Source organism: Nitrosomonas marina, from assembly GCF_900110145.1.
GTDB lineage: Bacteria > Pseudomonadota > Gammaproteobacteria > Burkholderiales > Nitrosomonadaceae > Nitrosomonas > Nitrosomonas marina.
In genome coordinates this window covers 1-50,546 of sequence record NZ_FOCP01000024.1, presented here as the reverse complement: position 1 = coordinate 50,546, position 50,546 = coordinate 1, and the positions used below count along the sequence as shown (strand labels likewise).

The window sequence follows — 50,546 nt, the reverse complement described above, 5'->3', positions numbered from 1 at the left end:
CCGTCAGCGTCGTCTTACCATGATCCACATGTCCTATCGTGCCCACATTTACGTGTGGTTTCGAACGCTCAAACTTGCTCTTTGCCATGACCTGTTCCCTCTAGCTTACTGCTATACCTTGTTTACAATCTCTGGAGCCCATGACCAGAATTGAACTGGCGACCTCTCCCTTACCAAGGGAGTGCTCTACCACTGAGCTACATGGGCAATCTTTTTTACATCACTAATAATTAGTAGATCACATTCAATTACCCATAACTCCAGCTGGAGCGGGTGAAGGGAATCGAACCCTCGTCGTAAGCTTGGAAGGCTTCTGCTCTACCATTGAGCTACACCCGCACACATTCAAATTGGAGTTAATTCTTGTCGCCAAAAAGTAAATGGCACATATCTCCACTCTGTTCAATTTTGCCCAACTACTGATTCCCATATGGTGGAGGGGGAAGGATTCGAACCTTCGAAGGCTGAGCCGTCAGATTTACAGTCTGATCCCTTTGACCGCTCGGGAACCCCTCCAAACGAAACCGGTGATTATGAATATATCCCAACAATAAGTCAAACACTTATTACAATATTTTATACAAATTTAAAACTTTGACTGGTTGGACAACTAAATTTTTAGAGAAAAAGCAAATCCCTGTTCAGCGCTCTATTTTCCAGCGACTATGAGCAAGTACCCAGTCTTTTGCTCAAAACGATACACAATACTCATATACCGGCAGTAATTACACCTGTTTCGTATCAGAAAAGATTGTTCTGTAAAAATCCAGCCCGGGCACTTGTAATGCTTTCCATAGCTTCCGTTATGAAACAATCTATTAAGCATCGCAAGATTGCACCACTCGCCATGTCGGAGGAATCTTGGTTATTGACAGCACACAAGCTAGTTCAAGCGAATCCTGGGATCAACCAGCGTATATGAAATATCGGTCAATATCAGTCCAACGATATAGAGCACAGATCCTAAAAATACCATCGCCCGCACAATTGCGAAATCCTGCGAATTGATCGCATCAATGGTAAAACTCCCTAATCCAGGTATTCCAAAAAAGGATTCGACAATCAGACTACCCAAAAAAAGAAGCGGCACGAGAACAACAGCACCAGTCAAAATCGGTATCAAAGCATTCTTGAGTACATGTTTAAATAAGACAATGTGTTCTGATAGTCCTTTTGCCCGCGCAGTACGAACATATTCCTTACCCATTTCTTCGAGAAAAATAGTGCGATACCACCGCGTGTTGGCGCCAGCACTGCTGATAACACCGATAATCACCGGCAAGATAAGGAATTTGACAGCATCAATCCCGGTTCCAAACCCGGAAATAGGCACCAGGTGCCATAATTTGCTGATTAAAAACTGTCCGGCAATTATATAAAAAAGACTGGAAATTGACATAAAGGCCACACACAACACAACACCCCAGAAATCAATATATGTAGCCCGAAAGAAAACCATCAACAGTGCAAATGTTATATAGGATATCAATCCAAGAATAAATACTGGAAGAGCTATTGCGAAACTGGGCAGCATGCGCGATTTAATCTCATATCCAATATCGCGACCCTCGTCGGAGTGACCAAAATCAAATGCAAACATCGATACTGATTTTTCAAAAAAAATGGTTTGCGTCAACTTATTCAGACCACTTTGCTCTTCATTAAACAATAATGGTTTGTCATAACCACGTTCAGCTTTCCATTTTTCGATCGCTTCGGGTGTCACATATTTAATACCGAGTTGCATACGTGCCATATCATCCGGCGTATTCACAACAAAAAACAGTGCAAACGTTAGCAGATTTACACCGATCAGAATTGGAATGGCATATAGAATGCGACGGATGATATAGCTCAGCATAAATACACTCTAGTGCGGCTTCATCTGAAAATTTTGAACACCTTTACTGCGTTCATAACGGCGGTATGTCGCAATAGCCGGAAACAGACTGATCATCACAATGATCACAACCAACCCGATAGGCCACAGTACAGGTTTATTCCACTCCAGTCGTTTTTGCTGTCTTAACTCTGCGTCTATTCGATAATATTTCACATTGTTGTTGGAAATCCTGTTCGGTTTGATATTTTTAAACCACTCATGATACAACCCGTATTCTTTTGGATGATAACCCCATAGCCATGGCGCATCATTTCGGAGTATTTCTACCATTTGATCAATAATAGCCTGCCGCTCGGGACCATTTTCCATATCCTTCATCTGTTCGAACAAATGATCATATTCTGGATTATTATAGTTGGCTGCATTATTTGCAGCGTTTCCACTTGTATTTCCCACTTTTCGCTGAGGCCCATAAAGCAAAAAAAGAAAATTCTCGGGATCCGGGTAGTCAGCATGCCATCCCCATTCAAAAATCTGCGCATTTCCTTTCCGAATCTTGTCCTGAAAGCGGTTATAATCCGTACTTCTGACAACCAGCTGAATATTCAGTTTCTGAAATTGCTTACGCATCCAGTCCAACATTGAACGATCCTCTGAACTACGCGCGGTCACATCAAAATACAGAACAAGCGGAGCACCGGTTCTCTGGTCTATTCCATTCGGATAGCCAGCTTCAGCAAGCAGATACCTTGCTACTTGTATCGATTTGCGCTGCGGGCCGTCGTTAACCCAATCATAGACAATTGAATTCATTCCCGCTTCGCCATATCGATGACCCGGTAAACCCGGGGCTATCGGGCCATGCGCCGGCAATCCTCTGCCATTGGCGAAAATCGAAATAAATTCTTCATAATCAACCGCGATTGCAATTGCCTGACGAAGTTTACGTGCAGCGTTACGTGATTGTTCGGTACCAGTTCCACCGACGACGGGATCAAGCATATTGAACCCGATATAAAAAGTAGAAACCGCCACTGTCGTCTCGAGCCGTATACCCTGCTTAGCCATTTTATCGGTAACCGTTGCTTCCCCCTGCCCCACCAGTTGAACTGCCTGATCAAAACTGTCAGAACCTATGCCCGAAGCGTCATAATAGCCCTGCAGAAATTTGTTCCATCGGGGGATTCCCTCACGTTCACGCGAATAAACAATTTTGTCGATAAAGGGTATAGGTTTGCCTGCATCGGACAATAAACCGTTTAGATAATCTTCTGGCATACCTTCCTTCGGATAAAGCTCCCCATGAAAATTCGGGTTTTTTTCCAGCACCATGCGTAAATTCGGATTGTTTTCTGTAAGCATATAAGGGCCGGTTCCGACCGGATACCAATCCAATGAAATATTTTTTTCGACCAAACCTTGCTGTGAATAAAATTGATCGGCCTCCCATGGAATCGGAGAGAAAAAAGGCATAGCCAGCCAATAAATAAATTGTGGATACTTTCCATTTATTTTTATCCGGTAAGTATAGTCATCCACGACATCCACGCCTTCCAGCGGATACTTGTTCAAATCCAGAAATGTGGTACTCCACTGCTCGCTGAGTAGTGCGTCTCTCAGCACATCGGCATATTCCCGCAGCCCCACGATATAATCAGCCATTAACCCATAAATGGGGGAATGCAGCCTTGGGTGCGCCAGTCGCTTTATTTGATACGCATAATCATGCGCGGTCAATTCACGTGTACCAGTATCAGTAAAATCGGATAATTGATAAATGGACGCAAGCTCTTTGTCATTAAGCTGATGATACAACCATTCATTCTGGTCACTCCGGGCAAATGCCGGATGCGGTTGATAAAAAATACCGGGTCTAATAGATATTTCGTATTGCGTATAAGCTATATCATCCGCTTCGGAGTCGTCAGGCAACGGATAATCGTCATGATCATAATACGTCACGTTCGGCATTGCGTCTGTCGTATAGGGAATTAGCGTAAAGGGTCGCTTCAAATAATGATATTGCAGAGGTGGCTGATAGATCTGAGCAGTAAATTGAATTTCGTTTGCACTGTAGGACTGGACTGGATCCAGGTGTTTCGGGCGTTCGGTAAAAACATTATATAGGATGTTTTCACCTTCATCATGAATCGGATAAGGATTATTCCATACTTCTGAACCACATGCAGTTAACAGTGCAGCAACGAAGCCTGCGGACAAAGAGTACATTATGGTTCTTGCGTGATTGCTCAACAATTTCATCGTCAACGCTTTAGCCTGTCCTTTCATTGTAAATTCGTTCTGCAACCCATTCTGGACTATGTGCCAGACAATCAAATGATAAAAACATAGCCGATCACGCAATCTACAATCAGTCAATTCTATCGCTAAAAAAATACCAATCAGAAAAAATTTCAGATGTGCTGATTTTGGTGTATTCATTCTAATGAATATCAGCATCGGCTATAATAATTCACGATTACAAAAAAATTTACAAGGAAATTTTATGGGATTCCTCAACAACAAACGCGTGCTCATTACCGGATTACTTAGTAATCGCTCAATTGCTTATGGTATCGCGCAAGCCATGCACCGAGAAGGGGCCACGCTTGCTTTTACTTATCAAAATGAAAATCTCCGGAGCAGAATTGAAAAATTGGCAGCTGAAATGGATAGCGATATATTGCTACCATGCGATGTCGCAAGCGACAGCGAAATCACCCAGTGTTTTGAAAAACTGCAGGACCATTGGGATGGACTGGATTGCATCATTCATTCAATCGCTTATGCACCACGCGAAGCACTAACGGGTGATTATCTTGAAAGCGTTAATCGTGAGGCGTACCGTATCGCACATGACATCAGCGCCTATAGTTTCTCAGCGATGGCAAAAGCCGGTTTACCGCTCATGCAGAACAGGAATGCCGCATTATTGTCGCTCAGTTATTTGGGAGCAGTTCGGGTGATGCCCAATTATAATGTCATGGGACTGGCAAAAGCCAGCCTGGAAGCAAATGTGCGTTTTATGGCATCGAGTTTGGGCCCCAAGGGAATCCGTGTAAACGCTATATCTGCCGGCCCTATCAAAACACTTGCAGCTGCCGGAATAGGTAATTTTGGAAAATTATTGGGCTATACAGAAAAAGTTTCACCATTAAGACGCAACGTTACCATCGAAGAAGTTGGCAATGTGGCAGCGTTTCTTTGCAGTGACCTTGCAAGCGGTATAACAGGTGAGATCACTTATGTTGACGCCGGATTTAATACAGTGGCTTTTAGCCTCGGCGAATAGCCTTAACACTTTTGCTGCTGTTGATATAACCATACACACAGGGCATTGAGAACCCTTCTGTGCTGGCGCAGTTATGTTAAAAACAAACCGACTTGATTACTGATAATAATGTTCAGGAGCCTCTATGCAGTCTAAACCGCAGCGACAAATCTTCAGGAATGCGGTTTAGCGATCTGCCACCACTGTAACGTGTTGTCACAGTTAACTTGTATCCAGATCATTTACACCACTCAAACCAAAGGTTTTCATCCACCCAGCATCTTCAAATGACGTTAGGTTGTTACTGTCAGTATTATGACCACTCCATCAGTTCGAAAATGCATAGCAGACTGCCAGTTTTTCTTTTTTACCTTTGAGGCTGATATAAAATGTGTCACCGCATCTAAAGCTCAGATCATCACTCTGTTCTATCGCCTCTCGCATTATTTCACTGATCAGAACATCACCGGGCTGACAGTTTTTTTCAATACGGGAAGCTGTATTTACAACATCACCTATTGTTGTCCAATCCAGCCGTTCCGGTGTACCAACATTGCCTATGACCACTTTTCCCCAATGTATTCCAATACGTAACTGAAGCTTCTCCAGATCCGCGCGTTCCCGCAGTGAATTGATATCTTGAGAGTGTCTTTGCATTTCCAGCGCCGCCATCACCGCATCGTGTGGATTTCGAAACAAGACCATAATACAGTCGCCCATAAACTTGTCTATAAATCCTCCAAATTTTTTTACAGACAGTGAAATTCTGCGCAAAACCGAATTTAATACATGAATAATTGACTCTTCCTGTTCATTCTGTTCTACAAACCTTGTAAAACCAACAATGTCACAGAACAACACAGCAAAATAACATTCCTCATTTTTCAGCAAATTGCTGCCCAGCCTGACCACTTCCCTTGCTTTCTTTTCAACCAACTGTGGTACATAATTTCGAGTTATATTATGCACTTTTGCTTCATTGATAAGATCACCTTCCGACAGATTGTTTGCATTACCACCATCCAGCGAAATTTTTTGCCATAACGTGTGAATTGTCGCGTTGCCATCACGAAAACCGCTGACATTGAACAAGACTGATTCTTCAGGATTTTTTTGCGTCTTTACTCGTACTCTGTAATTTTCAAATTTACCGTTCGATGATTCAAGCGCCATGCCCCATATCACGTCGTTATAGAAATGAATCGAAATGGATCTCGCGAATATTTCGTAAGACGCTTTATTTACCTCCAATCCAAGAAGTGCCAAGATTGACGGCGAAACTGCCTGAACACCACCAATTCCGGTAAAACATGCGATACCGTAGGATAGCTGTGAAAAAATCTCCTTCAGGCTGCTTAACTCATTCCTGTTTGTGATCAATTCCGGCAGAATGGCAGGATGCTGATGCGCGAGATGTTTTACAAGTTTAATCGAAAAATGTTTTGCATTAGATGCCGGTTTGTTGTTTATAGCTGCGTAACCCAGCGTTTGGATCAGTTTATGGCTATGTTGCAACACATCTTTACAGAATTCTGGCGCACTGATTACAACAATGGTTTCCTTTGTATCGTCAAAAGCCAGAGAAATATACAAATCATTCAATTCACAGAATTTAGCGATATTTCTGTCCCCATGATCAGCCAGTTCACTATTAAACAACGCTTTCAATTCTGTTTCATCATTGCTTGCCCCCAGGCCGAAATCAGTTCGTACGACTTGCCGAAACACATTGTAGTGTAAGACATTAATCAAATTAGTCACCATTTGGTGCAGCAAAAAAAACGTAGGCTCGGCTAATTGCTCTATCCGAAGCCTGTTTAACCTACGATTCAGTAGAATTTTCACATCGTCCCAGATATTCTGCTCAAGGGATGTAATGATGATGTGTTGTGTTAAATGTGTTTCAGTGCCTGCATCCATAGGCATCAATGATCATATTATTTATTCTGGCCTTAATTGTACTTCACATGCATAACCGATAGATTTCGTTCTGAACCAATTGTCGCATAAATGATTCTTCCAAAAGATAATCACTAAAATTATCGCTCGCGCCCAGTTTCATCAATTTTTCCTTGCGCTCTGACGGATCGGATTTGTTTGCACCAAATCCCGCATATTTGACAAAACTATTCGCAATAGCTAGAAAATGTACAGCACTGCTTTTACTCGGAAAAGTCGCTGGTGTATCGAGGTCGGTTGCAACGTAGTAGTCAAAATACGCAGGCAATCTCCATTCAGCAACCGCTTTCTTGCCAACTTCATAGTGATCGGTTCCGAGAAATTTTCGCTCTGCATCTGCGCAGGAACAGGGTGTTTCTAAAGCATGGTCAAGGGTCAGATTATATTCATCTGGACTATTGTAAAATAACAGTAGTTTTCCAATATCATGCAATAACCCTGCAACGAACGCTTCTTCAGCATGCGATTTCTTGCCCATTTCAGCACAAATCTGCTGGCTTGCCAGTGCTGTTAACAACGAGTGCTGCCAGACATGCTGTTTAATCAGCCGGTTTTTACTGCGTGTAAAAATAGAGCGGGATACCGATAGTATCGCCAGAGAGCGAATCACATTGATACCCAACAAATTAATCGCATGCGGTATTGTCTTAATATCTTTGCCTCTGCTATACATTGCTGAATTTGCCACACGAAGTATCAGAGACACTGCGCCCTGATCGGTGCGTAACAGGCTATCCATTTCTTGAAAACAACGATCAGAGTTTGCATCAATGCGAATAACCTTTGCCAGGAAATCGGGCTGTGCAGTGATAATTTTATAGTTAATTGAGTCGGGTTTCATTCAAGGTATTGATATCAAGGCAAATGAATCATTTACGTGTCATAGAGTTGTATTCGGGATAAATCCGGTGCAGCCGCGTATTGATAACGTACTGCGAACAGCCTCTATGTATCAATACAGCAATTGCAGTTAATGTCCGTGCAAAACAATATTGTATGTGTAAACCTCCATACCTTCATATTTATCGGTTTTTTGTGCAACCATAGCTTTCTGCTCTTCCGGGGTTTTGTTACTAAACAATAAATCGGACGCATTCAGCGGTTCATTAGGAAAATACATTTGTGTGATCAATTCCGGAAACCCCTGTTTGAAGATCTTAAAATGAATATGCGGTGGACGCGTCCATGATCTGGACGCCGGATAAGCACCAGGTTTTATCGTCTTGAAGCGAAATAGGCCGTTGGCATCGCTGTGGATTACGGCCCATCCCTGAAAATAAGGATCGAGCGGGGCCCGATTCGAATCCCGCGGGTGATCGTATCGACCGGCAGCATTTGCTTGCCATATATCAATAGTTGCATTTTTGACTGGAACGCCAAGGCTATTTTTGACAGACCCACGGATAATAATATACCGACCAAGTGCCTGGCCACTGCGTCCCGTCACCTGCGTCATATCCGCATCCTTGTCTATTTGATCAGTAACAGGATAAAATGGCCCTTCAACTTCTTCCGGTGTTGGCATTGCTATCACCTCACTCCAGCTTTCGGTCGTTTTGGACAAACCTGCCAACGCGCCAACCACGCCAAACTTCACCAAATCCCTTCTGGATAGTTTTTTCATCATGCTCATCCCATATTGACTGTAGCAATTTCTACCATATCGCCCATCTTTAATAAACAAAATTTAAAAAAAACCGCAATTTTTTGCTTTTTTTAAAAAAATACTGTGCAGTTAGTATATTTATTTGGCAGAATTAAGCATTCACGAATAACCTTTCTTATACCGGGGAAATAAAAAGATGAAATATAAAAGTTTTCAGGAATTCTGCGATTATGTCGCGGAACGTAATCCTGTTCAGCCGGAATTTATACAGGCTGTAAAAGAGGTCATGGAAAGCTTATGGCCGTTTATCAGCGAGCATCCTCGTTACGCAGAACATGGTGTACTTGATCGCCTGGTTGAACCCGAACGTGCCATTATTTTTCGCGTGGCGTGGGTGGATGATCAAGGAGAAGTTAAAGTCAACCGCGGCTACCGTATTCAGCACAGTTCCGCAATCGGACCTTACAAAGGCGGCACGCGGTTTCACCCTTCAGTGAATCTGTCAATTCTTAAATTCCTGGCATTTGAACAAACATTCAAAAATGCTTTAACCACATTGCCGATGGGAGGCGGAAAAGGTGGATCAGATTTTGATCCCAAAGGAAAAAGCCCGGGTGAAATCATGCGTTTCTGTCAGGCATATGCCTGCGAACTGTTCCGCCATATTGGTTCCGATACCGATGTCCCGGCAGGTGATATAGGTGTCGGTGGGCGTGAAGTTGGTTATATGGCCGGTATGGTCAAAAAACTGGTCAATCGGTCTGATTGCATATTTACCGGTAAAGGATTGAGTTTTGGTGGCTCACTGGTTCGCCCCGAAGCAACCGGCTATGGTACGGTTTATTTTGCCAATGAAGTCCTCAAACATGCCCGTCGCTCGTTCGATGGCATGCGCGTTTCCATTTCCGGTTCAGGCAATGTAGCACAGTACGCAATCGAGAAAGCCATGACACTGGGCGCAAAAGTTATTACTGTATCCGATTCGAGCGGGACAGTTGTTGATGAAGCCGGTTTCACAACGGAAAAACTGGCCATCTTGTCTGAAGTCAAAAACCATTTATATGCACGTGTTGACGAATACGCCAAACGGGTCAACGCGACATTCCTGCCAAACACAAAACCTTGGCATGTACCCGTCGATGTCGCACTTCCCTGCGCAACACAAAACGAAATCAGCGATGTAGATGCAAAAGAACTGGTTAAAAATGGCGTCATTTGTGTTGCCGAAGGCGCAAATATGCCATCAACCGCCGAAGCCGTTGAATGCTTCGAGCAAAATAATGTACTGTATGCACCTGGCAAAGCCAGCAATGCCGGCGGAGTCGCCACTTCGGGTCTGGAAATGAGTCAACATGCAATGCGGCTTTCATGGACACATGATGAAGTTGATGCACGTTTACTGGAGATCATGCAGGCGATACATCGTTCCTGTCTGCAATATGGCACCAAACCCGATGGCAGCGTAAACTATGTAGACGGTGCGAATATCGCCGGTTTTGTAAAAGTTGCCGACGCCATGCTGGGACAGGGAGTGACATGATTATTCCAGGATATTTGAAATTCAGCGTGTAAATGCATCAGAAAAACATTGGTGAACTGCCGCAGCAGGACTGTCATGCTGCGGCAGTTTCAATTTGACACGGTAGTGCCGATACAACCTATACAGTCTTTTGTCGCGCATTTCTCTGCGCGGGTTTTATTTGATAACTTAGGATCAGGTTCTATATTTTATGTCCAGTTTGTATCTCCCTGCTACAATCAAATTCCTGATGGCGATGGTCCTCGTGGTTTATTCCGGTGCCTTGCCTGCAAGCCTGTCACAACTTGACGATCACTTCCTGGCTGCACGCAAAGCGTTCCAGGAAGGCAAAGCCGCGCTGGTGCACGAGCACGCCCAGCGTCTACAACAGCATGTATTAGCACCTTATATCGAGTATTATCAGCTGCGCATGTATTTACGCACAGCCGATATTACAACGATAGAGGCCTTTCTGACACGCCACGAGAACCATCTGCTCGCTGACAGGCTGCGTGCAGACTGGTTAAAAATGCTGGCCAATAATCATCAATGGCAACTTTTTGAGCACGAATTTCAAAAACTGATCGACAAAAAAACCGAATTACTTTGTTTGGCCTATCAATATCGCATCGAAAAACAGGATCAGGCTGCAATTGATAGCGCGCGCGCCTTGTGGTTTACAGCCAACAGTATGCCCGATAGCTGCACACCGGTGTTTAACACACTGATCTCAAGAAACATTATTACTGTAAACGACAGATGGGCACGTATCAGACTGGCGTTGGAAGCAGGACAAACCGGTATGGCGCGTTATATCAATCGTCGAATACCAGAAGGTGAAGCGCTTAATGTCGATGAATTAAACGCAGCAGCACAAAATCCACTGCACTACCTCAAAACACGGCAAAACAAGATCAGCACACGTGCAGATCGTGAAATTGCTTTGTTCGCGTTATTGCGTCTATTAACCAGCGACACCAATCCTGCTCTGGTAAAATGGTATCAAATCAAGGATAAGCTTACAGCCTCAGACCAGTCCTATTTTCTTGGCAGACTGGGATATCGGGCAGCCATGAGACATGACCCGCGTGCATTAAACTGGTTTCATGACGCCCAACGCATCAAAGATACCTACCCGATGACCGATACGTTACTGGCATGGCAGGTACGTGTTGCACTGCGTGCTGAAAACTGGGACAGCGTACTGGATGGCATCAACCGCATGTCTGCAGCCGAGCAGGCTGACAGTACATGGCAATACTGGAAGGCAAGAGCGCTCAAGGCAAAAGGAAAATCAACCGAAGCAAATACTTTGCTGATTCCGCTCAGCAACCAGCACCATTACTATGGTCAGCTGGCTAAGGAAGAACTGGGCACTGTGCTTGGCACGCCACAAAAATCTGTTCAGGTCGGCGAAGCTGAAGTAATTGCCATGGAAAAAACACCCGGCATTCAGCGTACGCTGGCTTTTTACCGTATGAACCTACGTACGGAGGCGTATTGGGAATGGGTATGGACTATCCGTGATTTCAATGACAGGCAATTGCTCGCTGCAGCTGAAGTTGCCCGCCGACATGGACATCATGATCGCGCTATTAACACCGCCAGTAAAACCACTGATCTGCATGATTTCAGGCTGCGCTTTCCCACACCGCACCGGGAGGTGTTGCGCCACATTCTGCAAGATCAGGATCTTGATGAAGCCTGGGTTTATGGTCTAATCCGACAGGAAAGCCGGTTTTTGTCTGAAGTCAGATCCAGTGCAGGTGCAATCGGATTAATGCAATTGATGCCTGACACCGCGAAATGGGTCGCCAAACAACTCGGTATGGCCAATTTCCAGCAAAATCTGATCACGCAAATCGACACAAATTTAAGACTAGGCACGTATTATTTAAAGTATGTCCTCGCAACGCTGGACAATCAGCCTTTACTTGCTTCGGCAGCCTACAATGCCGGTCCCGGCCGTGCAAAACGCTGGCGCGATACGGAAAGAAGCCTAGAGGGCGCGATCTATGCTGAAACCATTCCATTTAGCGAAACACGAGATTATGTTAAAAAGGTACTGAAAAATTCCGTTTATTACTCAACTGTACTTGAACAGGATCGCACTCCCCCAACATTAAAAGAACGTCTGGGTATTGTTGCAAAAAAATAAGCATCTGCAGTAGCATACAATCCATAATCGCTACTCGGTATATGATATGCCAAAGATATTTACAACAGCTTTATCCTGCAATCCATTAATTATTTCTATTTAAACACGTTGTTTTGAAAGTTTATTTGGTTGGCGGCTCAGTTCGAGACGAACTACTGGGGCTGCCCGTTAAAGATCATGATTATGTAGTTGTCGGCAGTACCCCAGAAAAAATGGAGCAACTCGGTTACCGTCCAGTTGGCAAGGATTTTCCGGTTTTTCTGCACCCCGAAACTAATGAACAGTATGCGCTGGCGCGAACCGAGCGTAAAATTTCTCGCGGTTACAAAGGTTTTGAGATTTTCACCACCCCGGCAGTTACATTGCAACAGGACCTGGTTCGCCGCGACTTGACCATCAACGCTATTGCCAAGGACGAAGCGGGAAACATCATTGACCCGTTCAATGGTGTTGCCGATCTGGAAGCAGGAATTCTTCGCCATATCAGCCCGGCATTCTCGGAAGACCCCGTTCGTATACTCCGTACGGCACGCTTCGCAGCACGGTTCAGCTTCCGGATTGCACCCGAAACACTCACTCTGATGAACAACATGGTTCACAATGGCGAGGTAGAAGCATTGGTGCCGGAAAGGGTCTGGCAGGAAATTTCCCGAGGACTGATGGAAAACAACCCATCCCGGATGTTTTATATGCTTAGGGAATGCGGCGCCTTGACGCGTATTTTACCTGAAATCGACGTATTGTTTGGCGTACCCCAGCCACCAGAGGTGCACCCTGAGATCGACACCGGACTGCATACCATGCTTACAATAGACTATGCAGCCAGTCAGCGTTATTCTCTGCCGGTACGCTTTGCCGCACTGCTTCACGATGTTGGCAAAGGCATTACACCGCCTGAACAATGGCCAAGACATATCGGTCATGAACAACGCAGTATACAGCTGATCACAGACTTATGTGAACGCATCAGAATACCCAGGGATTCGCGCGATCTGGCCACTCTGGTTGCGAAATTTCATGGTACCGTGCATCGCGCTGAAGAACTCAGGCCGTCAACAATTGCTGATTTGTTACAAGCCACTGATGCATACCGCAAGCCAAATCGGTTTGCAGAATTCATACAGGCATGCGCCTGCGACTTTCACGGTCGTCCCGGTTATGCCCAAAAACCCTATCCACCCGCGGTCCGTTTACACAACGCACTATCTGCCGCCAGCAATGTCAACGCTGGAGAAATTGCCGGCTTGCTTCGTGAAAAAATAGCCGACAGTGCTTTACTGCCTGCAGCCATCAATACGAAAGTCCGCGAGGCACGTATATCAAAAATCAAACAGTCACAAAATCAGTCTGACTGATACTACAGTCCGGGCATAACATATTCCTTTCATGGTTTTGTATGTAGTAAATAAAATTTAATATGACTGACTTATCAATAAACTTACATAACCGGTCATGCCACGCAGTCAAAAGAAAATAGTTGTGCTGAACACATCAGTTATTCTATAAAACCATCAGGCAATAAACAGTTATGTTCAGAATGAAGTGGCCGTTCCGGTTACCGTGCTTGAAGAACTTGATCATTTTAAAAAGGAAACGATGCAACAAATTTCGAAGCAAGGGAATATATTCGGATCATGGGCAACCTGTCACTCCATCATTCCCTGCAGCGGTGGATTCCCACATGCAAACTGATTGTCGGGATATGTTATAGATTGCGTTTGGAGCACTTGAAAGCAAGGCATGCACGGCCAATGCTTTAATGAGGATTACATGCTAAGATTAGGCCGTACCTGAATTGTGAATCTGACAAAGATTGTTCCCGGGTTACTCTCATGTCACTTTTGTTTCAATTGGCAATCAAAAGGAGAAAAAATGACGAGCATTACAACTATTCTAAAAGATGAAACCGACAAACTGCTCAATCATGTCTGCAAGAGCATTCCTAAGGAAACGCTTCATCTACCGGGGCCGGATTTTGTCGATCGCGTGCTGATCGACAATAATCGAAAACCAAGTGTGCTACGCAATCTGCAGGCACTCTACAATCACGGGCGATTGGCTGGCACCGGTTATCTCTCACTGCTACCGGTTGATCAGGGCGTGGAACATTCCGCCGGTGCCTCGTTTGCTCCTAATCCAAAGTTCTTTGACCCGCAAGAGATTGCTCAATTGGCCATCGAAGGTGGCTGTAACGGAGTCGCATCTACGTTGGGCGTCCTCGGCAGCATCGCACGCAAATACGCACATAAAATACCGATGATACTGAAAATCAATCATAATGAACTACTGACCTATCCCAATCATTATGATCAGACAATTTTTGCCAGTGTCGATCAGGCCTTTGACATGGGCGCCTGTGCTGTTGGTGCTACCGTATTCTTTGGTTCTGCAGAGTCACGACGCCAGATACAGGAAATCACCGAGGCTTTCGAACACGCGCACGACCTGGGCATGGTCACCATTTTGTGGGCGTACACACGCAATGCAGCGTTCAAAACAGCCGAAAAAGATTATCATGTCAGTGCCGATTTGACGGGACAGGCCAATCATCTCGCGGCCACCATCGGTGCGGATATCATCAAACAGAAAATGGCTGTTAACAATGGTGGCTATACCGCGCTTAAATTCGGCAAAACCAGTCCCGGAGTTTACGACGAGCTGACCACCGATCATCCAATCGACCTGGTGCGTTATCAGGTGGCCAATTGCTATATGGGACGTATTGGCATGATCAATTCAGGTGGCGAATCCGGCAGCGACGATCTGCATCAGGCTGTACGCACAGCCGTCATCAACAAGCGGGCTGGGGGCATGGGATTGATTTCTGGACGCAAGGCATTCCAGAAGCCGTTTGCAGAAGGTATCAAATTACTCAACGCGATCCAGGATGTGTATCTGTCCGAAGAAGTCACAGTTGCCTGACAACATACTGCGAAATTTTCAGCTGCGTGAACTGACCCACGTACCGAAAGTGCAATCCATGGACTGCTTTTACCGTTCTGAACAATATTTTCACGCAGCCCGCCAGTCACTCTTTAAACCATCCCGCCAAGAGAGATTATTTTCTGGTGATGACTGTCATGTGCTATTGTGCAGGACTATAACGATGCCTTGAATCAGGAGGACAAAAAAATGAAAACAATTGTTGGCCTGCTACTTGTAGCGCTCATAGCAACGGGGTATTTCATGGGAACGGGCGTATACAATATGGCTGCCACCGAAAAACACTGGCCGATTACCGAAAAACTTATCGAATGGGTACGTATCAATTCAATAGCGGCACGTGCAAATGAACTTGAAATTCCGGCTATGGACGATTCTGAAATCATGAAGACCGGCGCAACGCATTACGACGCAATGTGTACCGACTGCCATCTTTCACCGGCTCAGGCGCCCACGGAGCTTTCGCAGGGTCTATATCCGCAGGCACCCGTGTTTCATCTCCGACCGCCCTTAATCTCTCCAGAGGACCTGCAGGAACAGAGCAAAGCCTATTTCTGGGTCATCAAAAACGGTATCAAAATGACTGCCATGCCGGCATGGGGCTTGACGCACGACGATCATACCATCTGGGCCATGGCCTTTTTTGTTCAACGGATGGGAAATTTGTCAGCCGATCAATATAAAGCACTCACACATGGCGGCGATGATCATCCGCACACAAATAAACACCATCATGAACACAAACATGAACTTGATATTGATCTAGAGCTCGAACTTGAACATGATCGACACGATGAACATGACTGAGGCGATGGTGACAGCAGGGTTTCATGGAAGTTTAGTGTAAATCGCATTACAGTCATTGGTTTTCTGGGTGACTGAAAAGCGCTAGAACCTGAACTTTATTCAGTCATTTTATTGTCAGGCACCGAATAACACAACACACCAAGCTCCTTTTACCTGCCTGTCGCACATCGAGGAAAATCGTCCTATTCTAATGCTCAATTTAAAACTGGGCTTAACCCGGACTGTGATAACGGGCCATAGCATTGTATCGACAAGCACCTTATTTTCGGAACAACATATATCTGATCCTTTTCCGGCCAGACCCAATGTATGAAACCACAACAAGATGAATCGTACGCAGCCATTGATTTAGGCTCCAACAGCTTCCACATGATCGTTGCCAATTACTCGGACGGACGCTTGCAGATCATTGACCGGATTAAAGAAATGGTCAGGCTCGCTTCCGGGCTAAATGAAAAAAACGAACTGTCGGAAGAATCGATACAACGAGCACTGGCATGCCTGCAGCGCTTTGGACAGCGAATCAAGGAAATTCCGCAGGCAAATATACGTGCAGTAGGTACAAATACTGTACGGCAGGCCCGAAATGACGGATATTTTTTGGCACTTGCGGACTCGGCGCTGGGCCACCCGATAGAAATCATAGCTGGCCAGGAAGAAGCGCGATTAATTTATCAGGGCGTTGCGCATACCACGTACGATGAAGCCAATAAACGACTGGTCATTGATATTGGCGGCGGCAGCACCGAACTGATTATCGGTCGAGGATTCGAGATCTTCAGTATGGACAGTTTGTATATGGGCTGCGTCAACATGAGCAAACGCTTTTTTGACGATGGTAAAATCAAAACCAAAAAATTCAATAAAACCATTCTATACGCACGACAGGAGCTGGAATCAGTCGAGACTGCTTACAAAAAGACCGGCTGGGATCAGGCACTGGGTTCTTCCGGCACCATCACCACGATACGTGATGTAGTGCAAGCACAGAAATGGTGCGAAACTGGTATTACGGCCGCTGCACTGTCCAAACTAATTGATGCACTGATTGATTTTGGCCACACTGGCGCCATTGAACTTGATGGTTTGTCGGAACACAGAAAACCGGTTTTCGCAAGTGGAGTCGCAGTATTGGCCGGTATTTTCGAAGGACTGGGTCTGGAGAAGATCAGCGTGTCCGACGGCGCGTTACGCGAAGGACTGCTGCATGATCTGATCGGACGTATGCACAATGAGGATATTCGTGACAAAACCATACTGGGTATTTCCCAGCGTTACGGGATAGATCAGGAACAGGCAAATCGTGTCAGGGAAACGGCAGAAAAGCTTTTTCATCAGGTGAGTGTTGACTGGGCGCTGCAGGATAAAGAAGCGCTGAAGCTGCTGCAGTGGGGTGCGATGGCCCATGAAATCGGTCTGTCGATTGCACATGCCCAGTACCATCATCATGGCAGCTATCTGGTCCGCTACTCCGATCTGGCCGGTTTTTCCCGACAGGAGCAAATCAAACTGGCGAAACTGGTGCGCGGCCACCGCAGAAAATTTCCACTCGCGGAATTTGAGACGATTTCGAGTCAGGCCAGACAAACCGTGATCAGACTCAGCATTCTGCTAAGACTGGCTACAGTTCTGCACCGCAGCCGTTCCAATAATTCCCTGCCTGATATTCGAATCGAGGCAGATGAAGATACCATTAACCTGTATTTTCCACCACAGTGGTTATTCGACCACCCGTTAACCCTAGCCGATCTGAAAACTGAACAGGGATACCTTCAGTCAGCCGGTTTCACGCTCACGTTTCAATAAACACTAGTCGCAATAATGCTCGAGTATATGCTGCTGAGCAGAGCGCGGTTTCGAACTTGTTTTGCTTCGCTTGTACGAGCCGTCACTTTGCAGCACCCAAGACTGCGTATTATCGGAAAGATAACTCATCAGGCCGTATGCGATAACACTGTCTCTGGGGCGTTTTTCCTCGATCGGAAAAGAGACTTCCACGCGATAATGAAGATTGCGCGTCATCCAGTCTGCACTGGAACAAAATACACGGTCTTCCCCACTGTTATAAAAATAATAAATCCGCGTATGCTCAAGAAAACGACCGACGATGGAGCGTACCTGGATATTTTCAGAAACACCCTGAACGCCCGGCCGCAGACAACAGATCCCGCGAACGATCAGATCAACTTTAACACCCGCCTGGGAGGCACGGTATAAGGCTTTGATAATCTCGGGGTCTGTTAACGCATTCATTTTAGCGATAATCCAGGCTTTTTTTCCTTCAGTTGCCGCTTTGATTTCATCTTCAATAAAACCCAGCATACTTTTGTATAACGTAAAAGGCGATTGCAGCAACTTCTTTAATTTACCTGCGCGTCCCAGTCCGGTTAACTGATGAAACAACTTGTTAACGTCTTCACCAATTGACTTGTCACACGTTAACAATCCGTAGTCAGTATACAACCGTGCTGTCCTGGCATGATAATTACCGGTGCCCAGATGCACATAGCGCCGCAAACTGCGCCCTTCACGCCGAACGATCAGAATCATTTTTGCATGCGTTTTAAAGCCGACAACACCATATACCACATGCGCGCCGGCTTTTTGCAGTTCGCTGGCCAGCTCAATATTGGCTTCCTCGTCAAATCTTGCCCGCAATTCAATTACAACCGTCACCTCCTTGCCCTCGCGAGCCGCCACTTTCAGTGCTTCAACCAGCGCGGAATCAGCACCGGTTCTGTATAGTGTCTGCTTGATCGACAACACATTCGGGTCGGTTGATGCCTGCCTGACAAAATCAATGACTGGTGCAAAAGACTGAAACGGATGGTGAAGCAGTATATCGCCGTGATGCAGCACTTCGAAAATATTGGTATTTTTTAGCAGCCGATTGGGAATTTCCGGTTTGAATCCGGCAAATTTGAGCTCAGGACGGTCAACCAGATCGCAAATGGCCAGTAATCTGCTCAGGTTGACAGGGCCCGACACTCTGTATAAATCATCCTTTTGCAATTCAAATTTTTGCAACAAAAAATCACTTAACTGATCCGGACAGTTGTCTGCAACTTCCAGTCTGACTGCATTACTGAATCTGCGGGAAGGCAGTTCCCCTTCCAGAGCACGCAACAAATCATCCACTTCTTCATCATCAATCAGCAAATCGCTGTCTCGTGTGACCTTGAACTGATAACAGCCCAATACGTTCATTCCCGGAAACAAGTCCTTGACGTGCGCGTGAATAATCGAGGACAACATAACAAAATCATGATTGCCGTTACTGTGCGCGGACGGTATCTGCACGACCCTGGGCAGTGAACGCGGGGCCTGTACGATTGCAAGCCCCGAATCCCGCCCGAAAGCGTCTTTGCCTTCCAGCGAAATAATGAAGTAAAGGTTCTTGTTTAACACGCGCGGAAATGGATGCGCAGGGTCCAATCCTATGGGGCTTAAAATCGGCAGTACTTCAGCGTTAAAGTAACGCTGCACCCAGCGACTCACCATTGGCTTCCAGTGTGATCGTCTCAAAAGCCTGATTTTGTCGTTCGCCATGGCAGGAATAATCATGCTATTCCATATTTGGTACTGCTCCGTGACGATTTGATGCGCCGTTTCGCCGACCCGCGCCATTACTTCAGAGGGAAGCAGATTATCCGGACCTGTCTGTACCGATCCATACTTGATCTGTTGCTTTAGCCCTGCGACTCGTATTTCAAAAAACTCATCCAGGTTAGTGCTTGCAATACAAAGAAATTTCAAACGTTCAAGCAATGGCAGATTTTGATCTTTTGCCTGTTCGATAACGCGCCGGTTAAATTCCAGTAAACTCAGTTCGCGATTAATATATAACGTTGGATTTTTAAGGTCTGTTGTTTCCATGGATCTAGTAACGCTTAAAACAAATTAATTATTATTTTCATGTCATGCTACAGTGTACCCGATGAACATGACAGAATTTACAAGTCATTTAAAAACACGCTACGTTATTTCGGTGTGTGACAGAAGAAAAGTAAAATCCCGGCACCCAAAAGAATGAAAATACCGGGAAACACTGCTGGTGCCCGCGCGTCAGGCAGCTTCCAGAATCAGATTTTTGCCATTCTTTTTAGCGCGATAGAGTGCTTCATCCGCCCGCTTGAAAATCTGTTCCTGCTTTTCGCCTGGTCTGTATTCAGCAACGCCCGCACTAAAGGTGATCAAGATTCGCTTGTTTTCATGCAGAAAAAACTTTTTGGTCATATCACGCCTGATTCTGGACAAGATATCGATTGCCTCCGGCAAATCGGTGTTAGGTAACAGAATGACAAATTCTTCACCGCCATATCGCGCTACGATATCATCATTTCTCGTAACGTTTTTCACGGCATTTATCAGATACACGATGGCTTCGTCACCGACCTTGTGGCCATGCGTGTCATTGACCTTTTTAAAGTTATCGATGTCAAGAAGTGCGTAGCAGACCGACCATTGCAGGCGCTGCGCACGATGCACCTCGCGTTCAAACGCCAGATCCAGGCCGCGACGATTCAGAACCCCGGTCAGATGGTCTTCATGGACCTTCTCGCTCATTTGCTGCAGTTCGGTTTCAAGCTGCACAATTTTTTCCTGGGCACCTTCTACTTCAGCTCGTGCGGACAAAAAACCGTCCCGATAATTTTGTGCGCTTTCTTGCATCTGCCGTGTATCATGCATGATATCAACCAGCAGATGACTCAGTGAATTCAGATCATTTGCTTCACTGATCTGCTTGGAATAATGCTCGATTTTGATGTGGTATTCGCCTGTTTCATCGGAAAATTCTTCAATATTACTGATCAGGCTGCTTACCATTTGCTTTAACGTTGACCTGGCATCACCCAGACTGCGTTTAATTACACGCTGTCTTTGAATAATTTCATCCAGATAATTCTCTGCTTCGATTATCAGTCGCTTATCCAGTGGTCTGTGAATGGTTTCACGCAGCTTGAATATCTGGCTTTTTATCCATTCATCCTCGTACAAGAGCTTACTGGTACTATCTAAAAGCTTATCCAGCAAGCGCAGCAGCCCCTGCTGCAATTTCGAACTGCCTTCGGCACAATAATCAAACTTATCCAGAAATAGCTTAAAAGATGAAACGAATTGTTCCAACTCATCCCTGTTGTGAATCTCTCGAACCTGCTGCGCAAGTGCTCCAGCTTCGTGACTCAGCTCTGTATCCGCATTTTTTACTGCAGCCACATGCTCCAGCGTCTGCATAAATAAATCAAGCAGCTGATCGCTGATATTATTGACTGTACTCGGGTTTATCTGCGGTTGGCTGTCAACGGAATCCATTGCTTCATCTTGTTCTCCCGCTACCAGTTTCAGTGCCGATATTTTTTCCGGTTCCGTATACTCACTCTCAGATACCTGATTCTCATTACTCGCCAAATAATCCCATGATTCCATCAATGCAATGATATTTTTCTGCAACGCACCGGAATCGTTTGAGAATCCGTTCAGCACACGGCCCAGGCCTTCACGCTTTCTGACAGGCGTTACTCTAGCGTGACAGACATCCAACTGTTTGACTAATCTGGCGATTATATCCGCCCAGCTATTTTCTTCTGTCTGACCGGAATCCTCCGCGCACCCGGACTGCAGAGAAGTTGCCGTAGTGACTCCTGCCAGTCTCAGCAAACCGGCCTTGTACTCTTTCCAGCTTTTGTTCTGAATCGCTAGTTCAAGTCGGTTAGCAATATTATTCAGATCCTGTGTATGACGTGGAAACTCTTTAGCAAATGAAGACAGCAGCTTGATTGAGGCCGGACTCAGCCGGTGATTTGGGAATCCTGCGACCTGATCATAAATTTTGTGATAATTTTCCGGTGTTGGCTGAAGTTTTAATTCAGCAAGCTTTAGCAATGTTTTACGCGCTATAATCGAAGGGTTCTCATCCATAAGCTAACCCGCTTGTAGAACTCTGAAAATATAAAATAATTATTTTTTTAATGCGCATTACCCGGATTTGCAACTTTATAACAAGGTGTTTTGAAAAAGAGCGTCATAACCCTACTGACAACCAATATATCACAATGCCATCAGCCAGCTATCGTGAAATAATTGTTTTTTTCCCTTTAAAATGTTTTTTTCGGGATATATTGATCAGCAATACGTATGTCAACAGTCTGCAATATTTGCACCATTTAATCGAATTGCCGATAATGCAGGTCTTATCATCTGAGGTGAGATTATGATTACCATACAAAAACAAAATAGTCTGATTATCGTAGCCGTCATCGGTGAATTTACCTTATCCGATTACAAATCTTTTGAAGAGCAGATCATCTATCAATCCACCTTTGAAGGAAAAGCAAATGTCGTTATCGACTTGCGTGACATGATTGATTACACCGTTGATGTTGCCTGGGAAGATCTCAAATTCATGCACGAACACGGCAATGACTTTAATCATATCGCCGTAGTCACCGATGATCAGTGGCAGGCTTGGAGCGCCTGGATATCCAATCTGTTTACCGATGCCGAAGTAGTTGTATTTAAGGACTATGATAAGGCCATTGACTGGGTCACACGTGAAGATTCCTCCTCAACTGCTGGTTAAGCGGAGGCCTCCGATTAATCCTTTTTTGCTATAGCCCAATGGATGATTTTATTTTAGCCAGGGTGTTGCACGTCGCTGGCGTTGTTCTCTGGATTGGCGGTGTTGCCATGGTGACGCTGGTATTACTCCCCGCATTAAAAAGCAAGACATCACCCGCAGAGGCGATGGTTTTTTTTAACGGTTTCAGACGCCGTTTTGCCGCCCAGGCACGTTATACGACTTTGCTGGTTGGACTGAGTGGTTTGTACATGACGTATCTACTGGATGCCTGGCACCGCTTCACTCAGTGGCAATACTGGTGGATGCATACCATGCTACTGATCTGGCTGCTGTTTACCTACATGCTTTTTATCAACGAACCCAGATCAAGAAAACGATCTCAATCTGCATCGCCACAGGACGTCACTGCACAAACTTTTGACTCGATCCAGCGCAAGCACATGGTGCTGCTGGTCTTGAGTCTGATCACCATTGCCGGCGCGGTTGCAGGCAGTCACGGCTGGTTGATTTCGGGAGACAGCCTATGACTTATTCGATGATCAAGATGATCCATGTCAGCAGCGTGATCACCAGTTTTCTGTTTTTCTTCGTGCGCGGCATCTGGCTCATCAAGGATTCGCCAATATTGCGTAAACGCTGGGTCAGAGTCCTGCCGCACATTGTCGATACTGTCCTGCTGACCAGCGCAATTACCCTGGCCTTTAAGATTCAGCAGAGTCCGTTTGTAGACGCATGGCTGACTGCCAAAGTCATCGGCATTTTGATTTATATCAGTCTGGGCATGGTTGCGATGCGTTTCGGTAAAACGCGACAGGCACGCATCAAGGCCTGGGTTGCTGCGGAATGCGTCTTTATTTATATCGTTCTTGTCGCCTTGACCAAAAGTCCCGTACTAGGATTGTTATAACGACACCTGAATCAAAGCAACATTGAAACAGATACTGGAAACAATCGATTTTTCCCGACTCACCCTTGAACCAGCCGTTCCCGTTCATTGCCGCGACATCTGCGACTTAATCAACCTGACATACCGTGGAGAGACCGGCTGGACGCGTGAAACACATATTATCGGCGGTGACCGCACCAACCTCGACGAGATCTCCGCCGCAATGGCAAAACCCGACGCACAGTTTTATGTGGTCTATCTGGATCAACTGCTCGCCGCTTGTATCTATCTCTCCAGAGAGCAATGTCATGCGTATATCGGTTTTTTCTCAGTACACCCGAATTACCAGGGTATCGGTGTCGGCAAGCACATCCTGCATCAGGCCGAGATTATCGCCAGGCAGGAACTGGCGGCACAAAGAATTCGCATGTTCGTCGTCTCGCAGCGACCCGAACTCATTGCATTTTATCAGCGCCGTGGCTATCAGCGGGTCGGCAATCAGGAGCCCTACCCGTTGCAATTGAAAATCGGCGTCCCGAAAGTCGAGGGACTGACAATCGAATATCTGGAAAAGCGTATTTAATATGAACCAATCAATGCGTATACCAATGACATGCCCGGGTGGTCTGTCGCATACCTTATCACATTGTCTCATTGCAATTTGTCTGCTGTTTTTCTCTTTTAATGCACTTAGTGATGTCTATTGGTCACAGGGCAGCGAAGCAAACAGGGACGGCGCAACCTTTATTTATGCCGACGGCTCCGCAAAACTGTTATGGCAACGCCAGCTTGGCGACTGGGTCGACCGCAATGGCGTACCATATGGCGATGCAGCATTCTCGACAACGCTTGTCGAAGATCTGGACACAGCCAGACCGGTCTCTCTGGATGTAACCACGCTGATCAAATACTGGATTGACAACCCCGGCAGTTATCACGGCGCATATCTGAAAGAAGAATCCGGCCATTCTGCGATTGTATTCGACGCAACCGAAGCCGGTTATCCGGCAGCGCCCTTTCTGGCGATTACCACAACCGATAACGAAATTAAAACATTTGAAGTTACACGGGATACCACTTTATCGGCCACGACGCATTACTCACTTGGCCATCAGACACAATTTCAGGTTGGCGCGCATACACCAGCCCTGATAGCGTTCAATAAACGCTTTCTGGAATTGGACAGTGCTAGAATTAGCAAGGCGAGCTTGTATCTTACGACCACTGACAAGCAATACGGCACCGTGCAAATCGGCGTATATACGGTTGCACCATTACCAGCAGCCAGTGAAGTTGAACGCGGAATTGCCTGGGAATATCCAGGTGATCGCGGGCTGGCCGATCATCCCGATGTCATTCTCGCTGAGACTTTCAATAAGCCGCCAGGTTTTTTAACGCTGAATGCGGGTTGGCAGGAACACCTAAGCGACATAGGTCACTACGACACTTACCGGCTTGTCGATACCGATTACCGCATCGACCGTTTCGATCCACTGGATGGCAGCGCCCTGCAGATTGCATTCAATTCGAAAACAAATTTTGGTTTTACCGGTCATTACCGTTTTCAGCGTCTTATCGGTCGCGAGCCGGAGCAAATGTACTTTCGCTATTATTTACGTTTCGGAAACAACTGGCAGCCGACAGACGGTGGCAAACTGCCCGGTTTTTCCGGCACGTATGACAGGGCTGGATGGGGTGGCAGGGCGATTGACGGTTACAACGGCTGGTCAGCACGCGGCGCTTATTTCCTGCAGGCATCGCTCAATTCGAAATACAACGGCACGATTCCACTCGGCAATTATGTCTATCACCTCGACAGTCAATCAAATTATGGCGAAACAATTTCCTGGAACAGCACCTTGAGCCTGCTCCAGAAAAACCGCTGGCACGCGGTTGAACAGTTTCTAAAACTGAACGACCCCGGTATGGCCAATGGCGAATTAACGGTATGGATTGACGGGCGAAAAATCTATCACAAATCCGATCTTCGCTTTCGCGAAACGAAAGAACTCAACATTGAAAGCTTATGGCTCAATTTTTATCATGGCGGTACAGCCAAACCGGCATCCACATTTTTTGTATATATCGACAATCTGGTAATCGCCTCACGGTATATTGGTCCGATGCGAGCATCAGGCCTTGAATAACCGCCTGTCGGTCAACGCAACACAATCAACCCGATCAACCTGCAGCTTAACCGTTTTTTCCGGCGTTGTGTATCAATGAAGCGGCTTCCTTCAGCAAAAATTCCCTGAATGTTTGCGCCAGTGCAGACAAGCGTTTGTTTTTTCGAATGACCACGTGCCAGAAACGCGGTATCGGAAAGCCCTGCACATCGAGCACTTTTAATCGCTGTGTTTCCAATTCCAGCTCAACTGTATGAAGCGATACGATCCCCAACCCCATACCTGCCTGCACGGCCTGTTTGATGGCTTCGGTTGTATCGGTTTCCATACCCTTATTAATCCGTACACCATGCTGCTGAAAGAACCGTTCCATAGCGCCGCGGGTACCCGAACCGGGCTCGCGTACCAGAAAAGTCTCCTGAGCCAGCCGCTTGACTGAAATACGCTGTTTTCTGCAGAGCACATGATTTGTCGGTGCCACGACAACCAGTGGATTTTCCATAAACGACTGACTGGTAATATCCAGGTTTTCCGGCGGCTGGCCCATAATCGCCAGATCGACGGCATTTTCGTCCAGCTGCTTCAGTATCGATTCGCGATTGGATACATTCAGGCTCACCGTAACACCGTTATAGCGCTGGCAAAACTTGGCAAGCAGATGCGGGGCAAAATAATTGGCTGTCGTAACAACCGCAATATTAAGCTTACCGCGCTCCATACCTTTTAGTTCGTCAAGCGCCACCTCCAGATCAGCCAGACGCTGCAGAATGTCCCGACTGTACAGATACAGTTCTTTTCCTGCTTCAGTTAAATGAATTTGCTTGCCCATTTGTTCAAACAAAGGCAGACTTATATTCTCTTCCAATTGTTTTATCTGCATTGAAACAGCAGGTTGAGATAGATACAGCTCTTCCGCCGCGCGTGAAAAACTCAAATGGCGGGCAACTGTCTCAAATACGGTCAGTTGTCTTAATGTCAGATGTAGCATTGATCAATATTAAAATGGATAGCTGGCTGATTGGTTGGCGACTACTATAAGCATAATATTATCATATACATCAAAATAATTGATTTGTTCTTATGATAAATATTCTTTATAGTGCCATCTATGTTGCAAATGTTCTCGTTTGTTTCGTTGATTGTTACTTAATTTCGTTACTAATTTGTTAATTAACCCTCCTCTCTTTTCTTGTTTAGTTTTGCAAATCGAATCGAGTGGATTTATCAGGAGAGAAAATCATGGCAAAGACATATAGCGCTGGTGTCAAAGAATATCGGCAAACATACTGGATGCCCGAATACACACCTTTGGATACGGATATTCTGGCGTGCTTCAAAATCACCGCTCAGCCTGGCGTTGACCGTGAAGAAGCCGCAGCTGCTGTTGCCGCCGAGTCTTCAACAGGCACATGGACGACCGTATGGACCGATCTGTTAACCGATCTGGACTACTACAAAGGGCGCGCTTATCACATTGAAGACGTACCTGGCGATGATACCTGTTTCTATGCCTTTATCGCATATCCGATTGATCTGTTCGAGGAAGGTTCTGTTGTCAACGTATTTACATCTCTGGTCGGTAACGTGTTCGGCTTTAAAGCGATCCGCGCCCTCCGCCTGGAAGATGTCCGTTTCCCAATCGCTTTCGTTAAAACCTGCGGTGGACCACCTAATGGTATTCAGGTTGAACGTGACAAACTCAACAAATACGGTCGTGCATTGTTGGGCTGTACCATTAAACCAAAACTGGGTCTCTCTGCCAAAAACTACGGTCGTGCCGTGTATGAATGTCTGCGCGGCGGTCTTGATTTGACCAAAGACGACGAAAACATTAACAGCCAACCTTTCATGCGCTGGCGTCAGCGTTTTGAATTTGTGATGGAAGCCATTCACAAAGCGGAACGCGAAACCGGCGAACGGAAAGGCCACTATCTTAACGTTACCGCGCCAACACCGGAAGAAATGTACAAACGTGCTGAATTCGCGAAAGAGCTTGGTGCACCAATTATCATGCATGACTACCTGACCGGTGGTTTCACAGCAAACACAGGACTGGCCAACTGGTGCCGTGATAACGGCCTTCTGCTGCACATTCACCGTGCAATGCATGCAGTAATTGACCGGAACCCGCATCATGGTATCCATTTCCGTGTACTGGCAAAAGCACTGCGTCTATCCGGTGGCGACCATCTCCATTCCGGAACGGTTGTTGGAAAACTTGAAGGCGACCGCGGTGCTACACTTGGCTGGATTGATCTCATGCGCGACAGCTTTATCAAGGAAGACCGCAGCCGTGGCATTATGTTCGATCAAGACTGGGGTTCTATGCCTGGCGTATTCCCGGTCGCTTCCGGTGGTATTCATGTCTGGCATATGCCGGCACTGGTTGCTATTTTCGGTGACGATGCGTGTCTGCAGTTTGGTGGCGGCACATTAGGCCACCCATGGGGCAATGCTGCCGGCGCAGCCGCCAACCGTGTGGCACTCGAAGCCTGTGTGGAAGCTCGTAACCGTGGCGTTGAAATCGAGAAAGAAGGCAAAGCGATCTTGACCGAAGCTGCCAAGCACAGCCCGGAACTGAAAATCGCCATGGAAACATGGAAAGAAATCAAGTTCGAATTCGATACAGTCGACAAGCTGGACGTGGCACACAAATAAACAGTTTTTCCGGCGTACATGTGTTGTGCGCCGGCGCTCAAAATTTTAATCAGGAGTTATACAAATGTCTGAAATGTTGGATTACAAAAGCCGCCTGAGCGACCCAGCCAGCCGGAAGTTTGAAACATTCTCTTATCTGCCCCCGATGGATAAAAAGCAGATCAAGAAACAAGTTGAATATATTGTCAAAAAAGGCTGGAACCCGGCCATCGAGCATACCGAACCAGAGCATCTGATGGATAACTACTGGTACATGTGGAAACTGCCCCTGTTCGGCGAAACAGACGTGGCGCGCATTCTGGCTGAAGCGGAAGCCTGCCATAAGGCCAACCCTAACAATCATGTGCGTTTGATCGGTTATGATAACTTTGCACAAAGCCAGGGTACATCCATGGTCATTTATCGCGGCAAAACCGTTTAAGGTTTCAAACACGAGAGATATCATAAGCTTTATAAAGCCCCCTACCCGAAAGGGGCGGGGGTTTTTTTTCGGCCTTTCTTAATTTGTTTGTATTTTTTGTTAGACCGCTGACTGACCCGTTACTCAACAGCGATCTTCCACTAGACAGAAAACCCTGATGGGTTAATCACAGGAGTTCGTTATGAGCAAAATTATTGACCAATATCGCGTTAAAACAGAACCTTATTACCATCCTGTCGGCGATGAAGTGGAACTTTATGAAGCGGCCTACTCCGTGCGTATGCCGATGATGCTAAAAGGCCCGACCGGTTGCGGGAAAACCCGTTTTGTCGAGTACATGGCCTGGAAACTCAAGAAACCACTAATTACCGTCGCCTGCAACGAAGATATGACCGCATCCGATCTGGTGGGACGATATCTCCTAGACGCCAACGGCACCACCTGGCAGGACGGACCGCTTGCCGTTGCTGCGCGCCACGGTGCAATCTGTTATCTGGATGAAGTAGTCGAAGCGCGCCAGGACACAACTGTCGTGATCCATCCACTTACCGATAACCGTCGCGTTCTACCACTGGAGAAAAAAGGCGAGTTAATCAACGCCCATAAAGATTTCCAAATTGTGATTTCCTATAACCCCGGCTATCAGAGCCTGATGAAGGATCTCAAGCAATCAACCAAGCAGCGTTTTGGCGCACTGGATTTTAATTATCCCAACCACTCAATCGAGAGTGAAATCGTCGCGCATGAAACTGGCGTTTCACATGACATTGCTGAAAAACTGGTGTCCATCGCTGAACGTGCGCGCAACCTGAAAGGCCACGGTCTCGATGAAGGCATTTCCACGCGCATGCTGATTTATGCCGGTAGCCTGATTGTCAAGAAAGTCGATCCAAAAGCTGCATGCCGTGTCGCTCTGGTTCGACCCATTACTGATGATCCCGATATGCGTGATGCACTTGATGCGGCCGTATCGACATTTTTTAATTGATTTCGTAGCAACGAAATAATATTCCACTGTCAGACCAACTAATGCGGGTGATGTCATGAGTGTACATCTGGATGATTACAATGAGCTGCTGAAAAACTTAGAACCTGAGTCGATGGCGCTTCTGAAAAACGCCTGGCCCGAAGCGGTCAAGGTTTTTTCACCGCGCGGCCTGGATAATTATCTGAAAGGCATATCTGCGCTGCGCAACCTGGGTCGCGGGCGCGGTCCGGTTGACTGCTGGATTGATGAAATACCCCAGGTTGCCAAGGAGATCGGTGAAGACGTACTCGCCGATCTGGCGACTTCAGTACTGGCGCTGGCGTCCAAAACTTCCGGTGCGGTGATAGAACTGGTGCTGGCAACGGCACCTACCGCAGCCAGGCGTCTGGGGGATGCGCAGTTGTTCCAGCATTATCTGCAGTTTCTCAGCACCCTGATCGCGCAGGCACCCCGCGGTGCAAGACCGATGCTCGACAAGCTGGAGATCCTGTTTGAACACCTCACACTGGGCGGTCTGCGCCGCTGGGCGATGTGGGGCGCGCATGCCCACCGCACCGACTACGAAGAACAGGTGCGTTATTTCAGTCTGGAATCCAAGGAATCACTTGCCGTACTGCAGAAAGAACGTAAAGGTACGCTGTTTGTCGATATACAGCGCCGCATCAACATGTACCTGCGCGCGCTGTGGGCCCGTGATTTTTTCATGAAACCCACCTCCGGCGATTATGAAACGCGCGAAGGCTACAAACCGTTTATTGAAAACTATTTCATTCATCTGCCGGACGCATTTGATAATTTCGGCGATGTACCCGCCACCGAAGTTTATCGTGCTGCATCAGCGCATGCCGCTGCGCATCTGGTCGAAACCCGGCAACCGATTTCGGCCGAAGGTCTGAACCCGTTGCAGATGGCCGTCATATCGGTTATGGAAGATGCACGCGTGGAGGAATTATCAATACGTCGTTTCCCGGGATTGCGTCAGACCTGGGCCGCCCTGCATTCAGCTACGCCTGATATGAACACCACCATGGGCGACTTTCTCAACCGCCTCGCGCGCGCCCTGCTGGACCCAACATACAAGGACAAAGACAAGTGGATTGCAGAGGGCCGTCGCCTGTTTAAAGCTGCGCAAAACAGGCTCGATGACCCCCAGATTTCATGGGATATCGGCGTTCAGCTTGCCCACAGTATTCTTGAAAAAAATATTCCGTTCAATCCGCGTACCGATGTTCTTAGCACACCGTACCGCGATGATAACCGTTATTTCTGGGAATTTGAGGAATTTGATTTCGAGAGAGCACAAATCGCCGGTTATGAACCGTTAAAACAGGTACGCAAATATGTCAGCGTCATGGAGTTCGCCAATGAAATTGATGTTGAAACTGCCGGCGATGATGCTCAGGAAATCTGGGTCATGAGCACTGAATTCTTTCCATATGAAGATTCCGGCGTCTCTTATAATGATATGGAAGGCAAAGAACCGGTATCGCCTCCTTTTCATTATTCCGAATGGGACTACCAGATTCAGCTTGAGCGTCCCGACTGGGCCACGGTTCAGGAAAAACGTGCCAGACTCGGTGACATACAGTGCATCGATGACATCGCCGCACAGTACAAACGCGAAATCGGTCGCATGAAATTTCTGCTAGACGCCATGCAGCCGCAGGGAACGCGACGGATTCGCAAACTCGAAGACGGTGATGAAATCGACATTAATGCGGCGATACGATCCATTATCGATATTCGCATGCACATGCAGCCTGACCCCAGGATCATGATGCGCTCGGTGCGCAAGATACGTGATATTTCCGTACTGGTATTGCTCGATATGTCGGAATCAACCAACGAGAAAGTTGAAGGTCAGGAATTTACCGTGCTCGAACTGACACGCCAGGCTACCGTGTTACTGGCCAACGCCATCGACAAAATCGGCGATCCGTTCGCAATTCATGGTTTTTGCTCCGACGGCCGTCACGACGTGGAGTATTATCGTTACAAAGATTTCGAACAACCCTATAATGAAATCCCGAAGGCCAAGCTGGCAGGTATGACAGGACAGCTCTCCACACGTATGGGTGCTGCCATCCGCCACGCCAGCCACTACCTGAAGCAGCAGAAATCGGCAAAAAAACTGCTCCTCGTGATCACCGACGGCGAACCGGCTGATATCGATGTACGCGACCCGCAATACCTGCGTTTCGACACCAAAAAAGCCGTTGAGGAAGCCGGTCGATCAGGTGTTATCACCTTCTGCATGAGTCTTGATCCGCGTGCCGATCAATATGTATCTCGTATTTTCGGCGAGCGAAATTATATGGTTGTCGACCATGTGGAACGGCTTCCGGAAAAACTGCCGGTACTGTATGCAGGGTTGACACGCTGATTGACTGCACTACCCGGTCTTCTATTCGGAGCAATACCCGGGAATGGATTGAATGGAACAGACCAGTTCTATCGATGGCAACGTTAAACGATCACAAAAACCGTGTCATTTGCTGTAAGCTTCGGTTAAGCACGCTTCAATCTGTCTAACTGCGTTAATTTTTTACACACATGGCCGTTTTGCCCGTCGCTGATCCACAGCGCATACCCTTGCATAACGAAGTTCACGCACGACCGAGCCAGCGTATTTCACTGCCGGCTCTGGTTGTCCGGATTGCAGTACTTAACAATGACATAACGCCTGAACAGGAATACCGGCATCTGTACCATCTTCCGGATCAGGAATCACTGACACCTGAACATTTGCAGAGCAATTTTTTACGTTTAAGACTGCCGGATTGTACCCTGACCTGGGAACGCCATTCCGAGTTTACAAGTTATACACTGGTGCAACCCTTGCCCGAGAGTGCTCAGCTTGAAGCGACAGAACCCGAGCTTCTTTCATTTCTGGCTTTACCAGAACAATGGATTACAGGTATACCGGGACAAACAATCGCTGCAATTAAACTGGTCATGGTAAATGGCGACCTGAACCGACCAAAAGAAATGCTGGCGTTAGCCAGTCACTGGTTTGGCAATCGTCCTGTCGTTGCATCTCTTGTCGGCAGAAACAGCCATTCAATCGCCGTAACAGATTTTATGCTGCGAGACGACGGCTTTGAGCGTATGCTCGTCATTTCAGCCGCTGATACATCCAACTCACGTGCGGGAAGAATCGCTCAACGACTGCTGGAATTCGAAACATATCGCCTTATGGCGCTGCGTAGCCTGCCGGTCGCCAGACTACTCGGCCCTAAACTGACCGATGCTGAACTGCAACTGGCTGCGATTACAACTCAACTTGAAAACAAAGCGACTTCTGATCAAGCCTTGCTGGATACGCTTATTTCACTGGCAGTAAGTATCGAAAAAGCCACCGTTGAACATATGTATCGATTTTCAGCGACTCACGCATATAACAGGCTGGTGAGCCAACGCATTGCAGAACTGAGAGAAAAAGCGGTACCTGGAACGCAAACTATCGGAGAATTTATGCTGCGGCGCCTCTCTCCAGCCATAACAAGAGTTGAAACGACCGCCCAGCGTCTGGTATCGATCTCTGAACGGACGGCCCAGACCAGCTCGCTTTTACGCACGCGGGTTGACATTCTGGTCGAGACACAAAATCAGCAACTGCTTGAAAAGCTCTCGCGAGGACAGGAGCTGCAGTTGCGATTGCAGCATACCGTGGAAGGCCTGTCCATTGCGGCCATATCATATTACGTGATCAGTTTACTATTGTATCTGACCAAAGCTGGCAAAGCTGCCGGGTTTCCAATCCATCCCGAACTGACTGTCGGAATAATGATACCAATCGTGATTTGTGCCGTGTGGTATGTAACCCGCCGTATTCACAACAAATTTCTCAAACTGGATTAAGATCTGAGATTTATAATTTCAACATCTTCACAAACTCTTCGAGTAACCGGCCACGTGTTATTTTCATACAGACGGTGTTCAGGCGAAACTCAGTTGTAGAGCAGATTCTGCGCTATTAGATACGCAGGGATATCACTTTTTTTCTGCAGCAAAAAACCTAAACCCGCCTGACATATCTGCCAAACCACTTTATCCTATTCCATCGGATACCCGGCATCACGCCAGCTTTTAATGCCGCCTTCCATTGATAATACATTGCTATAGCCCATTTGCTGCAACGCGTCCGCTGCCAGAGCTGATCGATAACCACCGCCGCAATACAAGACGATAGGCGCATGTTTGTCAGGAATCTGTGTTTCTATATCTCGCTCGATGACACCTTTACCCAGATGACGGGCACCTGCGGCGTGATCGCTCTGATACTCATGATCCTCGCGTACATCGATAAAATGAAATGATACGCCTTTCTCCAGCCTGGCCATCACATCAGCCGCCGTACATTCTCCGATCCGCTGTCTGGCATCATCAACCAATTTTAAAAAACCTGGGTTATGCTGCATTTTTCCTCCTTTTTATCGGGCATCGTAATTGATGGATGAGAATCTAAATCCGCATCACCACGGCTGCCATGCGCACCGTTGAAAACAATATTACTTCAAAAATACGTAGTGCCGAAGAGTGAATGTTTACAGTTGCACATTCCGGTTTAACTTGAACAGTCAATCTGCTGCAATCCGAAAATGTTTCGCTGTGCGCTGATGACTACCGGACAATACACGCAAATCATTTTCCCATTTCTTTAGCTTGTCGTGCGCATGCTCACGCTGCGCTTCGGTAGTGTTATTGTGCAAGTGGGCAATGAAGCTGCAGATATGTTCAGACAGCCTGAGCTGATACGACCGGTAATCGGCATCGTCAGAACGGTGCGTGTGTTCAATCAATTGACGCAATTCCACGGCTGCGGTCGCAGCCGGTACGGATTCAGCGGCGATCCGTCGCAAGACGCTCAATGTCGACTGCTGCCTGCGCTGCCGTTCGATTAACCAGGCTTCGGGATCGAATGGAGAAACCTGAAGACCGGAGATAATGAGCGCCCGCTGGCTCTTGTTTATATCACCATACAGGTTTTCAACACGTTTGATTGTCCGTTTTACAGCGGCATCCAATCTGTCTTCTGGATCAGATTGCAGATATTCGCTGCGCAATTTATCATTGCTTTTTGCGTAACGCTTTTCCAGATGTTTCCATTGCGCTTCACCGAGTCGCAGTGCTATCGGAGCGCCCAATTGTGCGCCGTGATCAAATGCAGGCGCGAGCATTTCCTGCAGTTCCTCTGACCAGCGACAAACCTGCTCTGAAGTCAACGGACCGTCTATCCGGCTGCGTACGTCGGACAGCCAGTCGACATAGACCGGCAGTTGAGCATCGCGGTGCCAGTCAAACCAGTCTTGTATTGCCTGCTTTACTTGCGGTTTCTGGTTCCGATCAAAATCGACATAGCTGTCCAGCCACCACCACGCCAGACTAGCCCCATGATTATAGCCCAGCCGCACAACACTGCACCCGCCAGACAGCAGCAACAGACCAGACAGCAGCATGATTGCAATCGATTTATTCATACACTTTTTCATTTCGTTTAGTTTAAATCATACACAGAAGGGTTACAAAACCGAAGACACTTTCATTGTATCCTGGCAGCTAGATCTGGGCATTTTTGTTCATCCTGACGGTAGCCGTTTTGAATATCAACATTGCGGCACACGCTTAGAGCACGCAAATCTGCTAAGCCATACCATCACCTGAGCTTGTCACTTAACAATAACGTGTTGAAGTCAATGAAAGAGACAGTATCAATTAGTTGTTGATGCCATTGGCAACTGCAAGATCGCAGAATGCTTTGGCTACGAGTATAATCCATTTGAGATAATAGGAATAAATCGCATTCGTATTATCGTTAAAATGATAACCATAAATACAAAGGGGAATAAGAGTATGAAATTTTTAACCAGAATGATGACAATGTTGCTCATCCTGTTTTCCGGTTTTTCCGGTTTTTCCGGTCTTTCTGTCGCCGAAGGGGAATTTGATCCGGCTGAGATTGCTATTGGTGAACGATTGTTTCTGGAAACCCGTTTTGCCCAGTTCTTCGCTGTACACAACAATGGCGGTGATACGACAATGGATGTTACCGAAACAACCGGCACCCCGCTCCCGGGACCGTTTCCCGGACAATCTATGAATTGTGCAGCCTGCCATCTTGTCGACCAGCAACTTGATACTGACGGTGGCGGTATGCGCACCTATGCCGATTTTGCACGGCGCAGCCCGTTACAGCCGCGCGAAGATGGCAAAACGCATGCTGTACGCAACAGCCCGCCGCTGGTCAATGCATCGCTGCCACGCAAGAAGCGCCCGGGGGTCAAAGGCGGTGTCATGTTTCACTTTGACGGTGAATTCACATCCCTGCAAGATCTGGTCAAGGCAACTTATACCGGCCGCATGGCTGGATGGTTACCCGGAGAGAAGGACGAAGCAATCAGACACTTTGCTTATATCATTCGCAGCGATGACGGACAGGGCGAGCTTGCCCGCGAATTCGGCGGCGCATATGCGGTCATTTTAAAAGGTACCGACCCGTCAATACCGGAAGCATTCCGTTTACCTGAAGAATTTCGCATTGAAGTTGAAACAGCCAGTGACGAGGAAATATTTGACGCAGTTACGCGCATTACGGTCGCTTATGTCGAAGACCTGCAATTTTCAAGAGATGAGGACGGAAATTTCAATTTAACACCTTATGATGTGTTTCTGGCAAAAAACGGTCTGCCGCAAAAACCGGCAAAAGGTGAAAGCGATGCTCACTACAGCCAGCGGCTGTCACAACGAATCAGCCGGTTGCAAAATCCCCAGTATGTCACCCAACAGGATGGTGAATTTGTCTTTCATGACCAGCCGTTCGTTTTCGGACCTGAAGAACTGGCGGGAATGAAAATTTTTTTCAATGCAGCAACGGACGGACAATTTGGCATACGCAAGGCAGCCAATTGCATTACCTGTCACCAGGCGCCGAATTTTACGGATTTTGCGGTACATAATACCGGTATCACCCAAATCGAATATGACACTATTCATGGTGAAGGTGCATTCTCCACCCTGTTCATTCCGGGACTTGCCGAGCGCCGCGAGAATCCCCTGGCATACCTGCCAGCGACAGAAAAACACCCGAACGCAATGGAGCCCTATCGTGCCATACCCGATATCAGCCATCCCGAACGTATCGATCTGGGGGTATGGAATATTTATGCTAATCCGGATTTTCCTAAAACACAGATCATGCTAAGTCAGTTGCTGTGCGAGGAAGCGCGCAAGGATAAAAACCGGCAGCCGCATTTTTATACTGATACACGGCACCATCCGTGTGCTGCAGAGAATCTGCTTGATCGAAGTATTGCCATGTTCAAAACACCCGGGCTTCGCGATCTGGAACATTCGGCACCTTTTATGCATAACGGGCAATTCGACACACTTGAAGCCGTCATCGAGTTATATAGACAAACTGCCGAGCTTGCACGTAACGGACAGTTAAGAAATGCGTCGCCGGATCTTCTGGATGTTCACATCCATGAAAACGATGTTGCCCCACTGGCAGCTTTTCTCCGTGCATTAAACGAGGATTATGAATAAGATACGGACGAGATAGTCGCCTGTACGCACGTCCCCCTCGTCGGAAACGCTCAGCCGAATAATGAATGCTGAATGTTTCCGACCCGTCTGAAGTAGATTGCACAATGGCCCTGCTTTTTTTTCGAATTGTCACGCTGCTACTGCAGTCACAAAGATACATTTATTGATGGCGACAGCTCAAGATGTTGCAGCGCAACCTGAAAACAATGTCGACATAACTTACAGTTCACTGGTGTTAATAATTGTCAACCCGCAAATTTACAGGATAACCATTTGATTATAGAAAACATTGATTTTTTGGCATGGTTCTTGCGTTTAACTCATATACATTTGTTCAAACATCATCATGTCAACAATCTACGAGTATTATCTGGAGAAAAATATGAATAATAAAAATATTGTTAAAACGACTATCGCCACCTGTTTGCTGGCGGGCTCAGTTGCGGCGCATTCGGCAAATATCTTGTTTGCCCATGTAGATGATTACGGTGCATATGTCGACGACGGAAACCGCATAGCTCAGTTTTTGACTAACGCCGGACACACTGTTACGACACGCTTTCTCGATGCCGCCATCTACTCTGACTATTCGTCGTTTGATCAGGTATTCGTGTACGACCTGTATGCGGGTACCGACCTGAATGCCAACCAGGTGCAGAACTACAATAATATTGGCGACTGGTACAATGGCTTAACCAACCAGAATCTTATTCTCGATGGCCGTATCATTTCATCTGATGTAACCTGGACTAACGCGAATGGCATGTCTTCAGAAGAAGCATGGATTCAGAATTACGCACAACAGCTGGCACTGCGCGGCGGGGGACTGGTGCTGGGTACCGATCATTATTCTTTCCAATCGGGTATCAACAACATTAATGATCGAATCGGCGTTGGCCAGTTCAGCGGAATTTTCGGCGGTTATCCAACGTCACAGGCAGTTGTCGATCCGCTGTCACCACTATTTGTTTCCGGCCTGGATGCCTGCCGTGCCGATCCCTCGACCTATTGTATCAACGACAACTCTACAACAGGTTTTGTCGCGACGGGTCTGCAGGCTAATGGTGACACTTTGACGCCCGGTGCTTACCATGGATCGAACATTGATGCATGGAATTTTGCGGCCGTTTCCCATAATATGGGAAGTATTACTTTCGGCACATGCGGTGGGCCGGGCCAGCCGTCCTGCACCGTTCAGTCACCATCTCCCCTCATGTTACTGCTACTGGGGCTGGCCACGTTTGGACTTTTCAGAAACCGTTTTGCCTGACGGGCCGATAAAGTACAGTCAAAATGCCGTCATACACAATAACAGGCAACAATGCGGCTAAGAACTGATACGAGAGACGCATAAAGATATCCGGTGTCATGCTGTTAAGCTCTCAAAACAGCACGATAACGGATATCGCCCGCTTTTAACCTGGCAATGGCCGTGTTGGCGTCAGCCATATCAAAAACCTCAACTACGGGCTTAATATCATGCAGGATCGCAAAGTCCAGCATTTTCGCGATTGTTGATGGATCACCAACCGGAGAACCTGAAACCGACCGTTGCTGCATAATCAGATCGAAAACATTCAGGTCCAGCGGCTCCAGTGTAGCACCGACAAAATGCAGGCGGCCTTTGGCCGCCAGCGTGCTTAAATACAGATGCCAGTCCAGTTTGACATTTACTGTAGAAATAATCAGATCGAAACGCCCTGCAGCTGCTTCAAGTGCCGCCAAATCATGGGAATTGAGCGTTTGATGAGCACCCAGATCCAATGCCTCCTTGCGTTTGGCATCGCTGGTTGTAAATGCCGTTACCTCACATCCCCAGGCATTTAAAAACTGCAGCGCCAGGTGACCTAGCCCACCAATTCCAATCACTGCAACCTTGTCTGTCGGCCTGACATCAAATTGCAACAAAGGATTGAATACCGTCACGCCACCACAAAACATAGGGCCTACGATTTCCAGATCCATTGCGTCCGGAATTTTTACGACACTGTTTGCATCTGCATACACCTTGTTGGCAAATCCACCATGGCGGCCCACAATTGTCTGTTCAGCCGATGCACAGAGATTATGATCGCCCGTATTGCAGGCGGCGCAATGATTGCAATAACCCGAGTGCCAGCCCAGCCCTACCCGGTCGCCGATTTTCAGTGAAGTCACATTGCGCCCGACTTTTGCAACAGTGCCGGCGACTTCATGTCCTGGCACAAGCGGATACGTGCTCATTCCCCATTCATTATCTATCATGCTGATGTCGCTATGACAGATACCGCAATAGGCAACTTCTATTTCAGTCTGAAAATCGCCCAGTTCGCCCGGATCGTATTCAAATGATTGCAATACCTGTTTTTCTGCCATTGCAGCATAGGCTTTAATCATGTCAATTGTCCTCGTTGTCAGATTTTATGTATTCCAAAAATATAAGTATCGGTGTCGTGCATGCCAGAAAGCAAATGCCAATAGCACTTCGTTTACCCGGGAAAGACAGAAAACACGTTGTATCCTGGATGCGCATAATCTTAATTTATCAATAAAAACGGGACTATTAAACTACCGTATGAAGTTAATGGCGTATGCAATGGTTTCAATGCGACATTTCGATGATAATATTTTATCCAAACAAAATATAATCAGTTGTATAAAGGCATGCAAATATTCTGGTTCCCTATCAGAGCCTTTAAACACTGCCAGATACACGCATCAAATAATAAATCTCAATACTGCATCCAGAAACCGGGGATCATATATTTTTACAGGAGAAAACGTTAACCTGACTTATATAAAACTCAGCCAGGCAGCAAGACCGGTTAAGGTTACAAGTAACACCGGAACAGTCAATACAATACCTACTTTGAAATAATATGCCCATGTGATGACCATTTGCTTACGCGCAAGAATGTGCAGCCACAGCAACGTTGCCAAACTGCCGATCGGTGTTATTTTAGGTCCCAGATCACATCCAATAATATTGGCGTAAATCATGGCTTCCCTGACCATGCCTGTTGCCACGGATGCATCGATGGACAACGCACCAATCAGTACGGTGGGCATGTTATTCATAACGGATGATAAAAAGGCTGTCAGAAAACCGGTTCCTAAAGTTGCACCCCATACGCCGTAACCGGCAAAAAAATCCAGTAAACTGGTGATGTAACCGGTTAAACCTTCGTTCTGCAAACCATACACCACCAGATACATGCCCAGCGAAAAAATAACGATTTGCCATGGTGCATCAAGAATTACCTTGCGCGTATTTATCACATGACTGCACGCTGCAACGACAAGCAGTATTAGAGAACCGGTCACCGCAACCAAACTGACCGGCACACCAACTGGCTCGAGACCAAAAAAACCAATCAGCAACAATACCAGCACCAGCCATCCGGCGCGAAATGTGGCAAGGTCACGTATCGCTTCTCTGGGTGCCTTGAGCTGATAAACATCATACTGAACGGAAACACTACGATGAAAATATATAAAAAGCACAATCAGACTTGCGCTTACGGAAATGACATTAACGGGAATCATGACTGCGGCGTACTCGGCAAATCCCACGCTGAAATAATCGGCGGTTACTATGTTTACCAAGTTGGAAACCACAAGCGGCAAACTCGCTGTATCGGCGATAAAGCCAGCCGCCATGACAAAGGCAAGTGTGGCAGCAGGACCGAAGCCGAGCGCCAGCAGCATCGACATCACGATTGGCGTCAGAATTAAAGCCGCACCGTCATTAGCGAAAAAAGCAGCCACTGCTGCACCAAGTAATCCAATATACGCAAACAGCAAACGGCCGTTACCGCGCCCCCAACGCGCCACGTGCAGCGCGGCCCATTCAAAAAAACCCGCTTCATCAAGTAGCAGGCTGATAATAATGATGGCAATGAAGGCCGTCGTCGCGTTCCAGACTATTGCCCAGACCACCGGAATATCACTGAACTGCACCACATCAAACAGAAGTGCCGCTACTGCTCCGATCAGGGCACTCCAGCCAATACTCAAACCATTGGGCTGCCAGATGACCAATACAAGCGTAACGATAAAAATAATAGCAGCAATCAGCATGTCACTATGCTCAAAAAAACGTTAATGACTTTCATTCAGAATGGTGCTGTATAAAACGCAGGTTTCCAATGCTGTCCAGCGCTGCTTTTAAAGCAGAAGTATTTCGGCACAATTCATTCAACGGCAATGCCAGAAAAGCTTCTATACCCGAACGAAGCGTCCTGTATGTGTGCATGAATGCCGCATCAATTTCATCATCAGAGCCCGTGGCTATTGCTGGATCGTCAACACCCCAATGCGTGCGCAGTCCAGTGCCAAGATAAACTGGACAGGCTTCACCAGCCGCATTACCGAATACGGTTATCACGATATCTGGCGCGGCAGGTAGGCTGTCCCATGATTTACTGAAAAGTCCCTCGGTAAAAACACCTTAACTTTCGAGCAACACCAGTGAACGCGGTCGAACCTGACCGGCAGGCTTGCAACCTGCACTCATGGCTTGCCATTCATCAGGCGCAAGATGGTTGAAAACAGCTTCGGCGAGAATGGAACGGCAGGAATTCCCCCGTGCAAAGAAACAATACGTTCATGATCATGCGCTGCAACAGGAACTGGTTTTAACTGGAACTGGCACATCCTGCCCAAATGTAGGAATCGTTGTCAGCGAATGAAACGCTTCCCATGCAATGCCTTGCGGATCAACCGTCCAGTATTTGTTGGATGTCGCATAACAGCATTGTGCGCTTTTTTGTTCAGTGGCTGACAGGCCTGCCTGAACGAGGCGTTGATTTATTTCATTCAATGATTCATCGGAGTCCGCCTGTATCCCCACATGATCAAGACCCGGTTTTGCACCGCGTGCTGATATTGCAAAATTAATCAACGGATCATCCAGCATCCATTTGGCGTAATCGGTCTTGCGGATTACCGGTTCAGCACCAAATAATGCAGAATAAAAACGGATATTAGCCTGCAAATTATCGACAGCAATATGTACATGAAAGCGTTTCATAAACAACCTCCCGATTCAATAAAAGAAAAAAAGTGACTACCTACGTGTTTCATCACAGTCAATTTCAACACTGTTGCATGGAATGCCGGCACAGCAATTCTCGGTAAGAAAACTCAACAGTGAATTCATGGTTGAAAAATCCGCCGAATAATAAATGAAACGACCTTCGTGTCTGGCTACAACCAACTCGGCATGGACCAGTTCTTTAAGATGAAACGATAAGGTTGCATTCGGAATATCCAGCTGTTTTGCCAGCTGGCCCGCCGACAGTCCTGACTCTCCAGCCTGTACCAATAACCTGAATATCGTCAGGCGCGTCTCCTGCGCCAATGCACCAAGCACTCTGATTGCCAAATTAATTTCCATATTTCCAATATAATGAAAATAATAATGGGCGTCAAATCTTTCTGATGATAACCATCATTCAATGATTTCTGTTTTTGGCCTGCATCGACTGAATGGCGGAGATGGACCTCAATAGTTTTGCAAATAATGCAGCAGCAACATCACTCGGTCTCTGATTATTGAGGTGCGATAATCTCCACGTGAAATAACCGAAGCGCTGCCGAAGTGTTCCGTTGTCCAGTTAAGCGCAATAAATTCAAATGCTGCATCCCTGTAGCCAAGCCACTTACGTTGCGATGCGCGCAGCGCGCTTTGCATGTCATCACTCAACTGATCCATTAGCCGGCTGTATGCCTGATTCAGTTCCTTGTCCAGAAATTGTTCATATGCCGCGTACGCTGTCAGATAATCCTGCGTCGTTTGTGCAATTTGTTGAATATCCCGTTCATAGGATTGTGCTCGGCTATTGAATTCAGCGATATAATCCGGCGCATCCGGATTATCCAAAGCCATTGCGGCACCACTTAAACAGCTCAACCAGCCCAGCAAAACCAGGCCACAAATACAGTAAGCCAGGTTGCCGTTCAATCTGCCGTGTATCCTGTTACCAGCGCTCATAGATATTGTCGGCATAAATTTTCCACTCGGCGTTGCGCCGGTTGATGAGCCCCTGCATCACTCTACCCTGAGACTTTTTCCACGCTTTCCATGCTGCTTCCAGACTGGGATAACTGGTCTGTGCAGACGGATCGTTGACCAGTTTGAGCGCGGAAGAACTGCCGAAATTTCCAAGACCGATGTTGAATGCCAGTATCACCAGGGCATCGAACTGATTTTGCGATATGTCAGCCGTCACCTTGTTATTGACACCGTCAACAAACGGCTCCAGATCGTGCTCAAATAACATTCTGGCCTGTGCTTTGGTAATTCCCTGTTTATACGTATCCCCCGATCGCTTCCATTCATCCTGGCCGATCAAATGCCCGTAGCCGATTGTCGCACCCTTGACCCATCCCGAAATATCCGCACCGGTCTGATCATCATACGGTTTGGCCCTGAATGCCTCGATCGACATAAGCAGCTGCATACCGTCATCACTCATTTTATGGCGAACAGATTGTTGCATAATTGACCTCCTGAATTTAGTCTCGCTGACGCGCCCTGAGGCTCATGACCAGCCCGCCTGGAATCTCTAGAACCGTTAGATCAACTCAATGGGCTGTTCCAGCACCATAATACAATATACACTGTAATACGTCAGTCGGGTTTATACTGTGTTGAATGAGGAGGAGACGCATGACAATTGAGGGAATGAACCACTTTACCGTTATCAGCAGCGATCTGGAAAGAAGCAAAGCATTTTATTCAGAAATACTCGGATTGCATGAAGGTTACCGTCCGCCAATGGACTCGACAGGAGCCTGGCTTTATGCAGGCGATCAGAAACATTCCATTCTGCATATCATGGCTGAACGCCCGATGCCGGAACAGGCGCCAGGGGTCATTGACCATATGGCATTCACCGCTTCTAACCTGCAGTCGGCAATCGATACACTGAAGCAGCACAATATCGTCTACAAATTGAACCAGATGCAGGAACTTGGCGTCTGGCAACTGTTTTTCTATGATCCGGATGGCGCCAAAATCGAACTGGATTTTGCTGCTGAGGAACCTGCGCCTGTCGAATAAACAAGGTTGTCAATCAGTTCTTTTGTTTACGAGCGCTTATCCGCAGAAAATTTTCTTGCAGACTCTCAGCGCAGCAGGATAACGGGAACATCCGACTGCATAATCAGCAACTGTTGCTCCAGGTCTGTAAGAAACGCACTGTCACTTTCCAGAAGCAGGATGCGCCCATGAACCTGCTGTATCACCTGCAAAATCTGCTCGGCAGAATTAATCGGCAGTCTGACCAGGCTTATTTGCAAGGAATGGTCACGAACATTATTTTGAACCGACTCGCACAGTTGCTGATAATCAGAATCATCAACAGCAGGCAGCACGATGATTAACTGATTATGATCTTCACGGGCCAGCTCAATTGCCAGCGTAAGCGCACGTTGACTGGTTCTGTCTCCGGTATAAACGACCACGACTGGCCGCTCGATGATACTGCCATACTGCAACACGACCAGATTGCACCGGGCAGTCGCTAGTACCAGACGGGTAATGCTGCCGATTTTCCGGCTTTTCAGCAGCAATTGTGTATTTTTTCCAATAACAAGCAAATCTGTCTGTTGCGATGCGTCACACAGCATTCTCGCAACATTCCCGCGCATGACACTAAAGGTAATTTTAATTTGATTCTCTCGCGCAATAGATTCAACCAGTTTGCGTAATTGCGCTGACTGCGTCTGCATCGAACGCTCCATGGCCATCACATTGATTGAACGACCCACAGGCGCGCCATAAATCACCTCACGCACAAATGGCAGTTCAGCAACGTGCAGCAAATCAATATCCTCGATAAACAACACGTTGAGCTCCGCGTTAAGGTGCGTAGCCAGTTTAATGCCGGCCTGCAGTATGTTCCGGCTGGATGAGCTGGCATCCAGTGCCACCAGAATTCGACTAATCAGTACCTTTTCCATTGTTACCTGATGTATCTTTGTCATGCTTGGCCAGATTCTGCCGGATTCTCTCTAACTGAGACAAACGCGTTTCTACCTGGCTGTTAACGTGCTCAGCCGTTTCACCCGTCAGAATCTCCATCGCTTCGTCAACGGTGTTGTAGGCATAGACAGCGAACTGGCCGGCTTCACAGGCTTCGATGACGTCGGCACGCAACATCAAATGCATTCTGTTACTGGCCGGTATCAAAACTCCCTGGCTGCCTGACAGGCCTCTGAATCTGCAGATATCGAAGAATCCTTCAATTTTTTCATTGACACCACCAATGGCCTGTGATTCCCCCCGCTGATTGACAGAACCTGTTATCGCCATACTCTGCAAAATGGGCAGACTCGACAAAGCAGAGAGCAGACTGCACAGCTCCGCCATGGATGCGCTGTCACCTTCTATTCTGCCATAGGATTGCTCGAAAACCAGGCTGGCTGAAAGTGATAACGGATCATCTTTGGCATAACGTTCTGCCAGAAAAGATGAAAGAATGAACACACCTTTGGAATGAATGGCGCCGCCGAGCTTTGTCTCTCGCTCTATGTCGACTACTTTTCCACTGCCAAGGCGTGCGGTTGCAGTAATACGCGACGGCACGGCAAAGCTGACATCGCCCAGCTGCACGACAGCCAGTCCGTTTATTTGGCCCACCTTGGCGCCATCCGTATCGATCAACAAAATACCGCGGTTTATCGCCTCTTGCAATTGCTCGCGAATACGATCGCCACGATAGAATTTTGCATCAATTGCACGCTGTACATGCTCGCGGCTGACAACAGACTGATTCGATTCGGCAGCATAGAAATCGGCTTCACACAGCACCTCTGAAATGGCAGTCACATTAATCGACAGTTTTTCAGCATCGCCTGCCAGCCGGGCACCATGCTCAATGATACGCGCCACTGCAGAACGCTCAAACGGCCTCAGGTTGTTGCGATGCAGCATACCTGCGATCATTCGGGCATACACGCGCTGGTTCTCAAAAGTACGCTCTACACGCTCTTCAAAATCAGCAGCTATTCTGAATAATTGCTTGAATTCGGTATCGTAAGCATGCAGCAAATAATAAAGCATACGATCACCAATCAGCACAACCTTGATTGTCAGCGGTATCGGTTCTGGCTCAAGGCTTACGGTATTGGCCAGACTGTAGATCTGGCCGAGCGACTGTATTTTAATTTCCCGCGAGATCAATGCACGTTTGAGTCCTTCCCACGCATAGGGCTGCGTCAACAGCTTGAGGGCGTCGATGACCAGATAACCGCCATTTGCCTGGTGCAGGGCGCCCGCCTTGATCAGGGTGAAATCAGTCTGCAGTGCACCCATATGCACAGTGTGTTCAACCGCACCGATCAGGTTTGCATAGTTGGGCAAGTCGGTAAACACAACCGGCACGCCACCGTCGTGCTGGGTGTGATCGACAATGATATTGACTTCATAACGACGAAAGGCGGGCATTTTCATGAGCGGCATATTCATATGATCCTGCGCATCTTCATCCCGCCGGAAATTCTGGAGATTTTGAATCACATCCTGCTGCACTGCTTCCAGGTAATTCTGAATGACCGCATGGTCCTGGTATTTGCGCTTCAATTCATCGATCAGGTGGCCGGATGCGAACATGACGATTTCACGATTGAGTTCCTTGACTTTGTTTCTGGCCTCACGCTGCCACTGCGGCTGCATTCGCAAAATGCCGGTCAGTTTCTCCTCAAGTGCATGAATGGTTTTTTCAATCTGCCGTTTTTCCTGTTCAGGCAATTCCTCAAATTCCTTGGGCTTGATCACTTCGTTGTTTCTGAGCGGCGCGAACGCAAAACCATGCGGCGTACGAAGCAGGCGCATATGACTGGCTTCGGCTTCCTCATTGAGCTGCCCGAAAGCAGACTCGATAGTCTTTTTAAGCTCGTCATCGATTTCCTGCAATCTCAACCTGTATTCGTCTGTTTCAAACGCCCCAGGAATCGCACTGCACAAATCCTCGACCAATTGATGCATATCATCGCGAAAAATCAAGGCATTCTCGCTGGTCAGGCTGATCGCAATGGGTTCGGACGGTTTTTCAAAATTATTGACGTATACCCAGTCAGGCGGCGTTTCCCGTGATTTGGACAATGATTCCAGGTATTCCCTGACAACAGCGTGCTTACCAAGACCCGGAGGACCCAGTACAAACAGATTATAACCGTCGTGTTGGATATTTACGCCAACATGCAGCGCCTGCATGGCACGATTCTGGCCAATGATTTCCGGCAAGTTCTCGAGTTGATCCGTCGTATCAAAATCGAAACGGTTACTATCGCAGGCTGTGTAAAGTTGACTCTTGTCTAATGGTTTTTTCATGAGTCGGCTCGAATATTTCCCGTGGGTTCATGTCATTTATTGCGTCTGCCTGGTCATATAGCGTGCGTTGCAGCGGTATTTACTTGACGCAATCCGGTTTCTTACCGGCTGCATGAGCCATTCGCATCAGCTCCATTGCTCTCGGCATCAGCGCCTGCAAATCCTCAATGCGCGTAGCATGAGATGGATGCGTGGATAAAAATTCAGGCGGGCGCCCCCCCTGACTGGCCTGTGCCATTTTGCGCCACAAAGTAATGCTTTCGACAGGATCAAAACCCGCTTTGGCCATTAATTCGAGACCGATATTGTCCGCCTCGCTTTCATGCAGTCGACTGAACGGCATGATGATACCGTATTGCGCACCGACACCCAGCAGGCTCACCGCCGTCTGCCCCAGCGCTGTTTGTGGTGCCGCCACGGCGGCAATCAGCGATACCCCCACTTGCGCGCCCAGCTTTTGCGACATGCGCTCGTTACTGTGTTTCGCGAGTACATGCCCGACTTCGTGTCCGATGACGGATGCCAGTTGGTCCTGATTATCAACCAGGTCCACCAGACCGACATGCACGCCGATTTTATTTCCCGGCAGCGCAAAAGCATTCAACGAAGCATCATCAAATACAATCACTTCCCAATTGCCATCGACCTCAGCCGTAATTGCGGTTGCAACACATTGCACAAACTGATTGACACGCCGGTTATTGCTGATCGGTTTTTCAGACTTCAGATTATTGAAAGCCTGCAGCCCCATGGCGTCGACTTCATCGTCAGGCATGAAAATCAGCTGGCTTCTTCCCGTCGGCGACGTTGCACAGGTTGACAGTGCCAGCATCAGTAATACGACAATGATAATGCGAATATACATTGATGACGACTCCTTAAAAAAAGCGTTGAACAGTTGCGCTATTGTATACCGAGCAGCGGGCTTGCTTGAGTATCATCTGATTCGGTATGAACATTACTTTGCCAGCAACGCGGTAACTTCATCATCACTGACTTGCTGGAAAACATGATAAAACTGTCCAACGGCATAAAAGAATACAGGGGACTCAAGACAAACCGTTTCATCAGCAAAAGACGCAACTTTGGTCAAAGTCTCCGATGGCGCCACGGGGACAGCGCAGACCAGTTTTTCAGGGTTTCGGGCCCGCAGCGCATGCAATGCCGCTATCATGGTCGAGCCAGTCGCCAGGCCGTCATCCACCACTATCACGATACGGCCTTCAGGATTCAACGGCGGACGGACGGGTGTGTACAATTTACGCCGCGACCGCATGATTTCCAGCTGTTTCTGTTTTTCCAGCTCGACATACTGCGGATCGTGCACAATCTGTTTCGCTTCCGGGGTCAGATAAGTCCACCCCGTTTCGTCAATTGCTCCAATCGCCAGTTCCGGATTACCGGGCGCGCCCAGCTTGCGTACAAGCACTATGTCCATTTCACCCTGCAGTGCCTCAGCAATGATTTTTGCCATGGGCACCGCACCACGCGGTATCGCCAGTATCAGCGGGTTCCGTCCCTGATATGGCGCCAGCCGCTTTGCCAGTTTTACGGCCGCATCGTCACGATTTTGAAACATGGTTGACCTCCGCCTGATTCGCAGAATTCAAATACATGCGTATTTTTAAATTCCGCACAGATAGATAAAATAGCAGAAAAAAAATGTATTTGTATCATTTGGAGATTATTTTTTGAAACGAAATACCGCATTGAAAGCGTTATCCATTGAACACCACCACGGTCTGGTATTGGCGAACAAAGCCAAAAAGGCTGTGATGCAAGAGCTGGGCAATGATGATCTGCAAATCATTTGGAATGAGTTACAGGAACACGCAGATGAAGTACTGGTGTCTCATTTCGAAATCGAAGAGTCATACATAGCCGCCGCGTTTACTGCACTTGGTGATCCACATCTTAAACAGCTGGCTGACCGGTTGATTGCCGAACATGCAGCGTTGCGGCAATTGCTGTCCCCTGATACTCCACGGAGTGCTGCCAATCTGAAACAGCTTGGTGAACTGTTGCAGCGGCATATTCGATTTGAAGAACGCGAATTATTCGAAGCGGCCCAGACAGTGCTCGATGAAGATACGCTGCAAGCCATTGCCACCGCATGTGACGCACGGCGCAGTTGATAACACATCGTTAGTATCTCACGAATTTAATTGCCTGTTTCCTGACAGAGGGCATTCAGTGAGTTAAGGATAAATGGCGGTGTCGACCCCTAGCGGTCATTCATCGGTAACGGATTGAGCGTTTTGGAATGGAAAGGGCTATATGGATCAGTTGATACGAGTGAGTTCTTCCACAAAACAAAAAGCCCAGCACATAAGGCCGGGCTTTTTGTCAAACCAAGAGCCGGTTAAGGAGCCTGGATATTCGATGCCTGCTTACCCTTTTGTCCTTGTGTAATATCAAAACTCACTTTTTGGCCTTCCTTAAGTGTTTTGAATCCAGACATATTGATAGCTGAAAAGTGAGCGAATAAATCTTCGCCACCATTATCAGGTGTAACAAATCCAAAACCTTTTGCATCGTTAAACCATTTAACTGTACCTGTTGCCATGTGATTACTTCCTTTTAAAAAAATAACGGGAGAATCCCCGAAGAACTACCTGAATCGAAGAGATTGCACATGGAATACCAGTACTGCAAAAGCTTTGAAACAAATAACTAATAATCTTATACACTGATTGTGACTGGAAGTCTAGATAATTCGAAAATAAGAATTGACTCAAAAAAGAATTATCTAAGAATGCGTTAGAAAGGTGGTCCTAATCTTTTGTTTCAGTGCTAGCGTAACCTAGTAATGTCTGATTTTGGCCCAGACTGTGTGAAAACTCAAAATCTGTGTTTTTGTAGCTGAACTTGCAATCATAGCGGCGTATAAAAATAATCTAAGCGGTTAGAACCAGCCG

46 protein-coding genes and 3 tRNA genes are annotated in these 50,546 nt (G+C 47.1%); 22 read left to right on the top strand and 27 right to left on the bottom strand.

All coding sequences use genetic code 11. From position 1 onward, the window contains the following. The 6 genes from BMX44_RS13835 to BMX44_RS13810 form a co-directional block, all read right to left on the bottom strand. Positions 1-88: GTP-binding protein (locus BMX44_RS13835; protein WP_090333656.1), on the bottom strand; the 88-nt coding region annotated here is incomplete at its 3' end. Between the two features lie 44 nt (positions 89-132). Beyond that, a tRNA-Thr gene (locus BMX44_RS13830) sits at positions 133-207 on the bottom strand. A gap of 58 nt (positions 208-265) precedes the next feature. Further along, positions 266-339, bottom strand: a tRNA-Gly gene (locus BMX44_RS13825). Positions 340-431: 92 nt separating this feature from the next. Next, a tRNA-Tyr gene (locus BMX44_RS13820) sits at positions 432-516 on the bottom strand. A 367-nt stretch (positions 517-883) separates the two neighbouring features. Beyond that, on the bottom strand, positions 884-1,861 hold the full coding sequence (locus BMX44_RS13815; RefSeq protein WP_090634113.1) for an ABC transporter permease: 978 nt from the start codon (positions 1,859-1,861) through the stop codon (positions 884-886). 9 nt (positions 1,862-1,870) lie between these two features. Then, a complete protein-coding gene (locus tag BMX44_RS13810) occupies positions 1,871-4,072 on the bottom strand; it encodes an ABC transporter substrate-binding protein (RefSeq protein WP_218143975.1) in 2,202 nt (733 codons plus the stop codon). 277 nt (positions 4,073-4,349) lie between these two features. Between BMX44_RS13810 and BMX44_RS13805 the strand changes: the two genes are divergently transcribed. Beyond that, positions 4,350-5,135, top strand: coding sequence for an enoyl-ACP reductase FabI (locus BMX44_RS13805; RefSeq protein ID WP_090634119.1), 786 nt, complete (start codon positions 4,350-4,352; stop codon positions 5,133-5,135). Between the two features lie 306 nt (positions 5,136-5,441). Here BMX44_RS13805 and BMX44_RS13800 read toward each other — a convergent pair whose 3' ends face one another. The 3 genes from BMX44_RS13800 to BMX44_RS13790 form a co-directional block, all read right to left on the bottom strand. After that, positions 5,442-6,866, bottom strand: a complete 1,425-nt coding sequence (locus BMX44_RS13800) for an adenylate/guanylate cyclase domain-containing protein (protein WP_177167768.1) — start codon at positions 6,864-6,866, stop codon at positions 5,442-5,444. A 211-nt stretch (positions 6,867-7,077) separates the two neighbouring features. Continuing rightward, the gene (locus BMX44_RS13795) at positions 7,078-7,914 is read right to left on the bottom strand and encodes an HDOD domain-containing protein (protein WP_090634108.1); all 837 of its coding nucleotides are present in this window, start codon (positions 7,912-7,914) and stop codon (positions 7,078-7,080) included. A 129-nt stretch (positions 7,915-8,043) separates the two neighbouring features. After that, entirely contained in the window at positions 8,044-8,700 is a 657-nt protein-coding gene (locus tag BMX44_RS13790) for a protocatechuate 3,4-dioxygenase (protein WP_245738944.1), read from the bottom strand. A 175-nt stretch (positions 8,701-8,875) separates the two neighbouring features. Between BMX44_RS13790 and gdhA the strand changes: the two genes are divergently transcribed. The 7 genes from gdhA (at position 8,876) to ppx (ending at position 17,912) form a co-directional block, all read left to right on the top strand. Continuing rightward, a complete protein-coding gene (gene gdhA, locus BMX44_RS13785) occupies positions 8,876-10,219 on the top strand; it encodes an NADP-specific glutamate dehydrogenase (RefSeq protein WP_090634102.1) in 1,344 nt (447 codons plus the stop codon). A gap of 190 nt (positions 10,220-10,409) precedes the next feature. Then, entirely contained in the window at positions 10,410-12,356 is a 1,947-nt protein-coding gene (locus BMX44_RS13780; protein WP_090634099.1) for a lytic transglycosylase domain-containing protein, read from the top strand. 113 nt (positions 12,357-12,469) lie between these two features. Then, on the top strand, positions 12,470-13,711 hold the full coding sequence (locus BMX44_RS13775; protein WP_090634097.1) for a multifunctional CCA addition/repair protein: 1,242 nt from the start codon (positions 12,470-12,472) through the stop codon (positions 13,709-13,711). Positions 13,712-13,898: 187 nt separating this feature from the next. Next, positions 13,899-14,048, top strand: a complete 150-nt coding sequence (locus tag BMX44_RS17570) for a hypothetical protein (protein WP_218143974.1) — start codon at positions 13,899-13,901, stop codon at positions 14,046-14,048. Positions 14,049-14,228: 180 nt separating this feature from the next. Then, positions 14,229-15,278, top strand: a complete 1,050-nt coding sequence (locus tag BMX44_RS13765) for a class I fructose-bisphosphate aldolase (RefSeq protein WP_090634094.1) — start codon at positions 14,229-14,231, stop codon at positions 15,276-15,278. A gap of 210 nt (positions 15,279-15,488) precedes the next feature. Then, the gene (locus BMX44_RS13760) at positions 15,489-16,106 is read left to right on the top strand and encodes a c-type cytochrome (RefSeq protein ID WP_090634092.1); all 618 of its coding nucleotides are present in this window, start codon (positions 15,489-15,491) and stop codon (positions 16,104-16,106) included. 309 nt (positions 16,107-16,415) lie between these two features. Beyond that, positions 16,416-17,912 (top strand): exopolyphosphatase, encoded by a 1,497-nt coding sequence (ppx, locus tag BMX44_RS13755; RefSeq protein WP_090634090.1) that lies wholly within the window; start codon positions 16,416-16,418, stop codon positions 17,910-17,912. A 3-nt stretch (positions 17,913-17,915) separates the two neighbouring features. Here the strand turns inward: ppx and ppk1 are convergent, their stop codons facing one another. Then, complete coding sequence (gene ppk1, locus BMX44_RS13750) at positions 17,916-19,982, bottom strand: polyphosphate kinase 1 (RefSeq protein WP_090634088.1); 2,067 nt, start codon at positions 19,980-19,982, stop codon at positions 17,916-17,918. A gap of 189 nt (positions 19,983-20,171) precedes the next feature. After that, entirely contained in the window at positions 20,172-22,025 is a 1,854-nt protein-coding gene (locus BMX44_RS13745) for a GGDEF domain-containing protein (RefSeq protein WP_090634086.1), read from the bottom strand. A gap of 292 nt (positions 22,026-22,317) precedes the next feature. Between BMX44_RS13745 and BMX44_RS13740 the strand changes: the two genes are divergently transcribed. Genes BMX44_RS13740 through BMX44_RS13720 form a run of 5 tightly spaced genes read left to right on the top strand, consistent with a single transcriptional unit; the run spans position 22,318 to position 25,719 of the window. After that, positions 22,318-22,686, top strand: a complete 369-nt coding sequence (locus tag BMX44_RS13740; RefSeq protein ID WP_090634084.1) for a SpoIIAA family protein — start codon at positions 22,318-22,320, stop codon at positions 22,684-22,686. Between the two features lie 38 nt (positions 22,687-22,724). Then, on the top strand, positions 22,725-23,213 hold the full coding sequence (locus BMX44_RS13735) for a hypothetical protein (RefSeq protein WP_090634082.1): 489 nt from the start codon (positions 22,725-22,727) through the stop codon (positions 23,211-23,213). Then, the gene (locus BMX44_RS13730; RefSeq protein WP_090634080.1) at positions 23,210-23,593 is read left to right on the top strand and encodes a SirB2 family protein; all 384 of its coding nucleotides are present in this window, start codon (positions 23,210-23,212) and stop codon (positions 23,591-23,593) included. The genes BMX44_RS13735 and BMX44_RS13730 overlap by 4 nt, the downstream gene beginning before the upstream one ends. Positions 23,594-23,615: 22 nt before the next feature. Continuing rightward, entirely contained in the window at positions 23,616-24,155 is a 540-nt protein-coding gene (locus BMX44_RS13725; protein WP_245738943.1) for a GNAT family N-acetyltransferase, read from the top strand. 1 nt (position 24,156) lies between these two features. Next, a complete protein-coding gene (locus tag BMX44_RS13720) occupies positions 24,157-25,719 on the top strand; it encodes a polysaccharide lyase (RefSeq protein WP_090634078.1) in 1,563 nt (520 codons plus the stop codon). A 46-nt stretch (positions 25,720-25,765) separates the two neighbouring features. On the opposite strand, the gene BMX44_RS13715 is transcribed toward BMX44_RS13720, so the two are convergent. Next, the gene (locus BMX44_RS13715; protein WP_090634075.1) at positions 25,766-26,686 is read right to left on the bottom strand and encodes a LysR family transcriptional regulator; all 921 of its coding nucleotides are present in this window, start codon (positions 26,684-26,686) and stop codon (positions 25,766-25,768) included. Between the two features lie 248 nt (positions 26,687-26,934). On the opposite strand from BMX44_RS13715, the gene BMX44_RS13710 reads away from it, so the two are divergent. The 5 genes from BMX44_RS13710 to BMX44_RS13690 all read left to right on the top strand — a co-directional run bounded on the left by BMX44_RS13710 (position 26,935) and on the right by BMX44_RS13690 (position 33,626). Then, complete coding sequence (locus BMX44_RS13710) at positions 26,935-28,356, top strand: form I ribulose bisphosphate carboxylase large subunit (protein ID WP_090634115.1); 1,422 nt, start codon at positions 26,935-26,937, stop codon at positions 28,354-28,356. A gap of 64 nt (positions 28,357-28,420) precedes the next feature. Beyond that, on the top strand, positions 28,421-28,777 hold the full coding sequence (locus BMX44_RS13705; protein WP_090634073.1) for a ribulose bisphosphate carboxylase small subunit: 357 nt from the start codon (positions 28,421-28,423) through the stop codon (positions 28,775-28,777). A gap of 181 nt (positions 28,778-28,958) precedes the next feature. Then, the gene (locus BMX44_RS13700) at positions 28,959-29,765 is read left to right on the top strand and encodes a CbbQ/NirQ/NorQ/GpvN family protein (protein WP_090634070.1); all 807 of its coding nucleotides are present in this window, start codon (positions 28,959-28,961) and stop codon (positions 29,763-29,765) included. Positions 29,766-29,820: 55 nt separating this feature from the next. After that, complete coding sequence (locus tag BMX44_RS13695) at positions 29,821-32,148, top strand: nitric oxide reductase activation protein NorD (RefSeq protein ID WP_090634068.1); 2,328 nt, start codon at positions 29,821-29,823, stop codon at positions 32,146-32,148. 170 nt (positions 32,149-32,318) lie between these two features. Next, positions 32,319-33,626, top strand: a complete 1,308-nt coding sequence (locus tag BMX44_RS13690) for a DUF3422 family protein (RefSeq protein WP_090634066.1) — start codon at positions 32,319-32,321, stop codon at positions 33,624-33,626. Positions 33,627-33,820: 194 nt separating this feature from the next. Here BMX44_RS13690 and BMX44_RS13685 read toward each other — a convergent pair whose 3' ends face one another. Together BMX44_RS13685 and BMX44_RS13680 are read right to left on the bottom strand one after the other, a co-directional pair. After that, entirely contained in the window at positions 33,821-34,186 is a 366-nt protein-coding gene (locus BMX44_RS13685) for a rhodanese-like domain-containing protein (protein WP_090634064.1), read from the bottom strand. A 159-nt stretch (positions 34,187-34,345) separates the two neighbouring features. Continuing rightward, on the bottom strand, positions 34,346-35,245 hold the full coding sequence (locus BMX44_RS13680) for a DUF6279 family lipoprotein (RefSeq protein WP_090634062.1): 900 nt from the start codon (positions 35,243-35,245) through the stop codon (positions 34,346-34,348). Positions 35,246-35,618: 373 nt separating this feature from the next. Between BMX44_RS13680 and BMX44_RS13670 the strand changes: the two genes are divergently transcribed. Beyond that, positions 35,619-37,310 carry a cytochrome c peroxidase gene (locus BMX44_RS13670; protein WP_177167767.1) on the top strand — a complete coding sequence of 564 codons (1,692 nt, stop codon included), beginning with the start codon at positions 35,619-35,621 and terminating at the stop codon, positions 37,308-37,310. 382 nt (positions 37,311-37,692) lie between these two features. Next, on the top strand, positions 37,693-38,580 hold the full coding sequence (locus BMX44_RS13665) for a hypothetical protein (RefSeq protein ID WP_090634056.1): 888 nt from the start codon (positions 37,693-37,695) through the stop codon (positions 38,578-38,580). A gap of 104 nt (positions 38,581-38,684) precedes the next feature. On the opposite strand, the gene ahr is transcribed toward BMX44_RS13665, so the two are convergent. The 8 genes from ahr to BMX44_RS13630 form a co-directional block, all read right to left on the bottom strand. Beyond that, positions 38,685-39,686 carry an NADPH-dependent aldehyde reductase Ahr gene (ahr, locus tag BMX44_RS13660; RefSeq protein ID WP_090634053.1) on the bottom strand — a complete coding sequence of 334 codons (1,002 nt, stop codon included), beginning with the start codon at positions 39,684-39,686 and terminating at the stop codon, positions 38,685-38,687. A gap of 396 nt (positions 39,687-40,082) precedes the next feature. Then, the gene (locus BMX44_RS13655) at positions 40,083-41,369 is read right to left on the bottom strand and encodes an arsenic transporter (protein ID WP_090634051.1); all 1,287 of its coding nucleotides are present in this window, start codon (positions 41,367-41,369) and stop codon (positions 40,083-40,085) included. Between the two features lie 31 nt (positions 41,370-41,400). After that, positions 41,401-41,676, bottom strand: a complete 276-nt coding sequence (locus BMX44_RS17480; RefSeq protein ID WP_342708046.1) for a low molecular weight phosphatase family protein — start codon at positions 41,674-41,676, stop codon at positions 41,401-41,403. A gap of 63 nt (positions 41,677-41,739) precedes the next feature. Then, the gene (locus tag BMX44_RS17475; RefSeq protein ID WP_342708047.1) at positions 41,740-41,856 is read right to left on the bottom strand and encodes a low molecular weight phosphatase family protein; all 117 of its coding nucleotides are present in this window, start codon (positions 41,854-41,856) and stop codon (positions 41,740-41,742) included. A 45-nt stretch (positions 41,857-41,901) separates the two neighbouring features. Continuing rightward, entirely contained in the window at positions 41,902-42,321 is a 420-nt protein-coding gene (locus tag BMX44_RS13645; protein ID WP_090634049.1) for an ArsI/CadI family heavy metal resistance metalloenzyme, read from the bottom strand. A gap of 36 nt (positions 42,322-42,357) precedes the next feature. Next, entirely contained in the window at positions 42,358-42,687 is a 330-nt protein-coding gene (locus BMX44_RS13640) for an ArsR/SmtB family transcription factor (RefSeq protein ID WP_090634047.1), read from the bottom strand. A 108-nt stretch (positions 42,688-42,795) separates the two neighbouring features. Next, a complete protein-coding gene (locus BMX44_RS13635) occupies positions 42,796-43,299 on the bottom strand; it encodes a lysozyme inhibitor LprI family protein (RefSeq protein ID WP_090634044.1) in 504 nt (167 codons plus the stop codon). Next, a complete protein-coding gene (locus BMX44_RS13630; RefSeq protein ID WP_090634040.1) occupies positions 43,271-43,792 on the bottom strand; it encodes a lysozyme in 522 nt (173 codons plus the stop codon). Before BMX44_RS13630 ends, BMX44_RS13635 begins: the two co-directional genes overlap by 29 nt. Positions 43,793-43,962: 170 nt before the next feature. On the opposite strand from BMX44_RS13630, the gene BMX44_RS13625 reads away from it, so the two are divergent. Beyond that, positions 43,963-44,355, top strand: a complete 393-nt coding sequence (locus tag BMX44_RS13625; protein ID WP_090634038.1) for a VOC family protein — start codon at positions 43,963-43,965, stop codon at positions 44,353-44,355. Positions 44,356-44,420: 65 nt separating this feature from the next. Here the strand turns inward: BMX44_RS13625 and BMX44_RS13620 are convergent, their stop codons facing one another. From BMX44_RS13620 to BMX44_RS13605, 4 genes are all read right to left on the bottom strand, one after another. Continuing rightward, entirely contained in the window at positions 44,421-45,257 is an 837-nt protein-coding gene (locus BMX44_RS13620) for a universal stress protein (RefSeq protein WP_177167766.1), read from the bottom strand. Then, positions 45,238-47,628, bottom strand: coding sequence for a Lon protease family protein (locus BMX44_RS13615; protein WP_090634034.1), 2,391 nt, complete (start codon positions 47,626-47,628; stop codon positions 45,238-45,240). Before BMX44_RS13615 ends, BMX44_RS13620 begins: the two co-directional genes overlap by 20 nt. Positions 47,629-47,707: 79 nt before the next feature. Beyond that, positions 47,708-48,493: a M48 family metallopeptidase gene (locus BMX44_RS13610; RefSeq protein ID WP_090634032.1), complete on the bottom strand. Its 786-nt coding sequence runs from the start codon at positions 48,491-48,493 to the stop codon at positions 47,708-47,710. A gap of 93 nt (positions 48,494-48,586) precedes the next feature. Then, positions 48,587-49,207, bottom strand: coding sequence for a phosphoribosyltransferase (locus BMX44_RS13605; protein ID WP_090634030.1), 621 nt, complete (start codon positions 49,205-49,207; stop codon positions 48,587-48,589). Positions 49,208-49,319: 112 nt separating this feature from the next. Between BMX44_RS13605 and BMX44_RS13600 the strand changes: the two genes are divergently transcribed. After that, positions 49,320-49,763, top strand: a complete 444-nt coding sequence (locus BMX44_RS13600) for a hemerythrin domain-containing protein (protein ID WP_090634028.1) — start codon at positions 49,320-49,322, stop codon at positions 49,761-49,763. A gap of 227 nt (positions 49,764-49,990) precedes the next feature. On the opposite strand, the gene BMX44_RS13595 is transcribed toward BMX44_RS13600, so the two are convergent. After that, positions 49,991-50,194, bottom strand: coding sequence for a cold-shock protein (locus tag BMX44_RS13595; protein WP_090634026.1), 204 nt, complete (start codon positions 50,192-50,194; stop codon positions 49,991-49,993). Positions 50,195-50,546: the final 352 nt, after the last annotated feature.

Excerpts from the sequence above, each read along its gene's own strand:
- BMX44_RS13815 (WP_090634113.1), bottom strand. The coding sequence starts at position 1,861 with ATGCTGAGCTATATCATCCGTCGCATTCTATATGCCATTCCAATTCTG.
- BMX44_RS13810 (WP_218143975.1), bottom strand. The coding sequence starts at position 4,072 with ATGTACTCTTTGTCCGCAGGCTTCGTTGCTGCACTGTTAACTGCATGT.
- BMX44_RS13805 (WP_090634119.1), top strand. The coding sequence starts at position 4,350 with ATGGGATTCCTCAACAACAAACGCGTGCTCATTACCGGATTACTTAGT.
- BMX44_RS13795 (WP_090634108.1), bottom strand. The coding sequence starts at position 7,914 with ATGAAACCCGACTCAATTAACTATAAAATTATCACTGCACAGCCCGAT.
- BMX44_RS13790 (WP_245738944.1), bottom strand. The coding sequence starts at position 8,700 with ATGATGAAAAAACTATCCAGAAGGGATTTGGTGAAGTTTGGCGTGGTT.
- gdhA (WP_090634102.1), top strand. The coding sequence starts at position 8,876 with ATGAAATATAAAAGTTTTCAGGAATTCTGCGATTATGTCGCGGAACGT.
- BMX44_RS13780 (WP_090634099.1), top strand. The coding sequence starts at position 10,410 with ATGTCCAGTTTGTATCTCCCTGCTACAATCAAATTCCTGATGGCGATG.
- BMX44_RS13765 (WP_090634094.1), top strand. The coding sequence starts at position 14,229 with ATGACGAGCATTACAACTATTCTAAAAGATGAAACCGACAAACTGCTC.
- BMX44_RS13760 (WP_090634092.1), top strand. The coding sequence starts at position 15,489 with ATGAAAACAATTGTTGGCCTGCTACTTGTAGCGCTCATAGCAACGGGG.
- ppx (WP_090634090.1), top strand. The coding sequence starts at position 16,416 with ATGAAACCACAACAAGATGAATCGTACGCAGCCATTGATTTAGGCTCC.
- ppk1 (WP_090634088.1), bottom strand. The coding sequence starts at position 19,982 with ATGGAAACAACAGACCTTAAAAATCCAACGTTATATATTAATCGCGAA.
- BMX44_RS13745 (WP_090634086.1), bottom strand. The coding sequence starts at position 22,025 with ATGGATGAGAACCCTTCGATTATAGCGCGTAAAACATTGCTAAAGCTT.
- BMX44_RS13740 (WP_090634084.1), top strand. The coding sequence starts at position 22,318 with ATGATTACCATACAAAAACAAAATAGTCTGATTATCGTAGCCGTCATC.
- BMX44_RS13735 (WP_090634082.1), top strand. The coding sequence starts at position 22,725 with ATGGATGATTTTATTTTAGCCAGGGTGTTGCACGTCGCTGGCGTTGTT.
- BMX44_RS13730 (WP_090634080.1), top strand. The coding sequence starts at position 23,210 with ATGACTTATTCGATGATCAAGATGATCCATGTCAGCAGCGTGATCACC.
- BMX44_RS13720 (WP_090634078.1), top strand. The coding sequence starts at position 24,157 with ATGAACCAATCAATGCGTATACCAATGACATGCCCGGGTGGTCTGTCG.
- BMX44_RS13715 (WP_090634075.1), bottom strand. The coding sequence starts at position 26,686 with ATGCTACATCTGACATTAAGACAACTGACCGTATTTGAGACAGTTGCC.
- BMX44_RS13705 (WP_090634073.1), top strand. The coding sequence starts at position 28,421 with ATGTCTGAAATGTTGGATTACAAAAGCCGCCTGAGCGACCCAGCCAGC.
- BMX44_RS13700 (WP_090634070.1), top strand. The coding sequence starts at position 28,959 with ATGAGCAAAATTATTGACCAATATCGCGTTAAAACAGAACCTTATTAC.
- BMX44_RS13695 (WP_090634068.1), top strand. The coding sequence starts at position 29,821 with ATGAGTGTACATCTGGATGATTACAATGAGCTGCTGAAAAACTTAGAA.
- BMX44_RS13690 (WP_090634066.1), top strand. The coding sequence starts at position 32,319 with ATGGCCGTTTTGCCCGTCGCTGATCCACAGCGCATACCCTTGCATAAC.
- BMX44_RS13685 (WP_090634064.1), bottom strand. The coding sequence starts at position 34,186 with ATGCAGCATAACCCAGGTTTTTTAAAATTGGTTGATGATGCCAGACAG.
- BMX44_RS13680 (WP_090634062.1), bottom strand. The coding sequence starts at position 35,245 with ATGAATAAATCGATTGCAATCATGCTGCTGTCTGGTCTGTTGCTGCTG.
- BMX44_RS13670 (WP_177167767.1), top strand. The coding sequence starts at position 35,619 with ATGAAATTTTTAACCAGAATGATGACAATGTTGCTCATCCTGTTTTCC.
- BMX44_RS13665 (WP_090634056.1), top strand. The coding sequence starts at position 37,693 with ATGAATAATAAAAATATTGTTAAAACGACTATCGCCACCTGTTTGCTG.
- ahr (WP_090634053.1), bottom strand. The coding sequence starts at position 39,686 with ATGATTAAAGCCTATGCTGCAATGGCAGAAAAACAGGTATTGCAATCA.
- BMX44_RS13655 (WP_090634051.1), bottom strand. The coding sequence starts at position 41,369 with ATGCTGATTGCTGCTATTATTTTTATCGTTACGCTTGTATTGGTCATC.
- BMX44_RS13645 (WP_090634049.1), bottom strand. The coding sequence starts at position 42,321 with ATGAAACGCTTTCATGTACATATTGCTGTCGATAATTTGCAGGCTAAT.
- BMX44_RS13640 (WP_090634047.1), bottom strand. The coding sequence starts at position 42,687 with ATGGAAATTAATTTGGCAATCAGAGTGCTTGGTGCATTGGCGCAGGAG.
- BMX44_RS13635 (WP_090634044.1), bottom strand. The coding sequence starts at position 43,299 with ATGCCGACAATATCTATGAGCGCTGGTAACAGGATACACGGCAGATTG.
- BMX44_RS13630 (WP_090634040.1), bottom strand. The coding sequence starts at position 43,792 with ATGCAACAATCTGTTCGCCATAAAATGAGTGATGACGGTATGCAGCTG.
- BMX44_RS13625 (WP_090634038.1), top strand. The coding sequence starts at position 43,963 with ATGACAATTGAGGGAATGAACCACTTTACCGTTATCAGCAGCGATCTG.
- BMX44_RS13620 (WP_177167766.1), bottom strand. The coding sequence starts at position 45,257 with ATGGAAAAGGTACTGATTAGTCGAATTCTGGTGGCACTGGATGCCAGC.
- BMX44_RS13615 (WP_090634034.1), bottom strand. The coding sequence starts at position 47,628 with ATGAAAAAACCATTAGACAAGAGTCAACTTTACACAGCCTGCGATAGT.
- BMX44_RS13610 (WP_090634032.1), bottom strand. The coding sequence starts at position 48,493 with ATGTATATTCGCATTATCATTGTCGTATTACTGATGCTGGCACTGTCA.
- BMX44_RS13605 (WP_090634030.1), bottom strand. The coding sequence starts at position 49,207 with ATGTTTCAAAATCGTGACGATGCGGCCGTAAAACTGGCAAAGCGGCTG.
- BMX44_RS13595 (WP_090634026.1), bottom strand. The coding sequence starts at position 50,194 with ATGGCAACAGGTACAGTTAAATGGTTTAACGATGCAAAAGGTTTTGGA.